At 74.2% G+C, this 54,883-nt stretch carries 44 protein-coding genes, 1 tRNA gene, 2 rRNA genes and 1 pseudogene; 36 read left to right on the top strand and 12 right to left on the bottom strand.

What is annotated here, in order from left to right; translation table 11 throughout:
• The 4 genes and pseudogenes from AB0F71_RS25745 to AB0F71_RS25730 all read left to right on the top strand — a co-directional run.
• A 23S ribosomal RNA gene (locus tag AB0F71_RS25745) occupies positions 1 to 93 on the top strand; the annotation flags it as partial.
• Positions 94 to 201: 108 nt separating this feature from the next.
• Positions 202 to 318: ribosomal RNA gene (rrf, locus tag AB0F71_RS25740) — 5S ribosomal RNA — on the top strand.
• A gap of 318 nt (positions 319 to 636) precedes the next feature.
• A pseudogene (locus AB0F71_RS25735) lies at positions 637 to 1,938 on the top strand (hypothetical protein); the annotation flags it as partial.
• A gap of 78 nt (positions 1,939 to 2,016) precedes the next feature.
• On the top strand, positions 2,017 to 2,955 hold the full coding sequence (locus tag AB0F71_RS25730) for a hypothetical protein (RefSeq protein WP_360238503.1): 939 nt from the start codon (positions 2,017 to 2,019) through the stop codon (positions 2,953 to 2,955).
• Between the two features lie 129 nt (positions 2,956 to 3,084).
• Here the strand turns inward: AB0F71_RS25730 and AB0F71_RS25725 are convergent, their stop codons facing one another.
• Entirely contained in the window at positions 3,085 to 4,455 is a 1,371-nt protein-coding gene (locus AB0F71_RS25725; protein ID WP_360238487.1) for a DUF1015 domain-containing protein, read from the bottom strand.
• 92 nt (positions 4,456 to 4,547) lie between these two features.
• Here AB0F71_RS25725 and AB0F71_RS25720 point away from each other — a divergent pair, with 92 nt between their 5' ends.
• Positions 4,548 to 5,111 (top strand): tetratricopeptide repeat protein, encoded by a 564-nt coding sequence (locus tag AB0F71_RS25720; RefSeq protein ID WP_360238485.1) that lies wholly within the window; start codon positions 4,548 to 4,550, stop codon positions 5,109 to 5,111.
• A 72-nt stretch (positions 5,112 to 5,183) separates the two neighbouring features.
• Complete coding sequence (locus AB0F71_RS25715) at positions 5,184 to 6,230, top strand: HAD-IIA family hydrolase (protein ID WP_360238483.1); 1,047 nt, start codon at positions 5,184 to 5,186, stop codon at positions 6,228 to 6,230.
• Positions 6,231 to 6,410: 180 nt separating this feature from the next.
• On the opposite strand, the gene AB0F71_RS25710 is transcribed toward AB0F71_RS25715, so the two are convergent.
• Positions 6,411 to 6,758 carry an alkyl sulfatase C-terminal domain-containing protein gene (locus tag AB0F71_RS25710; RefSeq protein ID WP_360238481.1) on the bottom strand — a complete coding sequence of 116 codons (348 nt, stop codon included), beginning with the start codon at positions 6,756 to 6,758 and terminating at the stop codon, positions 6,411 to 6,413.
• A gap of 165 nt (positions 6,759 to 6,923) precedes the next feature.
• Between AB0F71_RS25710 and AB0F71_RS25705 the strand changes: the two genes are divergently transcribed.
• The 4 genes from AB0F71_RS25705 (at position 6,924) to AB0F71_RS25690 (ending at position 9,889) form a co-directional block, all read left to right on the top strand.
• Positions 6,924 to 7,784 (top strand): hypothetical protein, encoded by an 861-nt coding sequence (locus AB0F71_RS25705; RefSeq protein WP_360238479.1) that lies wholly within the window; start codon positions 6,924 to 6,926, stop codon positions 7,782 to 7,784.
• Positions 7,768 to 8,046 carry a hypothetical protein gene (locus AB0F71_RS25700; RefSeq protein WP_360238477.1) on the top strand — a complete coding sequence of 93 codons (279 nt, stop codon included), beginning with the start codon at positions 7,768 to 7,770 and terminating at the stop codon, positions 8,044 to 8,046. Before AB0F71_RS25705 ends, AB0F71_RS25700 begins: the two co-directional genes overlap by 17 nt.
• A gap of 36 nt (positions 8,047 to 8,082) precedes the next feature.
• The gene (locus AB0F71_RS25695; protein WP_360238501.1) at positions 8,083 to 8,889 is read left to right on the top strand and encodes a TlyA family RNA methyltransferase; all 807 of its coding nucleotides are present in this window, start codon (positions 8,083 to 8,085) and stop codon (positions 8,887 to 8,889) included.
• A 91-nt stretch (positions 8,890 to 8,980) separates the two neighbouring features.
• A complete protein-coding gene (locus AB0F71_RS25690) occupies positions 8,981 to 9,889 on the top strand; it encodes an NAD kinase (RefSeq protein WP_360238475.1) in 909 nt (302 codons plus the stop codon).
• Positions 9,890 to 9,914: 25 nt separating this feature from the next.
• Here AB0F71_RS25690 and AB0F71_RS25685 read toward each other — a convergent pair whose 3' ends face one another.
• A complete protein-coding gene (locus tag AB0F71_RS25685; RefSeq protein ID WP_360238473.1) occupies positions 9,915 to 11,417 on the bottom strand; it encodes a PLP-dependent aminotransferase family protein in 1,503 nt (500 codons plus the stop codon).
• 398 nt (positions 11,418 to 11,815) lie between these two features.
• On the opposite strand from AB0F71_RS25685, the gene AB0F71_RS25680 reads away from it, so the two are divergent.
• From AB0F71_RS25680 to AB0F71_RS25670, 3 genes are all read left to right on the top strand, one after another.
• Positions 11,816 to 12,361, top strand: a complete 546-nt coding sequence (locus AB0F71_RS25680; protein ID WP_360238499.1) for a hypothetical protein — start codon at positions 11,816 to 11,818, stop codon at positions 12,359 to 12,361.
• Between the two features lie 88 nt (positions 12,362 to 12,449).
• Complete coding sequence (recN, locus tag AB0F71_RS25675; RefSeq protein WP_360238497.1) at positions 12,450 to 14,183, top strand: DNA repair protein RecN; 1,734 nt, start codon at positions 12,450 to 12,452, stop codon at positions 14,181 to 14,183.
• A gap of 181 nt (positions 14,184 to 14,364) precedes the next feature.
• On the top strand, positions 14,365 to 15,531 hold the full coding sequence (locus tag AB0F71_RS25670; RefSeq protein ID WP_360238471.1) for a glycosyltransferase family 4 protein: 1,167 nt from the start codon (positions 14,365 to 14,367) through the stop codon (positions 15,529 to 15,531).
• Between the two features lie 7 nt (positions 15,532 to 15,538).
• Here the strand turns inward: AB0F71_RS25670 and AB0F71_RS25665 are convergent, their stop codons facing one another.
• The gene (locus tag AB0F71_RS25665; protein WP_360238469.1) at positions 15,539 to 17,545 is read right to left on the bottom strand and encodes a glycoside hydrolase family 15 protein; all 2,007 of its coding nucleotides are present in this window, start codon (positions 17,543 to 17,545) and stop codon (positions 15,539 to 15,541) included.
• A gap of 761 nt (positions 17,546 to 18,306) precedes the next feature.
• Here AB0F71_RS25665 and AB0F71_RS25660 point away from each other — a divergent pair.
• The 10 genes from AB0F71_RS25660 (at position 18,307) to AB0F71_RS25615 (ending at position 31,053) form a co-directional block, all read left to right on the top strand.
• Positions 18,307 to 19,944: a CTP synthase gene (locus tag AB0F71_RS25660; protein ID WP_360238495.1), complete on the top strand. Its 1,638-nt coding sequence runs from the start codon at positions 18,307 to 18,309 to the stop codon at positions 19,942 to 19,944.
• Between the two features lie 104 nt (positions 19,945 to 20,048).
• Positions 20,049 to 20,696 (top strand): NUDIX hydrolase, encoded by a 648-nt coding sequence (locus AB0F71_RS25655; protein WP_360238467.1) that lies wholly within the window; start codon positions 20,049 to 20,051, stop codon positions 20,694 to 20,696.
• 220 nt (positions 20,697 to 20,916) lie between these two features.
• Positions 20,917 to 22,995 carry a tetratricopeptide repeat protein gene (locus AB0F71_RS25650; protein ID WP_360238465.1) on the top strand — a complete coding sequence of 693 codons (2,079 nt, stop codon included), beginning with the start codon at positions 20,917 to 20,919 and terminating at the stop codon, positions 22,993 to 22,995.
• A gap of 261 nt (positions 22,996 to 23,256) precedes the next feature.
• A complete protein-coding gene (gene ald / locus AB0F71_RS25645) occupies positions 23,257 to 24,372 on the top strand; it encodes an alanine dehydrogenase (protein ID WP_360238463.1) in 1,116 nt (371 codons plus the stop codon).
• 436 nt (positions 24,373 to 24,808) lie between these two features.
• The gene (locus AB0F71_RS25640; RefSeq protein WP_030245868.1) at positions 24,809 to 25,876 is read left to right on the top strand and encodes a ParA family protein; all 1,068 of its coding nucleotides are present in this window, start codon (positions 24,809 to 24,811) and stop codon (positions 25,874 to 25,876) included.
• Complete coding sequence (locus AB0F71_RS25635) at positions 25,873 to 26,475, top strand: hypothetical protein (RefSeq protein WP_360238461.1); 603 nt, start codon at positions 25,873 to 25,875, stop codon at positions 26,473 to 26,475. Before AB0F71_RS25640 ends, AB0F71_RS25635 begins: the two co-directional genes overlap by 4 nt.
• A 116-nt stretch (positions 26,476 to 26,591) precedes the next feature.
• Positions 26,592 to 27,470 carry a segregation/condensation protein A gene (locus AB0F71_RS25630; protein ID WP_360238459.1) on the top strand — a complete coding sequence of 293 codons (879 nt, stop codon included), beginning with the start codon at positions 26,592 to 26,594 and terminating at the stop codon, positions 27,468 to 27,470.
• 326 nt (positions 27,471 to 27,796) lie between these two features.
• Entirely contained in the window at positions 27,797 to 28,417 is a 621-nt protein-coding gene (gene scpB, locus AB0F71_RS25625; RefSeq protein WP_360238493.1) for an SMC-Scp complex subunit ScpB, read from the top strand.
• A gap of 62 nt (positions 28,418 to 28,479) precedes the next feature.
• Positions 28,480 to 29,820: a pseudouridine synthase gene (locus tag AB0F71_RS25620; protein WP_360238457.1), complete on the top strand. Its 1,341-nt coding sequence runs from the start codon at positions 28,480 to 28,482 to the stop codon at positions 29,818 to 29,820.
• Between the two features lie 225 nt (positions 29,821 to 30,045).
• Positions 30,046 to 31,053 (top strand): helix-turn-helix domain-containing protein, encoded by a 1,008-nt coding sequence (locus AB0F71_RS25615; protein WP_360238455.1) that lies wholly within the window; start codon positions 30,046 to 30,048, stop codon positions 31,051 to 31,053.
• Between the two features lie 43 nt (positions 31,054 to 31,096).
• Here the strand turns inward: AB0F71_RS25615 and AB0F71_RS25610 are convergent, their stop codons facing one another.
• From AB0F71_RS25610 to AB0F71_RS25600, 3 genes are read right to left on the bottom strand one after another with little or no spacing between them, the layout of a single operon-like run.
• Entirely contained in the window at positions 31,097 to 31,459 is a 363-nt protein-coding gene (locus tag AB0F71_RS25610; RefSeq protein ID WP_360238453.1) for a DUF952 domain-containing protein, read from the bottom strand.
• A 53-nt stretch (positions 31,460 to 31,512) separates the two neighbouring features.
• Positions 31,513 to 33,132 carry a DUF4139 domain-containing protein gene (locus tag AB0F71_RS25605; protein WP_360238451.1) on the bottom strand — a complete coding sequence of 540 codons (1,620 nt, stop codon included), beginning with the start codon at positions 33,130 to 33,132 and terminating at the stop codon, positions 31,513 to 31,515.
• 3 nt (positions 33,133 to 33,135) lie between these two features.
• A complete protein-coding gene (locus AB0F71_RS25600; RefSeq protein WP_360238449.1) occupies positions 33,136 to 35,409 on the bottom strand; it encodes a DUF4139 domain-containing protein in 2,274 nt (757 codons plus the stop codon).
• Positions 35,410 to 35,966: 557 nt separating this feature from the next.
• On the opposite strand from AB0F71_RS25600, the gene AB0F71_RS25595 reads away from it, so the two are divergent.
• From AB0F71_RS25595 to der, 5 genes are all read left to right on the top strand, one after another.
• Positions 35,967 to 37,052, top strand: coding sequence for a prephenate dehydrogenase (locus AB0F71_RS25595; protein ID WP_360238447.1), 1,086 nt, complete (start codon positions 35,967 to 35,969; stop codon positions 37,050 to 37,052).
• An 84-nt stretch (positions 37,053 to 37,136) separates the two neighbouring features.
• Positions 37,137 to 38,255, top strand: coding sequence for a DUF4419 domain-containing protein (locus tag AB0F71_RS25590; RefSeq protein WP_360238445.1), 1,119 nt, complete (start codon positions 37,137 to 37,139; stop codon positions 38,253 to 38,255).
• Entirely contained in the window at positions 38,252 to 39,643 is a 1,392-nt protein-coding gene (locus AB0F71_RS25585) for a DUF4419 domain-containing protein (RefSeq protein ID WP_360238443.1), read from the top strand. Before AB0F71_RS25590 ends, AB0F71_RS25585 begins: the two co-directional genes overlap by 4 nt.
• A 188-nt stretch (positions 39,644 to 39,831) precedes the next feature.
• Positions 39,832 to 40,545 carry a (d)CMP kinase gene (cmk, locus tag AB0F71_RS25580; RefSeq protein WP_360238441.1) on the top strand — a complete coding sequence of 238 codons (714 nt, stop codon included), beginning with the start codon at positions 39,832 to 39,834 and terminating at the stop codon, positions 40,543 to 40,545.
• Positions 40,546 to 40,723: 178 nt separating this feature from the next.
• A complete protein-coding gene (gene der, locus AB0F71_RS25575) occupies positions 40,724 to 42,175 on the top strand; it encodes a ribosome biogenesis GTPase Der (RefSeq protein ID WP_360238439.1) in 1,452 nt (483 codons plus the stop codon).
• Between the two features lie 100 nt (positions 42,176 to 42,275).
• Here der and AB0F71_RS25570 read toward each other — a convergent pair whose 3' ends face one another.
• Both AB0F71_RS25570 and AB0F71_RS25565 read right to left on the bottom strand, forming a co-directional pair.
• Positions 42,276 to 42,998 carry a hypothetical protein gene (locus tag AB0F71_RS25570; RefSeq protein ID WP_360238437.1) on the bottom strand — a complete coding sequence of 241 codons (723 nt, stop codon included), beginning with the start codon at positions 42,996 to 42,998 and terminating at the stop codon, positions 42,276 to 42,278.
• Positions 42,999 to 43,132: 134 nt separating this feature from the next.
• Entirely contained in the window at positions 43,133 to 43,978 is an 846-nt protein-coding gene (locus AB0F71_RS25565) for a hypothetical protein (protein ID WP_360238435.1), read from the bottom strand.
• Between the two features lie 650 nt (positions 43,979 to 44,628).
• On the opposite strand from AB0F71_RS25565, the gene AB0F71_RS25560 reads away from it, so the two are divergent.
• From AB0F71_RS25560 to AB0F71_RS25525, 8 genes are all read left to right on the top strand, one after another.
• Positions 44,629 to 45,408: a transglycosylase family protein gene (locus AB0F71_RS25560; RefSeq protein WP_360238433.1), complete on the top strand. Its 780-nt coding sequence runs from the start codon at positions 44,629 to 44,631 to the stop codon at positions 45,406 to 45,408.
• A 227-nt stretch (positions 45,409 to 45,635) separates the two neighbouring features.
• The gene (locus AB0F71_RS25555) at positions 45,636 to 46,145 is read left to right on the top strand and encodes a transglycosylase family protein (RefSeq protein WP_360238431.1); all 510 of its coding nucleotides are present in this window, start codon (positions 45,636 to 45,638) and stop codon (positions 46,143 to 46,145) included.
• The gene (locus AB0F71_RS25550) at positions 46,142 to 46,840 is read left to right on the top strand and encodes an alpha-ketoglutarate-dependent dioxygenase AlkB (RefSeq protein WP_360238429.1); all 699 of its coding nucleotides are present in this window, start codon (positions 46,142 to 46,144) and stop codon (positions 46,838 to 46,840) included. Before AB0F71_RS25555 ends, AB0F71_RS25550 begins: the two co-directional genes overlap by 4 nt.
• Before the next feature lie 165 nt (positions 46,841 to 47,005).
• A complete protein-coding gene (gene tesB, locus AB0F71_RS25545; RefSeq protein ID WP_360238427.1) occupies positions 47,006 to 47,866 on the top strand; it encodes an acyl-CoA thioesterase II in 861 nt (286 codons plus the stop codon).
• A gap of 156 nt (positions 47,867 to 48,022) precedes the next feature.
• Positions 48,023 to 48,811 carry a DUF1684 domain-containing protein gene (locus AB0F71_RS25540; protein WP_360238425.1) on the top strand — a complete coding sequence of 263 codons (789 nt, stop codon included), beginning with the start codon at positions 48,023 to 48,025 and terminating at the stop codon, positions 48,809 to 48,811.
• A 248-nt stretch (positions 48,812 to 49,059) separates the two neighbouring features.
• Positions 49,060 to 50,301 (top strand): MFS transporter, encoded by a 1,242-nt coding sequence (locus AB0F71_RS25535; RefSeq protein WP_360238491.1) that lies wholly within the window; start codon positions 49,060 to 49,062, stop codon positions 50,299 to 50,301.
• A gap of 149 nt (positions 50,302 to 50,450) precedes the next feature.
• Positions 50,451 to 50,524, top strand: a tRNA-Pro gene (locus AB0F71_RS25530).
• A 691-nt stretch (positions 50,525 to 51,215) separates the two neighbouring features.
• Positions 51,216 to 51,995, top strand: coding sequence for a hypothetical protein (locus AB0F71_RS25525; RefSeq protein WP_360238423.1), 780 nt, complete (start codon positions 51,216 to 51,218; stop codon positions 51,993 to 51,995).
• A 12-nt stretch (positions 51,996 to 52,007) separates the two neighbouring features.
• On the opposite strand, the gene AB0F71_RS25520 is transcribed toward AB0F71_RS25525, so the two are convergent.
• Genes AB0F71_RS25520 through AB0F71_RS25510 form a run of 3 tightly spaced genes read right to left on the bottom strand, consistent with a single transcriptional unit; the run spans position 52,008 to position 54,664 of the window.
• Positions 52,008 to 53,252 carry a site-specific integrase gene (locus AB0F71_RS25520; RefSeq protein ID WP_360238421.1) on the bottom strand — a complete coding sequence of 415 codons (1,245 nt, stop codon included), beginning with the start codon at positions 53,250 to 53,252 and terminating at the stop codon, positions 52,008 to 52,010.
• Between the two features lie 11 nt (positions 53,253 to 53,263).
• Positions 53,264 to 54,463: a hypothetical protein gene (locus tag AB0F71_RS25515; RefSeq protein ID WP_360238419.1), complete on the bottom strand. Its 1,200-nt coding sequence runs from the start codon at positions 54,461 to 54,463 to the stop codon at positions 53,264 to 53,266.
• Between the two features lie 36 nt (positions 54,464 to 54,499).
• Positions 54,500 to 54,664: a hypothetical protein gene (locus tag AB0F71_RS25510; RefSeq protein WP_360238417.1), complete on the bottom strand. Its 165-nt coding sequence runs from the start codon at positions 54,662 to 54,664 to the stop codon at positions 54,500 to 54,502.
• Positions 54,665 to 54,883 lie beyond the last annotated feature (219 nt).

Below are 54,883 nucleotides of genomic sequence, written 5' to 3'. Positions count from 1 at the left end.
GGCTCCCAGTAGACGACTGGGTTGATAGGCCGGATATGGAAGCCCTGTGAGGGGTGGAGTTGACCGGTACTAATAGGCCGAGGGCTTGTCCTCAGACGCTCGCGTTCACTGTGTGGTTCCCGGGTAGCGAACAGCTATCGCCGGCGAACAAGAAACACTTATTCAACTGAAAAGTGTGTTTCGCTGAATACCCGATAGGGTTTCGGTGGTCATAGCGTGAGGGAAACGCCCGGTTACATTCCGAACCCGGAAGCTAAGCCTCACAGCGCCGATGGTACTGCAGGGGGGACCCTGTGGGAGAGTAGGACGCCGCCGAACAATCATTCAAGGCCGCGGCCCCAGCGACTCGCTGGGGCCGCGGCCTTTTTGTGTTTTGCGAACTTTGCACGAGACCGGCAGACCGGGACTTCCGCCCAGGCGCGGACGCTTCCGACATGCCGGACAATGGAGATGGTGCGCGGCCAGGAGGCCGGCGCCGATACCGCGTGACGGCACTGACGTTGCCCAGTCCGCGGTGGAGATGAAGCAGCAGAAGGAGTCACGAGGATGTCGAACCAGCCCGAAGGCCGTCCCGAGCGTCGATCGGACGACGGCCGAGGCTACGAGCCCCGGTCGCGTGGGGGCTGGTCCAACGACCGTGACGACCGTCCCCGTCGCGATGACCGTGACGACCGTCCGCGTCGGGATGACCGTCCGTCGTTCCGCGACCGCGACGACCGCGGTGGCGACCGTGGCGGCTTCCGCCGTGACGACCGTCCGCAGGGTGGCGGTTTCAACCGCGACCGTGGTGACCGTCCGCAGGGTGGCGGTTTCAACCGTGACCGTGGTGACCGTCCGCAGGGTGGCGGTTTCAACCGCGACCGTGGTGACCGTCCGCAGGGTGGCGGCTTCAACCGTGACCGGGATGACCGTGGTGGCTTCCGTCGTGACGACCGTCCGCAGGGTGGTGGGTTCCGTCGTGACGACCGCCCGAGTGGGTTCCGTCGCGATGACCGTGACGACCGTCCGCGTCGGGATGACCGTCCGTCGTTCCGCGACCGCGACGACCGCGGTGGCGACCGTGGCGGCTTCCGCCGTGACGACCGCCCGCAGGGTGGTGGCTTCAACCGTGACCGCGGTGACCGCCCCCAGGGCGGTGGCTTCAACCGGGACCGTGGCGACCGCGGCGGCTTCCGTCGCGACGACCGCCCGCAGGGTGGTGGGTTCCGTCGTGACGACCGCCCGGGCGGGTTCCGTCGCGATGACCGTGACGACCGTCCGCGTCGGGATGACCGTCCGTCGTTCCGCGACCGCGACGACCGCGGTGGCGACCGTGGCGGCTTCCGCCGTGACGACCGCCCGCAGGGTGGTGGCTTCAACCGTGACCGCGGTGACCGCCCCCAGGGCGGTGGCTTCAACCGCGACCGTGGCGACCGTCCCCAGGGCGGTGGCTTCAACCGTGACCGCGGTGACCGCCCCCAGGGTGGCGGTTTCAACCGCGACCGTGACGACCGTGGTGGCTTCCGCCGTGACGACCGTCCGCAGGGTGGTGGGTTCCGTCGTGACGACCGCCCGAGCGGGTTCCGTCGCGACGACCGTGACGACCGCGGTGGCTTCAACCGTGACCGCGGTGACCGCCCCCAGGGTGGTGGCTTCAACCGCGACCGTGACGACCGTGGCGGCTTCCGTCGGGACGACCGTCCGCAGGGTGGTGGGTTCCGTCGTGACGACCGCCCGAGCGGGTTCCGTCGCGACGACCGCGGCGACCGTCCGCAGGGCGGTGGCTTCAACCGGGACCGTGACGACCGCGGCGGGTTCAACCGCGACCGTGGCGACCGCCCGCAGGGCGGTGGCTTCAACCGCGACCGCGGTGACCGTGGCGGCGACCGCGGTGGGTTCCGTCGTGACGACCGCCAGGGCGGTGGCGGCTTCCGTCGCGACGACCGTCCGTCCTACCGCGACCGTGACGACCGTGGCGGCGAGCGCGGCCGTGGGGACTACGACGACCGTCGTGGCAACTACGAGCCGGTCAAGCGTCTGCCGATCCCGGAGGACGTCACCGGCTTCGAGCTGGACGCGGACGTGCGTCAGGAGCTCAAGAGCCTGCCCAAGACCCTCGCGGACGACGTCGCCCGCAACCTGGTGATGGTGGCCCGGCTGCTCGACGGTGACGCGGAGGAGGCCTACCAGTACTCGCGCGTCGCGCTGCGGCTGGCGTCCCGCGTGGCCGCCGTCCGTGAGGCGGCCGGCTTCGCCTCGTACATGACGCAGCGTTACTCCGAGGCGCTGACCGAGTTCCGCGCCGCCCGTCGGATGACCGGTCGTGCCGACCTGTGGCCCGTGATGGCCGACTGCGAGCGCGGTCTGGGCCGTCCGGAGCGGGCGCTGGCGATGGCCGGCGAGCCCGAGGTGAAGCAGCTGGACAAGGCCGGCCAGGTGGAGATGCGCCTGGTCGCGGCCGGTGCCCGCAGCGACATGGAGCAGTTCGACGCGGCCGTCGTCACCCTGCAGAGCCCGGAGCTGGCCTCCAGCGCCGTGCACCCGTGGACCGCGCGCCTGCGCTACGCCTACGCCGAGGCGCTGATCGCGGCCGGCCGTGGCGACGAGGCCCGTGACTGGTTCGCCAAGGCCGCCGAGGCCGACACCGACGGTTCGACCAACGCCTCGGAGCGCCTGGCCGAGATCGACGGTGTGGAGTTCACCGACGCGCTCGACCCGGAGCTGGCCGACGAGGACGCCGACCAGGCCGAGGCCCCGGCGAAGAAGCGCGGCGGCGACGTCTCCGACGACCGCGTGATCTTCGAGGACGAGGAGGACGTCGAGGAGTTCTACGACGAGGACGACCTCGAGATCGACGAGGACTTCGACGGCGTGGTCCCCGAGCGTGCCGCGGACGCCAAGGCTGACGAGGCCGAGAAGGCTGACAAGGCTGAGAAGGCTGACAAGGCCGAGGCCGAGGGCGACGCCCAGGCCTGAGCGCCCTGAAACACGCCGTGAGGCCCTGCCGATGCCCCTTCGGGGGAGATCGGCAGGGCCTCACGGCGTCCGGGGGTTCCTGCTGCCCGGCGGGAACGGTCGGAAGGCGCTAGCCCAGGTCGAAACGAGCTAGCCCAGCGGAAGACTGCGCAGCACCAGCCCGGTGGCGGGCTTGGGCCCGAACGAGGTGGACTTGCGCGGCATGGTGACGCCCTGTTCGGCCAGCCGTCGCACCACGCTCTCCCGGACCGGGTGCAGTAGTACGGCGGTGCCCCCGGTGCGGGCGGCCTCGCGCTCGGCGGCCACGGCGGTGTGCAGGTAGCCGATGTCGTCGGGGCCGTCGGGGACGTGCCAGGTGTGGTCGAGCAGGGTCGCGTGCAGCACGGTGGCGTCCAGACGGCGCCACTCCTCGGGCCGGTCGTGCGGCACGGTGGCCCCCAGCAGGGCCTCCTCGGGCTCGCCGAGCAGCCAGAACACGCCGTCGCCGCCGGTGAGGACGAAGCCGTTGCCGCCGTGCCGCTTCTGCTCGGCGAGGGCCTGGAGGGCGGCGGTCAGCGGACCGGGGACCTCCTTGACCTGCCACTGGTCGCCGAGCTTCTCCAGGGCCTCGGCCACCGGCAGCCGGTACAGCACCCGGTGGATGGCCCGGACCCGCAGCGGGTAGCGGGCGGTGTCCACCAGCAGCACCATGCCGCGGTCCCACGGGCTGCGGGGCAGGTGGCGGTGTTCGCGCTGCAGCCGCAGGTACATCTCCCAGCGGTGGTGGCCGTCGGCGATCAGGGCCCGGCAGGTGGCCAGGTCGCGGCTGATCTCGCCGAGCTCGGCGGGGTCCGTGACGGCCCACAGGCGGTGGTGGGTGCCGTCGGTGGTGGCGGTGGAGAGCAGCGGCTCGCCCTCGACGGTCCGCTCGATGACGCCGGAGGCGCCGCCGTTGCCACGGTAGGTGAGCAGCAGCGGTTCGAGGTTGGCCCGGGTGGTGCGCATCAGTCCGACCCGGTCGGCGACCGGCCGGGGCATCACGTCCTCGTGGGGGAGGACGACGCCGGCCTCGGGGCCGCTCACCGCGAGGGCGCCGATCAGGCCGCGCTGGAGCAGTTCGGGCGCGTCACCGTTGCCGGGGACCCGCTGCTCGTAGACGTAGATGGCCGGCTCCGGGTCGGCGGCGAGGATGCCCTCGCGCTGCCAGGCGGCCAGCAGCCGGGCGGCGTGCCGGTACTTGGTGTCACGGTCGGAGCGGTCGCCGGCGTCCTCGGGCTCCGGGCGGGGCAGGATCAGCCGGACCACGTTGTGCGGATCGGCGGTCTCCAGGTCGAGCCGGCGCCCCGGGTCGACGACGTCGTACGGCGGGGACATCACCGAGGCCAGCGCGCCGACCCGGTCGGGGACGTACCGCAGGCCACGGAAGGGGGACAGGGACAGGCCTGCGGTGGCGACGTGCCCGGGATCGCCGGGGCCGCCCACGGGAGTCTCGACTCCGTCTTCTGCACTGGGTGTGCTCATTCTGGGCATCGTAACCGGGTACGCGTTGTTGAGAGATCGGAATCCCCGTGCCGAACGGTCGGGCGGGTGTACGACCGAGGGCGAGGTACGGCATGCAGGACGGGCAGGAACAGCTGGACGGCGGTGCGCCGGGGGAGCGCGTGCCGACGGGCGGCGTGCCCGCCCAGGGGCGGCCCGGGGAGCCGGCCGGGGACGTCTACGACTGGTTCCGGCGGGGCGCGGAGCTGCTGGCCCATGGGCATCCGGCGGCGGCCGAGCAGTTGCTGGCCCGGGCGGCGGAGGCCGAGCCGCACTCGCGCAGCATCCGGGAGGCGCTGGCCCGGGCGCAGTTCGACGCCGGTTCGTACGCGGCGGCGCTGGAGAACTTCCGGGCGGTGGCGCTGGCCGATCCCTCGGACGACTACGCTCAGTTCGGGTGGGGGGTCGCGGCGGCCCGGCTGGGCGACTTCGAGACCTCCGCCGAGCACCTGGCGCTGGCGGTGGCCATGCGGCCGGAGACCGACCACTACCGGGCGGCGCTGCGGCAGACCAGGGCGACCCTGGCGGCCCGCGCCGGGGCCTACGGCCCGCTGCTGCCCGGAGCGCCCGGCTACCGTGAGCCGGGGGTGCACGGGCAGGTCGGGGGAGAGCCGGGCGGCGTCGACGAGGACGCCTGACCGGGCGGGCAGTGACGAGCAGACGAACCGCGGAGAACGCGGACGAACCGCAGTGAATGAGGTAGGGCAGGCATGACCGAGACGGCCACCCCCGCGCGACGGACCGCCCCCGGCGGCAGCGACCGCCCGCTGACCGAGGCGTACGACACGGCGCTGCTGGACCTGGACGGCGTGGTCTACGCGGGCCCGCACGCGATCGAGCACGCGGTGGACTCGCTGGCGGCGGCGCGGACGGCCGGGATGCGGCTCGCGTACGTGACCAACAACGCCTCCCGCCCGCCGCGCGTGGTCGCCGAGCACCTGACCGAGCTGGGCGTGCCGGCCGAGCCCGCGGACGTGATCAACTCGGCCCAGGCGGCCGCCCGGGTGGTCGCCGAGAAGGTGCCGGCCGGGGCGAAGGTGCTGGTGGTGGGCGGGCTGGGACTGGAGGAGGCGCTGGCCGAGCGCGGGCTGGTCGCCGTCCGCTCGCTGGCCGAGGAGCCGCTCGCGGTGGTGCAGGGCTTCGACCCGTCGGTCGGCTGGGCCCAGCTGGCGGAGGCCGCGTACGCGGTGCGCGGCGGGCTGCCGTGGGTCGCCTCCAACACCGACATGACGGTGCCGACGGCGCGGGGGATCGCGCCCGGCAACGGGACGCTGGTGGCGGCGGTGCGGGCGGCGGCCGGAGTGGACCCGGAGGTGGCGGGCAAGCCGCTGCCGCCGATGCACCGGGAGACCGTGCTGCGAACGGGTGCGCGGCGGCCGCTGGTGGTCGGGGACCGGCTGGACACCGACATCGAGGGTGCCTTCAACGGCGGGGTGGACAGCCTGCTGGTGTTCACCGGGGTGACCACCCCGGCGCAGCTGCTGGCGGCCCCGGTCGAGCACCGGCCGACGTACCTGGCGGCCGACCTGCGCGGCCTGCTGGTCGCGCAGCCGGCCGTGACGGCGGTGACGGCGGCGGGCGGCGGTTTCGCGTGCGGCGGCTGGACGGCGGTGGCGGAGGGCGGTGCGCTGCGGCTGACCGGTGCCGGGGACCGCTGGGACGGCCTCCGGGCGCTGTGCGCGGCGGCCTGGACGGTGCTGGACGCGGATGGCGGGCCGGTGGACGGGCGGAAGGCGCTGGCCGAGCTCGGGTTCTGAGGTGGTTCGGGACGGTCGTCTTGGACAGCTGTCCGAGACGACCGTCTGAGTCGTACGTCCGATTCGGACGTCCAGGGCGAGGCGTCCAGGACGGGGCGTTCGGATCGGGCGTCTGACACGGACGTACGAACCGGTCCTCGGTACGGACGTCCGTCTCAGACGCCCGGACCGGACCGGACCTCAGAGCAGGGTGCGCAGCCGCAGCAGGTCGCGGAAGCCGGCCTCCAGCTTGATCCGGCCGCTCGCCCAGGCGGAGGCGAAGTTGAGTTCGCCGCCGACCAGGGCGAGCAGGTCGTCGCCGGTCATGGTGAGCCGGATCGCGGCCTTCTCGGCGGGCGAGCCGGGCACGGCGACCACGTCCTGGATCCGGCCGTCGCGCAGCTGCCCGGTGAAGGTCAGGTCGAGGTCGGTGATCCGGCAGCTCAGCGAGCGGTCGAGGGCGGCGGCCTTCCGGACGTCGCCGGTGGCCTTCGCCATGTTCCGGCTGAGCTGCTCCAGCGCCTCCCGGCACTCCTCGGCGTTCGCCACGGCGCTCGCTCCATCCCCAGGTCACTACGGTGCGGACTGCCGGGCCACGGTACCTCAGGAGGGTTTTGGCGGTAGCGTCGTCAGTGGGGTGCCCGGAATCGCCCGGGTGCCGAGGGCGACGGAGCGCGGCGCGCGGGCGCGCGCAGGCGCGGAGGAGGCACCCGGATGCTGCCGAGGACGGTGCGGGGAGCGGTGGCGGCCGCCGCCGTGGTGGTGGAGGAGGTCGGCAAGCGGGTCGTCGACACGGCGGCCGCGGTCCTGGAGAAGACCGGCGTCGACGTGGCCGAGGTCGAGCGCAGGCTGGGCGGCCAGTTCCCGCCGTCGGCGAAGACGCTGCAGACCCTGGCGGAGGAGGCCGTCACCGCCGGGCGGGCCGGGGTGGACCTGGCGGTCGGGGTGGCGCGCAACGAGGTGGAGAAGGCCTTCGAGAAGGTCGGCGACCAGGTGACCAAGGTCGGCGTGGTGCTGGCGTACCTGGAGAGCAAGCTGCGCGAGGTCGAGGAGGATCCGGCCGTGTCCAAGGCCGGGTCGGGCCCGGTCGGGTACCCGGCGGAGGAGCCGGTGCCGGCGCCCCGGGCGGACGACCTGTTCGGGCGCGGCTGGGAGTTCGAGGACGAGCGTGTGGCGGCGGAGCCGATAGTGGCCGAGCGGGTGGAGGTGGACGAGCCGGTCGAGGTCGATCCGCCGGTGGCACCGCGGCGGCCCGTGGCGGCGGCCGGGCACCCGGCGGCGGAGGGGGTGACGGCGGAGGCGGAGAAGGCCGCAGTGGTGAAGAAGGCCACCGCCGCCAAGAAGACCGCTGCCGCCAAGAAGGCCACCCCGGCGAAGAAGACCACCCCGGCCAAGAAGGCCACCCCGGCGAAGAAGACCGCCGTCGCCAAGAAGGCCACGGTGAAGAAGACGGCCGCTGCGAAGCGGACCGAGGCGGCCGGCCGGGCCGGGACGGCGGCCAAGCGTACGGCGACGAAGAAGACCACCGTCCGCAAGGCCAGCAGCACGAAGAAGCCCGATGTCCGGGGCGAGTGAGCCGGGCGCACCGGCCGAGCCCGCCCGGCTCGTAGAGCCGACTGAGCCCACCCAGCCCGCCCAGTCCACTGAGCCCGCCCAGCCCGCCGCAGCGGTCGGGCCGCTCGGCGTCGAACTGCTGCCCACCGGGCACCCCGGGGTGGATGCCGGGCTGGCCCGGCTGGAGGCTCTGGACGGGGTCCCGGCCGAGGCACACGTCGCGGTGTACGAAGATGTTCACCAGCGGCTCGCCGACGCGTTGGCCGCACTCGACCGGGAATGATCCGCAGGACCCGTAGGAGCTGAAACACCAGTGGCAGTGGCACGACGCCGACTCGACGCGGAGCTGGTCCGCCGCAAGCTGGCCCGGTCGCGTGAGCACGCGTCCGAGCTGATCGCGGCCGGCCGGGTGACCGTCGGTGGCACCACCGCGACCAAGCCGGCCACCCAGGTGGAGACCTCGGCGGCGGTCGTGGTGGCCAAGGACGACAACGACCCCGACTACGTCTCGCGCGGCGGGCACAAGCTGGCCGGGGCGTTCGCGGCCTTCGTGCCGCAGGGCCTGGTGGTCGAGGGCCGCCGGGCGCTGGACGCGGGCGCCTCCACCGGCGGGTTCACCGACGTGCTGCTGCGGGCCGGGGCGGCCCACGTGCTGGCGGTGGACGTCGGCTACGGGCAGCTGGCCTGGTCGCTGCAGAGCGACGAGCGGGTGACGGTGATGGACCGCACCAACGTCCGTGAGCTGACCCTGGAGTCGATCGGCGGCACCCCCGTCGACCTGGTGGTCGGCGACCTCTCCTTCATCTCGCTGGGCCTGGTGCTGCCCGCGCTGGCCGCCTGCGCGGCCCCGGACGCGGACCTGGTGCTGATGGTCAAGCCGCAGTTCGAGATCGGCAAGGAGCGGCTCGGCAGCGGTGGGGTGGTGCGCAGCCCGCAGCTGCGTGCCGAGATGGTCCGGCAGGTCGCCGGGCAGGCGTGGGAGCTGGGGCTGGGCGTGCGCGCGGTCACCGCGAGCCCCCTGCCGGGGCCGTCCGGGAACGTCGAGTACTTCCTCTGGATGCGCCGGGACGCCCCGCAGCTGGACCCCGCGGACGCGGACCGGGCCGTCGCGGAGGGGCCCCGATAGGGTGCTCTGCGAGCGTCCGGCCCGTCATGCTGGATGGCGCGGCCGCACCGGGCCGAGGGCGACCCGGCAGGCGTAGGGAGAGGGCAGCGGCATGAGCGATGAAGAACGCACGGTCTTCCTGATCGCGCACACCGGCCGGGAGGCGGCGCTGCGCAGCGTCGAGGCCCTGGTGCACGGGCTGCTGAAGTCGGGGCTGCGGATCAGGCTGCTGGAGGCGGAGGCGGTGGACCTCGACCTGCCGGACGGGGTCGAGAAGGTGGCCGAGGGGCCGGGGGCGGCGGACGGCTGCGAGCTGATCCTGGTCGCCGGCGGGGACGGCACGCTGCTGCGCGGCGCGGAGTTGGCGCGCTCGCACGGGCTGCCGATGCTGGGCATCAACCTGGGCCGGGTCGGCTTCCTGGCCGAGGCGGAGCGGGACGACCTGGCCGTGGTGGTCGAGCGGGTGGTGGACGCCGACTACGAGGTCGAGGAGCGGATGACGATCGACGTCATCGTCCGCACCAACGGCGACGTGGTGCACGAGGACTGGGCGCTGAACGAGGCGTCGATCGAGAAGGCGTCCCGGGAGCGGATGCTGGAGGTGGTGACCGAGGTGGACGGCCGTCCGGTCTCCAACTTCGGTTGCGACGGGGTGGTCTGTGCGACGCCGACCGGTTCGACGGCGTACGCCTTCTCGGGCGGCGGGCCGGTGGTGTGGCCGGAGGTGGAGGCGCTGTTGATGGTGCCGATCTCCGCGCACGCGCTGTTCGCCCGGCCGCTGGTGACCTCGCCGGACTCGGTGCTGGCGGTCGAGGTGCAGCCCAAGACCCCGCACGGGGTGCTCTGGTGCGACGGGCGCCGCTCGGTCGAACTGCCCGCCGGGGCGCGGGTGGAGGTGCGCCGGGGGAGGACGCCGGTGCGGCTGGCCAGGCTGCACCGGGCGCCGTTCACGGACCGGCTGGTCGCCAAGTTCGCGCTCCCGGTGACGGGTTGGCGCGGCCGCTCGAACACCCCCTGCTGACGGCCGGCCGGAGCGTCCGGGCGGCTCAGACCGCCAGCGCCTGGCCCTCGTCGGCCGAGCCGAGCCGGCCGCCCGCCGTGGCGCGGGCGGCCAGCGCGGCCAGCCGCCGCACGGCGGCGGGGACGGCCGGGGCGGGCACGGTGAGCGGGATCCGGATGTGGTGCTCGAAGGCGCCGTCCGAGCCGAACCGGTTGCCGGCGGCGATCCGGATCCCGGCGTGCTCCCCGGCCTGGGCGAGCGCCGCGCCGGACAGGCCGCCGGTGGTGACCCAGAGCGCGAGGCCGCCGGGCGGCAGCCGGAAGCTCCACTCCGGCAGCTGCTCGGGCAGTGCGGCGGCGAAGGCGTGCGCGGTGGCCCGCAGCCGGTCCAGCTGGTGGGCGCGGACGGCGGGGAGCGGTTCGCCCAGCAGCTCGGCGGCGATCAGCTGGTCGAGCACCGGGGTGCCGACGTCGCTGTAGACCCGCTCGGAGGCCAATCGCCGGACCAGCGCGGGCGCGGCCCGGACCCAGCCGATCCGCAGGCCGCCCCAGAGCAGCTTGCCGGCCGAGCCGACGGTGACCACCTGGGCGGCCCGGTCCAACGCCGCCACCGGGCGCGGCAGCGGTGTGGACTCCGGTACGCCCCAGCCGAGTTCGGCGGTGGTCTCGTCCACCAGCACGATGCTCCCGACGGCCCGGGCGGCGGCCAGCAGCCGGCGGCGCTGGTCCTCGTCGATCAGCGCGCCGGTCGGGTTGTGGAAGTCGGGGATGACGTACGAGACCTTGGGGGCGGCCCCGCGCAGCACCCGCTGCCACTCCTCCAGGTCCCAGCGCCTGCGGGCGCCGGAGGCGTCGTACGGGACCGGCACCAGGCGTGCCCCGGTGAGGCGCAGCGCCTGGAGGGTGTGGGCGTAGCTGGGGGCCTCGACGGCGACCCGGTCGCCGCGGCCGACCAGCACCCGCTGGACCAGGTGCAGTCCGCCCATCGCGCCGGTGGTGACGAGGATCTGGTCGGGGGTGGTGGGCAGGCCGCGCTCGGTGTAGCGGCGGGCCACGGCCTCGCGCAGCACCGGGACGCCGGTGGGGTAGTGGCCGTGCCCGGCGGCGTACTGCGGCAGCAGTTCGACGGCCCGGGCGGCGGCCCGGCCCAGCCAGGGCTGGGGGGCGGGCAGGGCGGCGACGCCGAGGTCGAGGGTCCGTTCCTGTTCGTCCGGCGGGACGGGGTGCAGGGCGTCGCTGGGCGGCGGGGCGCCCTCGGGCAGGGCGGTCCAGCTGCCGGCGCCGCGGCGGCTGAGCAGGTAGCCGTCGCCGCGCAGGGCCTCGTAGGCGGTGGTGACGGTGGTGCGGCTGAGGTCCAGGGCGGAGGCGAGTTCGCGTTCGGCGGGCAGCCGGGCGCCGACCGGCAGCCGGCCCTCGGTGACCAGCAGCCGGATCTGCCCGGCCAGGGTGCGGTAGGCGGGGCGGCGGGCGGTGGCCGGTTCGGGCAGTCGCGCGGTGGCGAGCAGCCGGGCCAGCGCGGGCGGGGTGACGGTGGTGTGCCAGTCGGCCATCGCTGATCAGTCCACTTGCTCGGGATTGGCCCTGTCATGAGCCACTTTGGCCTCTTCATGATGGCAGGGCGGCCACCGCGCCGCCACCACCGGGGCCGGCCCGGGGTGCAGCACCACCCGCAGGAGCAGCAGTGGCCAGCACGACCGCGTCCACCTCCCCGTCCGCCTCGACCGCGCCCGCCTCGACCGCGTCCACCTTGACCGCGTCCACCTTGACCCCGTCCGCCTCGACCGCGCCCGCCTCGACCGCGCCCGCCTCCCCGCCGGCCCCCGCGTCCGGCGCCTCCGGTCCGCGGCCCGCCCGGCCGGGGCTGGCCGTCCGGATCCTCGGCGACACCCACGCGCTGGGCCGCCGGCTCCCGCAGCTCGCCGTCGGCCTCGCCCTGTACGGGGCGAGCATGGCGCTGATGCTCCGCTCCGGCCTCGGCCTCGACCCCTGGGACGTCTTCCACCAGGGCCTGCAACGTGTGTTCGGCCTCACCGTGGGCGCCTGGGTGACCGTCTGCGGCGCCCTGGTGCTGCTGCTGTGGATCCCGCTGCGCCAGCGCCCGGGGGTGGGCACCGTCGCCAACGTGCTGGTGATCGGCGCGTCGATGGACCTCACCCTGCGGGTGGTCGACGGCCCGCAGGGCCTGCCCGCCCGGGCCGCGCTGATGGCCGCCGCGGTGCTGCTCAACGGCGTGGCCTCCGGCCTCTACATCGGCGCCCGGCTCGGCCCGGGCCCGCGCGACGGCCTGATGACCGGACTGCACCGGCGCACCGGGCGTTCGCTGCGGCTGATCCGCACCGGCATCGAGGTCACCGTGCTCGCCGTCGGACTGCTGCTCGGCGGCACCGCCGGGGTCGGCACGGTGGCGTACGCGCTGCTCATCGGTCCGCTGGTGCAGTTCTTCCTGCCGTGGTGCACGGTGCCCACCGCCGCCGAAACGCCCCGGAAGGAGTGAACCCGGCGGCACGGAGTTGCCGCGCGCCGTTGCCGCTCGTCGCGCTCCGGGGGCGGAACCTCGTAAGGTCGTCTCCGTGTTGGACGAGATGCGGATACGGGATCTTGGGGTCATCGACGATGCGGTGGTCGAGCTGGCTCCCGGCTTCACCGCCGTGACCGGTGAGACCGGCGCCGGCAAGACCATGGTGGTGACCAGCCTCGGCCTCCTGCTCGGCGGCCGCGCCGACCCCGGCCTGGTGCGCCACGGGGCCGGCCGCGCCGTGGTGGAGGGCCGGCTGGAACTGCCCGCGGACTCCCCGGCGGCGGTCCGGGCCGTCGAGGCCGGGGCCGAACTGGACGACGGAGCGCTGCTGATCAGCCGGACCGTCTCCGCCGAGGGCCGCTCCCGGGCGTACGTCGGCGGGCGGGCCGTCCCGGTCGGGCTGCTCACCGAACTCGGCGAGGACCTGATCGCCGTGCACGGCCAGACCGACCAGCAGCGGCTGCTGCGCCCGGCCCGCCAGCGCGGCGCGCTGGACCGCTACGCGGGCGCGGCGGTCGCCGAGCCGCTGGCCCGCTACCGGGAGACCTACCGGGCCCTGCGCGAGGTCGCGGCCACCCTGGAGGAGCTGACCACCCGGGCCCGCGAGCGCGCCCAGGAGGCCGACCTGCTGCGCTTCGGCCTGGACGAGATCGCCGCCGCCGAGCCGGTGGCCGGGGAGGACGTCGAGCTGGCCGCCGAGGCCGAGCGGCTCGGCCACGCCGACGCGCTGTCCTCCGCCGCGACCCTCGCCCACGCCGCCCTGGCCGGCGACCCGGCCGACCCGGAGGCGCTGGACGCGGGCACCCTGCTCGCCCAGTCCCGGCGCGCCCTGGAGGCCGTGCGCCACCACGACGAGCGGCTGGCCGCCCTGGCCGACCGGCTGAACGAGGTCGGCTACCTGCTGGCCGACGTCGCCGGGGACCTCGCGGGCTACGCCGACGACCTGGACGCCGACCCGGTGCGCCTCGCCGCGGTCGAGGACCGCCGGGCCGTGCTGGCCCAGCTGCTGCGCAAGTACGGCGGCGAGCGGAACGACCTCGCCGAGGTGATCGCCTGGGCCGAGGCCGGCTCCGCCCGGCTCGCCGAACTCGACGGCGACGACGAGCGGATCGACCAGCTCGGCGCCCAGGAGACCGAGCTGCGCGCCGAGTTGGCCGAGCTGGCGGCCGAGGTGTCGGCCGCCCGGCAGGCCGCCGCCGGGCGCTTCGCCGAGGCCGTCTCCGCGGAGCTCGCCGAACTCGCCATGCCGCACGCCCGGGTGACCTTCTCGATCACCCGGGTCGACGACCTGGCCGGCATCGAACTGGACGGCCGTACCGTCGCGTACGGGCCGCACGGCGTGGACGAGGTCGAGGTGCTGCTCGCCCCGCACCCGGGCGCCCCGCCGCGCCCGATCGCCAAGGGCGCCTCGGGCGGTGAGCTGTCCCGGGTGATGCTCGCCGTCGAGGTGGTCTTCGCGGGCGCCGATCCCGTCCCCACCTACCTGTTCGACGAGGTGGACGCGGGCGTCGGCGGCAAGGCCGCGGTCGAGATCGGCCGCCGGCTGGCCAAACTGGCCGAATCCGCCCAGGTCGTGGTGGTCACCCACCTCCCGCAGGTGGCCGCGTTCGCGGACCGGCACCTGGTGGTGGAGAAGACCGTCGACGGCACCGTGACCCGTTCCGGGGTCAAGGTGTTGAACGACGAGGAGCGAGTACGGGAACTCTCCCGGATGCTGGCCGGCCTGGAGGACTCGGAGCTGGGCCGGGCCCACGCCGAGGAGCTGCTGGCCACCGCCCGGGCCCCTCGCCACCGGTAGCCCGAACCGGCGGCCCTCCCCGTCGGGACGGCGACGCGCCCCCGGTGGCGCCGACTGTCCAAGAGGGCCGCCGACCTGGCATGGTGGCGGCTGGACACTGGCTTTCCAGTCCCGAGCGCCGCCGGGCGGGCAATCCTCGCGAAGCGGCGCGCGAACCTGATCGAGTCGGATGCGAGACGACGTGGACCATTCCGCTGCCCGGGCCACCGCGGCCGCCCCGGAACCGGGGCAGCTGCACGTGGTACTCGTTCTGGCCGCCAGCACCGGCGGCATCGGTGCGCACGTGCGTTCCCTGGCCCAGGGCCTGGTCGCGCACGGGGTGATCGTGACGGTCTGCGCACCGGCCGGTACGGACGCGCTGTTCGGCTTCTCCCGCACCGGCGCGCGGTTCCACACCGTCGACATCACCCCCACCTCGGGGGCCCGCAGCGACGCCACCGCGATCGGCGAGCTGCGCCGGGCCTTCACCGGCGCCGACGTGGTGCACGCCCACGGGCTGCGGGCCGGCCTGCTGTCCGACCTCGCGCTGCGCACCGCCGGCCGCTTCCCGGGCCTGCGCCCGGAGACCCCGCTGGTGGTCACCTCGCACCACGCGCTGCTGGCCACCGGCATGGAGCGGCGGCTGCAGCGGCTGATGGAGCGCCGGGTGGCGCGCGCCGCCGACCTGGTCCTCGGCGCCTCCTCCGACCTGGTCGCCAGGGCCCGCGAACTGGGCGCCACCGACGCCCGGCTGGGCCCGGTGGCCGCCCCGCCGATGCCCGAGGGCCGGCTCGGCCGGGCCGAGGCGCGGGCCGCGCTGCTCGGCGACGGCCCGGACCGCCCGCTGGTGCTGGCGGTCGGCCGGCTCGTCCCGCAGAAGGCCTTCGGGGCGCTGCTGGACGCCACCGCCGAGCTGTCCGCGCTGGACCCGGAGCCGCTGCTGCTGCTCGCCGGGGACGGCCCGGAGGCGGGCCCGCTGCGCGAGCGGGTCGCCGCCGAGAAGCTGCCGGTGCGCCTGCTCGGCTACCGCACCGACGTACCCGACCTGTTGGCCGCGGCCGACGTGGTGGTGGTCTCCAGCCGCTGGGAGGCCCGTTCGCTGGTGGTCCAGGAGGCGATGCGGGCCGGCGTGCCGGTGGTCGCCACCGCCGTCGGCGGCATCCCCGAACTGGTCGGCGACGCCGCCCTGCTGGTGCCGCCCGGGGACCCCGCGGCGCTCGGCCGGGCGGTGCGTGGGCTGCTGGCCGACCCGGCCCGCCGGGAGCAGCTGGTGGCGGCCGGCCGGCAGCAGGCCGAGACCTGGCCGGACGAGGCCGCCACCGTCGCCCAGGTGCTCAGCACCTACGACGAGTTGGTGCAGCGGGGCTGAGCAGCCCTCAGACGCTCGCCCGCTCCACCCGCTCCGCGGCCCGGTCGGTCTCGGCGCCGTCCGGCTGGGCCGACAGGTAGGCGGCGCCGCAGGCGGTCAGCCGCAGGGCGGTGTCGATCAGCGGGACGTGGCTGAACGCCTGCGGGAAGTTGCCGACCTGGCGCTTGAGCCGGGGGTCCCACTCCTCGGCGAGCAGCCCGAGGTCGTTGCGCAGGGACAGCAGCCGGTCGAACAGCTCGCGGGCCTCCTGCACCCGGCCGATCATGGCGAGGTCGTCGGCGAGCCAGAACGAGCAGGCCAGGAAGGCGCCCTCGTGGCCGGACAGGCCGTCCACGTTGTTGCCGGACTCGTCGTGGGTCGGGTAGCGCAGCACGAAGCCGTCCTCGGTGGACAGTTCGCGCTGGATCGCCTCGATGGTGCCGATCACCCGCTTGTCGTCCGGCGGCAGGAAGCCGACCTGGGGGATGAGCAGCAGCGAGGCGTCCAGCTCCCTGCCTCCGTAGTACTGGGTGAAGGTGTTGCGCTCGGGGTCGTAGCCCTTCTCGCAGACGTCCCGGTGGATGGTCTCGCGCAGGACGCGCCAGCGCTCCAGGTGGTTGTCGGAGGGGGCGTCCTCGGGGGTCTGCTCCAGCAGCTTGATGGTGCGGTCGACGGCGACCCAGGCCATCACCTTGGAGTGGACGAAGTGCCGGCGCGGGCCGCGGACCTCCCAGATTCCCTCGTCCGGGTTCTGCCAGTGGTCCTCCAGGTACTCGATCAGGCGCAGCTGGAGGTGGAGGGCGTGGTCGTTGCGGACCAGGCCGGTCATGTGGGCCAGGTGCAGGGCCTCCACCACCTCGCCGTAGACGTCGAGTTGGAGCTGCCCGGCGGCGCCGTTGCCGACCCGTACGGGCAGCGAGCCCTCGTAGCCGGGCAGCCAGTCCAGCGAGGACTCGGTGAGCTCGCGCTCGCCGGCGATGCCGTACATGATCTGCAGGTTCTCCGGGTCGCCGGCGACCGCGCGCAGCAGCCACTCGCGCCAGGCGCGGGCCTCCTCGCGGTAGCCGGTGCGCAGCAGCGAGGAGAGGGTGATCGCGGCGTCGCGCAGCCAGGTGTAGCGGTAGTCCCAGTTGCGCTCGCCGCCGATGTCCTCGGGCAGTGAGGTGGTGGGGGCGGCGACGATGCCGCCGGTGGGGGCGTAGGTGAGGCCCTTGAGGGTGATCAGCGAGCGGACCACGGCCTCCCGGTAGGGGCCCTGGTAGGTGCACTGGTCGGCCCAGTCGTGCCAGAACCCGGCGGTGGCGTCGAGCATCGCCTCGGCGTCCGGGACGGCCGGCGGCTCCAGGTGGGAGGCCTGCCAGGTGAGGGCGAAGGCGATCCGCTCGCCGGCCCGGACGGTGAAGTCGGCGTAGGTGGTGAGGTCGCGCCCGTAGGTCTCGGCCTCGCCGTCCAGCCAGACCGAGTCGGGCCCGGCCATGGCGACGGTGCGGTGGCCGCCGTCGGCCTGCTCGACCCGGTGCACCCAGGGGACGATCCGGCCGTAGGAGAAGCGCATCCGCAGCGCCGAGCGCATCCGCACGGCCCCGGCCACGCCCTCGACGATCCGGATCATCTGCGGCACGGAGTCCTTGCCGGCCAGCGGGCGGGGCGGCATGAAGTCGATCACCCGGACGGTGCCGCCCTGGGAGTCCCACTCCTGCTCCAGGATCAGCGAGTCGCCCCGGTAGCGGCGGCGGTCGGCGGGCACGGCGGGGGCGGCGGCGGTGGGCGGCGGGACGCGCAGGGCGGCGGTGTCGCCGAGGCGGGGCAGGGCGGCCTCGGCGGGGGCGGTGGCCGGGGCGGGGAGATCGGTCGCCACGGCCTCGGCCGGTCCGATCCGCCAGAAGCCGTGTTCATCGGTGCCGAGCAGGCCGGCGAACACCGCCGGCGAGTCGAAGCGGGGGAGGCAGAGCCAGTCCACCGCCCCGTCCCTGCTGACCAGGGCAGCGGTCTGCATGTCCCCGATGAGTGCGTAGTCCTCGATACGGCCGGCCACGTGGATCTCCAGTTCGCAATGTGGTCAGGGCATCGGCGAACCAGGAGCGAGCGGGGCTGCGGGGCCGGAGGTTCACCCCGGGACGTCCGGCCCGCCGGGGGGTGCTGGCGGGCCTTGCTGGAGTGTCCGCGCGGGGCTCGGTCGAGCCCCTGGGGTTGGGTGGGGAGGAGCTGGATTACGGGGAGGTCCGGTCGCGCATCGGGGACCGGGAGTGTCCTGACGCTCCCACGCCCTCCGCGTGCTCGTGCTGTCGCGATGCGTTCGTGCAGCTTACGACGGACGAAAGGGGCGAAGCACGCGGGCGCAGCCTCGTGTGGCGCCGCAATTCGGCGGAAATGCCGTGCATCGCGGGGGCGCGGCGCAGGATGGTCCGGAAGGATCAGCTCCGGGTGGCCGTAACGGACCGGCTGGCATGGCCCGGTCGGAGCGCCCCGGCTGGCCCGGTCCGGTGGGTGGTGCGACCGGTGTGACGCGTGCGGCGGATGGTGCGCCGGTGGTGCGCCCGGCGCACGCTCCCGGAGTGCCGAGCGCGGGGCGAAAGGCGTCCCGGTCAGGTCACTGTTACCCTGGTATCCCGTGGACCGGCGGGATCAAACGCCCCGGACCAGCCGAACCGACGACCCTTCGAGCGCCGCGCACCTGCCGGCCTCCCGTCGCCCGGCGAGCCGCGAGCCTCCCGCCCACGTCACTTTCGACACGCGACCCACGGGAGCCCCCTCTTGGCACAGCCCCATTCCGGCAAGGCAGCGAACGGCCGCGCCGTGACGACCAAGCACCTCTTCGTCACCGGGGGTGTCGCCTCTTCGCTCGGAAAGGGGCTGACCGCCTCCAGCCTCGGCGCGCTGCTCAAGGCCCGCGGCCTGCGCGTGACGATGCAGAAGCTCGACCCGTACCTCAACGTGGACCCGGGCACCATGAACCCGTTCCAGCACGGTGAGGTCTTCGTCACCGACGACGGCGCCGAGACCGACCTGGACATCGGCCACTACGAGCGGTTCCTCGACACCAACCTGCACGGCTCGGCGAACGTCACCACCGGCCAGGTGTACTCGACGGTCATCGCCAAGGAGCGCCGCGGCGAGTACCTGGGCGACACCGTCCAGGTCATCCCGCACATCACCAACGAGATCAAGTCCCGGATCCGCCGGATGGCGACCGAGGACGTCGACGTCGTGATCACCGAGGTCGGCGGCACCGTCGGCGACATCGAGTCGCTGCCGTTCCTGGAGGCCGTCCGCCAGGTCCGCCACGAGGTCGGCCGGGACAACGTGTTCTTCGTGCACGTCTCCCTGCTGCCGTACATCGGCCCCTCGGGCGAGCTCAAGACCAAGCCCACCCAGCACTCCGTCGCCGCGCTGCGCAACATCGGCATCCAGCCGGACGCGATCGTGCTGCGCGCCGACCGCGAGGTCCCGCAGGCGATCAAGCGCAAGATCTCGCTGATGTGCGACGTGGACGAGGAGGCCGTGGTCGCGGCCATCGACGCCAAGTCGATCTACGACATCCCGAAGGTGCTGCACGGCGAGGGCCTGGACGCCTACGTGGTGCGCCGCCTGGACCTGCCGTTCCGCGACGTGGACTGGACCACCTGGGACGACCTGCTGCGCCGCGTCCACGAGCCGCAGCACATCGTCAAGGTCGCCCTGGTCGGCAAGTACATCGACCTGCCGGACGCCTACCTGTCGGTGACCGAGGCGCTGCGCGCCGGCGGCTTCGCCAACAACGCCCGGGTCGAGATCAAGTGGGTCACCTCGGACGACTGCGAGACCCCCGAGGGCGCCCGCGAGCAGCTCGGCGACGTCGACGCGATCTGCATCCCCGGCGGCTTCGGCGACCGCGGCGTCAACGGCAAGGTCGGCGCCATCACCTTCGCCCGCGAGAACAAGGTCCCGCTGCTGGGCCTGTGCCTGGGCCTGCAGTGCGTGGTCATCGAGGCCGCCCGCAACCTGGCCGGCCTGCCCGATGCCAACTCCACCGAGTTCGACGCCGCCGCCAAGCACCCGGTCGTCTCCACCATGGCCGAGCAGCTGGCGATCGTCGACGGCAAGGGCGACCTGGGCGGCACCATGCGCCTGGGCCTCTACCCGGCCAAGCTCGCCGAGGGCTCGATCGTCCGCGAGGTCTACGGCGGCGAGCCGTACGTCGAGGAGCGCCACCGCCACCGCTACGAGGTCAACAACGCCTACCGCGCGGACCTGGAGAAGACCGGCCTGCAGTTCTCCGGCCTCTCGCCCAAGGGCGACCTGGTCGAGTACGTCGAGTACCCGCGCGAGGTGCACCCGTACCTGGTGGCCACCCAGGCCCACCCGGAGCTGAAGTCCCGCCCGACCCGCCCGCACCCGCTGTTCGCGGGCCTGGTCAAGGCCGCCATCGAGATCAAGACCGCGGCCTCCGAGTAGTTCCTCACTTCGGCCTCGGTGGTTCACCGGACGGCGGCCCCGCGATTCCCGCGGGGCCGCCGTTCGGCGTTAGATTGTGTCGCACTGACGAAAAGGGGAGAGCGATGGACGAGCGGAGCGACCTGGTGATCGCCGACACGGCCGAGGAGTGGGAGGTCCGGGCGAGCTCGACGCCGTTCCAGGGCCGGGTCACCGGCGTGCGCAGCGAGGAGGTCCGGATGCCCGACGGCAGCTGGTCCCGGCGCGACTACCAGACCCACCCCGGCTCGGTCTCCGTGCTGGCCCTGGACGACAAGCAGCGGGTGCTGGTGCTGCGCCAGTACCGCCACCCCGTCCGCCAGCGGCTCTGGGAGCTGCCGGCCGGCCTGCTCGACGTGCCCGGCGAGAACCCGTGGCACGCCGCCCAGCGCGAGCTGTACGAGGAGGCGCACTGCCGGGCCGACACCTGGCGGATCCTGGCCGACTACTACACCTCCCCGGGCGGCACCGACGAGGCGCTGCGGATGTTCCTGGCCACCGACCTCGCCGAGGCCGAGGGCGAGCGGTACGAGGCCGAGGGCGAGGAGCAGGAGATCGAGGTCGCCTGGGTGCCGGTGCCCGAGCTGATCCGGCTGGTCCAGGCCGGGCTGCTGCACAACCCGACCCTGGTCACCGGCGTCCTCGCCGTGCACGCCGCGCTGACCTCCCCGGACGGCCTGGACGGGCTGCGCCGCCCGGACGCGCCGTGGCCGGCCCGCCCCTTCGAGGCCTGAGCGCCCGTCGGGGCGCCGGCCCCGTTCGGGGCGTGGGCGAACCAGAGGGGTTGATGCCTTGGGGTGATTCGCCGGTTCGTACGACCGGATGTCACCTCCGATCAGTCGGACGGTCGAACTACGCTTCGCAGACAGGGCGCCCGTCCCGGGCCGCCTCCGCCGAGCGCAGCGGGCCGACCGGCCGGACGCCGGGCGCGGGATGACGTCGGGAGTGGCACGGGTGGCGAGGAAGACGGCGACGATGGACCCCGGCCCCGACGCGCCCGCCGGCGCCGTCCCGGGGCTCGACCGGCTGCCCGCCGGGCCCGCCCTGTTCGCCGGGCGGCGCACCGAACTGGCCGCGCTGCGGGCGGCCGCGACCCGCCGGGTGAACGGCCGCTGCCCCGTCCTGGTGCTGGCCGGGCGCCCCGGCTCGGGCCGCACGGCGCTCGCCGCCCGCTTCGCCCGGACCGTCGCCGCCGACTACCCGGACGGCGTGCTGTTCGCCCGGCTGTCCGCCCCGGACGGCGGGCGGGTGCCGCCGGGCCGGGCCGCCCGGCTGCTGCTGGAGCAGCTCGACCCGCAGGCCGCCGTGCCGCTGCCCGGCGTCGTCGAGGACGGGCGGGACGAACCGGGCGGCGTGGCCCTGCGGGAGGCCCTGGCGGGACGCCGGGTGCTGCTGGTGCTGGACGACGTACGGGACGCCGGGCAGCTGTGGCCGCTGCTCGCCGACGAACCCGGCTGCCTGGTGCTCGCCACCACGGCCGGGCCGCTCACCGGCATCGAGGACATCGACCCGGTGATCCTCGGCGGGCTGGACCGGCAGGCCTCCGGGGAGCTGCTGGCCGACCTGGTGGGCGGCACCCGGGTCTCCTGCGACCCGGTCGGCGCGGCCGACCTCGCCGAGGCCTGCGCCGCCGGGCCGGCCGCGCTGCGGCTGATCGCGCGGTGGCTGCGCGGCAACCCGAAGATCGCGGTCACCGACGCGGTGCGCGAGCTCACCCGGGCGGTGGGGGAGGAGTCGGAGGCCGCGGGCGCCAAGGGCGCCGGCCGCGGCCGGGCGGGGAAGGCCGCGAAGGGCGCGAAGACCGCCAGGGCCGGCCGGACGCCGAGGACCGACGCGGCACCGGAGAAGAAGGAGGAGGGCGCCCCGGCGCAGGACGGCGCCGCGGAGCCCGTCGCCGGGCCCGAGCCGGCCGGCGACCCGTCGACCTGGGTCAAGCCCGGGCCCGCGCCCGCCGAGCCGGTGCCCGTCCCCGACAACGACCCGCTGCTGGGCGCCTTCACCCTGCTCTACCGGGGACTGCCGGCCGCCCAGGCGCGGATGCTGCGCACCCTCACGCTGGCCCCGGCGCAGACCGCCGACCCGCGCACCGCCTCCGCCCTGGTCGGCTGCCCGGTGCCGGAGGCGGCCGCGACGCTGGCCGCGCTGGCCGAGCTGGAGCTGCTCGGCGAGGAGGCGCCGGCCGCCGACGGCACCCCGCGCTACCGGGTGCCCGGACGGCTCTACCAGCGGCTGGTCCGGCTGCGGGAGCAGGAGGACCGGCCCGCCGAGACCGAGCTCGCCCGGGCCCGGCTGCTGGAGCGGCTGGTCCGGCTGACCGAGTCGGCCCGCGCCCTGCTGGACCCGGCCGACGGCCCGGCCCCCGACCCGCTGCCCGCCGCGCTGCGGCTGGACTCGGCCGGGCACGCCCGGGACTGGCTGTCGGGGGAGCGGGAGCTGCTGCTCGGCGCGGTGGCCGACGCGATCGGCCAGGGGGACCTGGACGGCTCGGCCGGCCGGCTGGTCACCGCGCTGCTGCGGGCACTGCCGCTGACCGGCACGGCCGCCCCCGCCGACCTCTACCGGCTGCACGAGCTGGTGCTCACCGTCGCCGAGCGCAACGGGCGCCCCCGCCGGGCCTCGGCGGCGCTGCTCAACCTGGGCGACCTCCAGGCCTCGGCGGGCCGCTGGGAGCAGGCCGCCGGGCACTACCGGGCCGCCCTGGAGCACGCCCGCGCGGTCGGCGACGAACCGCTCTGCGCCCGGGCCCTGGAGGGCGCGGCGGGCTGCCACCGGGCGCTCGGCGACGCGGTGCGCGCCGCCGACTGGTACGGGCGGGCGCTCGGGCTGCGGCAGTCGCTGGGCGACCACGCGGCCGAGGCCCGGCTGCTGGCCCGGGTCGCCGAGGCGCACACCGCGCAGCGCCGCTTCGAGGAGGCCGACCGGGAGTACCGGGCCGCGCTGGCCGTGCTGCGCCGGATCGGCGACGAGCGCGGCCGGGAGGCGATCGGCACGGCCCTCGCGGACCTGCGGGAACGCGTCGACGGCGGGTGGTGAGGGCGGTTTCGGAGGTATCGTCGAAAGTGCCCTGATACGGCACTTATGACAGGTAGGTTCCAGTGGAAGCCTACGAACCTGCCAATGTCTTCGGCGAAATTATTCGATTTGGAAGGCTGACAGGCCGCCTGGGCTTCATTACACTCGAACTCAGTCGCGCAGCGATCCCCTGCCCCGGCATGCCCGGAGGCTTCCCCACGTGCGCGTCGCCCACCGGTCTTCTCCGGTCGGGACCCCCATGGCAAGAGGACGTGTTCAGTCGTGAAGGTCGGCATCCCCCGCGAGGTCAAGAACCACGAGTACCGCGTGGCCATCACGCCCGCCGGCGTGCATGAGCTGGTCCGCAACGGCCACGAGGTCTACATCGAGGACAACGCCGGTCTCGGCTCCTCGATCCCCAACGAGGAGTACGTGGCCGCCGGCGCCACCATCCTCCCCACCGCCGACGAGGTGTGGGCCACCGCCGACCTGCTGCTGAAGGTCAAGGAGCCCATCGCCTCCGAGTACCACCGGCTGCGGAAGGGCCAGACCCTCTTCACGTACCTGCACCTGGCGGCCGACCGGGCCGGCACCGACGCGCTGGTCGCCTCCGGCACCACCGCCATCGCCTACGAGACCGTGCAGCTGGGCAACGGCGCGCTGCCGCTGCTCGCCCCGATGTCCGAGGTCGCGGGCCGGTTGGCCCCGCAGGTCGGCTCGTACCACCTGATGCGCCCGGCCGGCGGCCGCGGCGTGCTGCCCGGCGGCGTGCCCGGCACCCACCCGGCCAAGGCCGTCGTCATCGGCGGTGGCGTCTCCGGCTGGCACGCGGCCACCATCGCCATCGGCATGGGCTACGACGTGACCCTGCTGGACCGCGACATCAACAAGCTGCGCGAGGCCGACCGGATCTTCGGCACCAAGATCAAGGCCATCATGTCCAACTCCTTCGAGCTGGAGAAGGCCGTCCTGGACGCCGACCTGGTCATCGGCGCCGTGCTGATCCCGGGCGCCAAGGCCCCGAAGCTGGTCACCAACGAGCTGGTCTCCCGGATGAAGCCGGGCTCCGTGCTCGTCGACATCGCCATCGACCAGGGCGGCTGCTTCGAGGACTCGCGCCCGACCACGCACGACGAGCCGACCTTCCAGGTCCACAACTCGGTCTTCTACTGCGTGGCCAACATGCCGGGCGCCGTCCCGAACACCTCCACCTACGCGCTGACCAACGCCACCCTGCCGTACGTGCTGGAGCTGGCCAACCGGGGCTGGAAGGAGGCGCTGCGCCGTGACGCGGCGCTCGCCAAGGGTCTGAACGTCCACGAGGGCCAGATCACCTTCCCGGCCGTGGCCGAGGCCTTCGGCCTGGAGTCGGTCACGCTGGAGACCGTGCTCGCCTGAACCCCCTGACCGCGCGGCGGTCGTTCGCCCCCGACCCGATGCCCTCGGGTCGGGGGCTTCCGCGTGCCCGTGAACAGCGGGTGGACCGGGCGGGTCGCTCTGTCGTCAATTTCCGTCGGTGGTGTCACCCGACCCTCGGCGTCCCGCAGAAACGTTAGGGTCATGGGCCTGCTCATCCCTTGACAGCAGCCCGCCCGATAGTCGACACATCGTGCCCACTACCGTGGATTGTGTTGCTGCGAACGCCTTGAACGGCCTAGAGTCGCAAACCGTCGGCATGCTGCCACGCTGACGAATCGACATAGAGTCCTGGATCCCCAAGGAGGTAAGACGACTTGTGAATGAGTCGACAATTGCTCCCGGGGGTGGTCAGCCAGGACTGGCGGAGCTCACCGCCGGCCAGCCGAGTGAGGAGCCCGGGGCCCGGCAGGCATCCGTGGGCTCGGCCGAGGTCGGCTCGGTCGCACTCCGCACCTTCGAAGCACGCCAGAACACAGCACAGGTGACCACGGTGACCGATCACGACGCCGACTTGGCGGCCTACGGCCTGGCCTACGGCGAGTTCGCCTACGGCGCCTACGACGACCCGGACGCCGAGTACGAGCCGGACCCGGAGTACGCCGCCACGCTGGCCCCCGACGCCGCGCGCCAGCGCCGCGAGCGGGTCGGCCCGACCGGCCGTCCGCTGCCGTACTTCCCGATCCCCGCGCCGGTCGCCGAGCACGGCCCCGCCCAGATCATCGCCATGTGCAACCAGAAGGGCGGCGTCGGCAAGACCACGTCGACCATCAACCTGGGCGCGGCGCTGGCCGAGTACGGCCGCCGGGTGCTGCTCGTGGACTTCGACCCGCAGGGCGCGCTCTCGGTCGGCCTCGGCGTCAACCCGATGGAGCTCGACGTCACCGTCTACAACCTGCTCATGGAGCGGGGCCTGACGGCCGATGAGGTGCTGCTCAAGACCGCCGTCCCGGGCATGGACCTGCTGCCCTCCAACATCGACCTCTCCGCCGCCGAGGTGCAGCTGGTCAGCGAGGTGGCCCGGGAGTCCGCGCTGGCGCGCGCCCTCAAGCCGCTGCTGCCGGACTACGACTACGTCATCATCGACTGCCAGCCCTCGCTGGGCCTGCTGACGGTCAATGCGCTGACGGCCGCTCACAGCGTCATCGTCCCGCTGGAGTGCGAGTTCTTCGCACTGCGCGGCGTCGCGCTGCTGACCGAGACCATCGAGAAGGTGTGCGAGCGGCTCAACCCCGAGCTGCGCCTGGACGGCATCCTCGCGACCATGTACGACTCGCGCACCGTGCACAGCCGCGAGGTGCTGGCGCGGGTCGTCGAGGCGTTCGGCGAGCACGTCTTCCACACCGTCATCGGGCGGACCGTGCGCTTCCCGGAGACCACCGTCGCCGGCGAGCCGATCACGACCTACGCCACCAACTCGGTCGGGGCCGCCGCCTACCGCCAGCTCGCCAGGGAGGTGCTCGACCGGTGCCGCCCCGCCGAGTGAGTCTCCCGGGTGCCGACGAGCTGTTCCGGACCACCGGCGGGATGGCGCTGTCGCCGTCCCTCGCCCCGCGTCCGGCCGCCGAGGCATCCAGACCGGAGACCGCGCGGCCCGTCAACGGCACCGAGGGCCCCGAAGCCGCCCAGGGGCCCCAGGACGACCGGCAGGCGCCCCAGGAGCAGCAGCCCGCCGCCGCGGTGCCGCCGCCCGGCCAGCCGCCCGTCCAGCGGGCCGCCGGGGGCCAGGGCGCCGCACCGGCCGCGGCCACCGTGCCCGGCGGCCGCGGCACCGCGCCCGCACCGGCGGGTCGCTCCCACGCGGGCGCCGCCGAGGAGCAGGCCGGCGCCGCCGGACGCGCCCGGCCGCGCGGCCGGGCGCCGCGCCGCCCGAGCGGGCGTGAGCGGCACGACGAGAAGATCACCGTGTACGTGTCCGCCGAGGAGCTCATGGACCTGGAGCACACCCGGCTGGTGCTGCGCGGCGAGCACGGCCTGGCCGTGGACCGCGGGCGGATCGTCCGGGAGGCCATCGCGGTCGTCCTGGCGGACCTGGAGCAGCGCGGTGAGGCCTCGATCCTGGTCCGGCGGCTGCGCGGCCGCTAGGGACCGCCCGCTGGGCGCCGCGGCGGCGTGCCGTGGTTCCGAGGCGGGCCGGTCGGCGGCGTGTCGGTGGGCCCCGTGGCCGGAGGGCCGGTGCGGGCGGGTGAAGATGGACCGCCATGCCGAGCACCGTCGAACCAGCCGCCAGCGCCGTGAACGCCACCGAGGAGGAGTCCCGGGGCGGCTTCCGGGTGCGGCTGGACAACTTCGAGGGCCCCTTCGACCTGCTGCTCGGCCTGATCGCCAAGCACAAGCTGGACGTCACCGAGGTGGCACTGGCCACCGTGACGGACGAGTTCCTGGCGCACATCCGGGCGATGGGCCCGGAGTGGGACCTGGACGCGGCGACCGAGTTCCTGGTGGTGGCCGCCACCCTGCTCGACCTCAAGGCCGCCCGGCTGCTGCCGGTGGCCGAGGTCGAGGACGAGGCGGACCTGGCCCTGCTGGAGGCGCGTGACCTGCTGTTCGCGCGGCTGTTGCAGTACCGGGCGTACAAGCGGGCGGCGGCCGTGTTCGGCGAGCGCTGGGCGGCCGAGCTGTTGCGCCGCCCCCGGACCGTCGGGCTGGAGCCCCGGCACGCGGAGCTGCTGCCCGAGGTGGTCATCACCGTCGGCGCGGAGCGGCTCGCCCAGCTGGCGGCCAAGGCGATGGAGCCCAAGCCGAAACCGGTGGTGTACGTGGACCACATCCACACCCCGCCGGTCAGCGTGCGCGAGCAGGCCGCGCTGGTGGTCGGGCTGCTCACCGAGCTCGGCGAGGCCTCCTTCCAGCAGCTGGTCGCGGACGCGCCGGACACCCTGGTGGTGGTCGCCCGGTTCCTGGCGCTGCTGGAGCTGTACCGGGAGCGGGCGCTGGACTTCGAGCAGCCGGAGGCGCTCGGGGAGCTGCGGGTGCGCTGGGTGGCCGAGGAGGGCCGGGGCCCGGTCGAGGTGACGGACGAGTTCGACCGGCCCGCCGGCGGTGCGGAGCGGGCCGAGGAGGAGGACGGGCGGCGATGAGCGGCGGGCAGGACGGCGGGAAGGACGGCGGGCGGCCGGTGCGGCGCCCGCTCGGGCTGCCGGGGCAGCCGCGGGCGGAGGAGTGGCTGGAGCCGGCCTTCGTGCTGCTGCCGGAGCCGGTGGTGGCGCCGGTGGCTGCTCCGGTGGTTGCTCCGGTGGTTGCTGCGGAGCCGGGGGACGGCGAGCCCCGGGTGGTGCACCAGAAGTCGGCCCCGTCGACTTCCGGTGCGCCGGATTCGGTCGGAACGGATGCGGCCGGGGCGGATTCGGTTGCGGCTGATTCGGTCGGGGCGGATCCGCTCGGGCCCGGGCCGGTCGGGCCGGGGCTGCGGGCCGAGCTGGAGGCGATCCTGATGGTCGTCGACGAGCCGGTCGGCGAGGAGCGACTGGCCGGGGTGCTGGAGCGGTCGCGGGCCGAGGTGGCCGCGGCACTGCGCGGCCTGGCCGCCGAGTACACCGCCCAGGGGCGCGGCTTCGACCTGCGGCTGGTGGCCGGCGGCTGGCGGTTCTACAGCCGGGAGACCTGCTCCGAGGCGGTCGACCGCTTCCTGCTGGACGGCCAGCAGGCCCGGCTCACCCAGGCCGCGCTGGAGACCCTGGCGGTGGTCGCCTACCGGCAGCCGGTGTCCAGATCGCGGGTTTCCGCCGTCCGCGGTGTGAACTGTGACGGCGTGATGCGTACCCTGGTACAGCGAGGACTGGTGGAAGAGGCCGGATCCGAGCCCGAAACAGGTGCGATCCTGTATCGGACGACGAACTACTTCCTGGAACGGATGGGGCTCCGCGGCTTGGACGAGCTGCCGGAGCTTGCTCCCTTCCTGCCCGAGGTCGACGACGTGGAAGCGGAGTCCCTGGAGGGCACGATGATCGCGGAGGCGGTCTCCGCCGCTGCCGCGCAGGCCGCGGACGGCAGTGGCGAGGCCGATCGGGCAACGCCTGATCGGTAGGGGGAGGTGAGGTCGGCCGAGACGACCGCACATCCCAGACGGAACGACGTACGGACACTTTGATGCGTAGCAGTGGCAACGGCAGGAACGGCAGCGGCGGCGGTAGCGGTCGCGGCGGACAGGGCGGGGGTCGGGGCGGCTCCTACGGCGGCGGCAGCGGCGGCGGTCGCGGCGGGTCGGGCTCGGGTTCGGGCTCGGGTTCGCGCGGCGGCTCGTACGGCGGTGGCTCGTACGGTGGCGGTTCGTACGGCGGGGGCTCGGGTTCGGGTTCGCGCGGTGGCTCCTACGGCGGCGGCTCGGGCTCCGGCTCGCGCGGCGGTTCGTACGGCGGCGGCTCGGGTTCCGGCTCGGGCTCGCGCGGCGGTTCGTACGGGCGCGACGGCGGCCGTCGGGACGACCGGCGCGACGACCGCCGCTTCCCGGACCGCCCGCTGCGGCCCGAGGAGCGCAGGTACGACCGTCCCGAGTTCGGCGGCGGCCCGAACGCCACCCCGGCCCGCGGCGGCTTCACCGGCCGGCGTCCCGGCCCGGCCCCGCGCCCGCGCCGGGAGGGCCAGGGCGCCCCGGGCGACCCGCGCCGCCAGCCGCAGCGCTCGCGCGAGCTCCAGGCCAAGATCGAGGACGCCGTGCTGGCCCGGCACGACAAGCCGGCCGTCAAGCTGCCCAAGACCTTCGGCGAGCCCGAGGGCGAGCGCCTGCAGAAGGTGCTGGCCCGGGCCGGCGTCGGCAGCCGGCGCGCCTGCGAGGAGCTGATCGAGCAGGGTCGGGTCGCGGTCAACGGCAAGCAGGTCACCGAGCAGGGCAAGCGGGTCGACCCGGAGAAGGACGAGATCAAGGTCGACGGCCTGACCGTCGCCACCCAGTCCTACCTGTTCTTCGCGCTCAACAAGCCGGCCGGCGTGGTCTCCACCATGGAGGACCCGGACGGCCGCCAGTGCCTGGGCGACTACGTGACCAACCGGGAGACCCGGCTGTTCCACGTCGGCCGGCTGGACACCGAGACCGAGGGCATCATCCTGCTCACCAACCACGGCGAGCTGGCCCACCGCCTCACCCACCCGAAGTACGGCGTGACCAAGACCTACCTGGCCGCCATCCAGGGCCCGATCCCGCGTGACCTGGGCAAGCAGCTGGCCAAGGGCGTGGAGCTGGAGGACGGCTACGCCCGCGCCGACAGCTTCAAGGTGGTCTCCAACGTCGGCAAGAACTACCTGGTCGAGGTGACCCTGCACGAGGGTCGCAAGCACATCGTCCGCCGGATGCTGGCCGAGGTCGGCTTCCCGGTCGAGAAGCTGGTGCGCACCCACTTCGGTCCGATCGCCCTGGGCGACCAGAAGTCGGGTTGGCTGCGCCGCCTGACCAACCCCGAGGTCGGCCAGCTGATGCGCGAGGTCGGCCTGTAGGACCCGGGCCGGACGGCCGCTGTTCGTCGGAGGGTCCCCCGCCCGTGGTGGCGGGGGGCCCTCCGGCGTGTGTGTGAGCCGGGACGCAACCGCTGGTCACGGCCTTGTCAGCGCCATGATCCGTGGCCGAGGATGGCCACCGGAGCACGGCCCCGCCGCGTGGCGGGACTGCGCCAGCACGGGCGCCGCAGGGGTGTTCCGGAGCGAACAGGGGGAGACGGCGTCGTGTCCGATGCAGCACTGGGGCGGTCCGCCGGACACGCGCTCGGCCCGTTGGGACTGGCCGAGCCGGACGGGCAGGTGTACGCGGCACTGGTCGCCAACCCGCAGTCCACGGCGGCGGAGCTGGCCGAGAGCTGCGGCCTGACGGTCCAGCAGGGCGTGCGGGCGCTGGACCGGTTGGCGCAGCAGGGGATGGCCACCCGGGCCCCGGTGGACCGGGAGCGCTACCTGCCGGTCGCCCCGGACGTGGCGATAGGGACCCTGATCGGCCACCGGGAGTCCGAACTGCGCAGCGCCCGGGCCGAGATGCACCGGCTGATGGACGCCTTCCGGGAGGCCTCGCGGTACACCGACCCGGCGCACTCGGTGGAGGTGCTGACCGGCGGTGAGGCGATCGCCCAGCGGCTGGAGCACATCACCGGGACCAGCCAGTACCAGGTCCGCGGCTTCGACCGCCCGCCGTACATCCAGGACCCGGTTTCGGCGATGCCGTTGCAGCGGCGGCGGCTGCGGGAGGGCCTGCGGTTCCGGACGATCTACGACCGGGAGGCGGTGGCCTGGCCCGGCCGCCTGGAGCGGAACATCCTGGTCGGCGTCGCGGACGGCGAGGAGGCGCGGGTGCGGCCGACGCTGCCGATGAAGATGATCATCTCGGACGACCGGATGGCGATCATCCCGATCAGCGTCGGCGACAGCGTGCTGGACGCGGCCTACGTGATCCACCCCTCGGCGCTGCTCCAGGCACTGGACACGCTGTTCGAGGCCGAGTGGGAGCGGGCCGTGCAGTTGCAGGCCGCGATCGGCACCGGGGACGCCTCGCCGGAGCCGGACGCCGACCACCGCAAGCTGCTGGGGCTGCTGGCCGCCGGGCTGACCGACGAGTCGATCGCCCGCTCGCTGGGCTGGAGCGCCCGGACCACCCAGCGGCGGTTGCAGGCCCTGATGCGCTCGCTGGGCGCCACCACCCGCTTCCAGGCCGGGATGGCGGCCCGGGAGCGGGGGTGGCTGTGAGCCGGGGCGGCTGTCGACCGGGTGACGGGCTCCGGTCGGTCCCTCAGCTCCAGGGGCTGAGCGAGGCCCAGCGGCCGTCCGGGCCACGCTCGACCTTCTCCAGGCCGACCACGGCGGAACGGTTCAGCCGCCCGTAGATGTGCGGGAACAGCACGCCGGGGGTGGCGCCGGGCGGTGGGGCGCCGTGCGGGGCCTCCCACTTGACCATCGGCTCCACCAGTGCCTCGTCGATCAGCAGCACCATCAGCGGGTCAGGGGTGTCGGCGAAGAAGGTGTTGGCCACCGCGAGCGCCGTCTGCTCGTCCGCCGAGCAGTGGATGAACCCGTCGGTGAGCAGCGACGCGGTGGTGTACGGGCGGCCGGGGTCGGACAGCCAGTCGTCCAGGGGGGCGAGATGGAGGATCATGTTCCTTTTCTACCCGCTTTCCGGTTCTGAGCGGTTGTCACGGGACTCCGGCGTCACAGCCCGGCCACCTTGGCGGCGGCGGACACCTCGTACACCAGGGTGAGGCTGCGGCGGGCGCCCGGGCCGAGCGGGACGTCCCAGCGGACGATGCCCTCGGTGTCGAAGGCGTCCGGTGCCGGGGAGCACTCCTCCTTGCGCAGCCGCACCTCGACCTCGGCGACCTCGGAGACCGGCACCCGCTCGCGGACCGTGACCAGCTGCTCGTCGTGCTCCTCCGGGCCGGAGAAGCGGGACAGGTGCAGCCGGACGGTCCGGGTGGTGGTCCGGCGGCCGCTCAGGGCGGTGGTGCCGCTGCGCTCCTCGGTCTCGCGGACCACCCGGTAGCCGTCCGTACTGCCGAAGGACAGCTCGGCGTCGGCGCCCGCGGCGGTGAAGCGCAGCTCGCCGCGGCCGGTGAAGCCGCTGCCGCGGACCAGCTCGACCGGGCCGGCCAGCAGCGGGTGCCCGGCCGCGTTGCGGAACCGGACCACCCGGGTGACCAGTGGGGACAGCTCCGGGGCGCAGGCGAACTCGCTGCTCGCCGGGCCGGTGAAGGCGCCCAGCGGGACCCGGTGGGCGCGGCCGTCGGAGGGGACGGTGGCCGGCGCGGGGGCGGCCAGCACCCGGACCTCGCCGCCGTCGTCCAGGCCGGGGACGGCGGCGTCCGGGCCCAGGGTGCTGATCTCCTCCTCGCGCAGCTCGACCTCGACCGTGCGGCGCTCCTCGTCGGTGCGTTCGCGCAGGACCAGCCGGTCCTCGGTGAGCGCCGGCGGGTCGGTGGCCAGGGCGGAGCGGGCGGTGGAGAAGGTCAGCCGGGCGCCGGTCCAGTCCTCGCCGGTGCGCTGCCAGACCACCGCCTCCGACTCCAGGCGCAGGCTGCCGGCGTCCAGGGTGGCGCGGTACGACGGGCGCCACAGCGCACAGGGCACCAGGTGGTGGACGGTCAGCTCGGCCGGGCCGGGGTGTTCGGCCTCGACCGTGAGCTCCAGGTGGGCGTGCAGCTCGGCGGGCTCCTCCTCGGCCTCGTCCAGGGCCAGCAGGGCCTGGGAGCGCTCCTGGTCCAGGCGGCGCAGCCGGGACCGGGTCGCGCGCAGCTCCTCGCCGTGGCGCTCGCGCTCGGCGTCCACCCGGTCCAGCTCGCGGGCCCAGCGGGTGCGCTCGATCTCGCCGACGCCGGCGCCCTCGCCGACCTCGCGCAGCAGGTCCGCGGTCAGCTGGGCGAGCAGGGCGAGCCGGGCCTCCAGCCGGGCGCGGGTCTGGTCGGCGAGGCGGTACTCGGCCTCCAGCCCGTGCAGCCGGTGGCGCAGCGCGGAGTCCGCCGGGCCGGGCGGCAGCGGCGCGCGCGGGGACCAGGAGCGCACCAGCCGGGCCTCCAGCACCCGGGTGCCGGGCGTGGCGGACTCGGCGCGCAGGGTGCGGTCCACGGCGAGGGCCGTGAGCGGGCCCAGCCGCAGCCGCTGGACGCCCGCGGTGAGGTGGACGGTCACCGAGCGCTCGACCTGGGCGCGGTCCTCCAGGCAGGTGACGGCGGTGACGGGGAGGGGGAGAGGGGCGGGGGCGGGAGGAGAAACGGGAACGGGAGGAGGGACGGGAACGGGAGGAGGGACGGGGAGGGGAACGGTCTCTTCGGTCATCTGTCAGTTCCTCCGGTTTCCGCCGACGATGGCCTTTCCGGCCGGGATCTTGATCTGGTAGCCGCCGTCCAGCTCGGTGCGGCCGCCCGGCGCCAGCTCGACCCGCCAGAGCCGGGTGCCGGCCGGGTACTCCGGGGTGGGGACGGTCGGGGCCTGCCAGTCCGCGCGCTCCTCGATCCGGATCTCGGCGTCCGAGGCGACCGGCACGCGCTCGCGCACCTCGACCGTGACGGGGCGGCCGAGCCGGTTCGCCAGTTGGACGTGCACCCGGTGGTCGAGCACGGTGCTGTTGCCTTTCAGCATGCCGGTGGCGGACTCGCGCAGCTCGGTGCGGCGCGCCACCTCGACGCTCTCGGTGACGCCGATGCCCAGGCTCCGGGTGCCGCCCGGGGCGAGGGTCGGCAGGGCGGCGGTGAGCAGGAACTCGTCGTCCACGGTGACCTCGACCGGGCCGGCCAGGACGGCGCGGTCGGTGCGGTTGGCGAGCACCAGGGTCGCGTACACCTTCTCCTCGACGGCCGGGACGGTGACGTACTCGGGGCTGACGGAGAGCGGGATCTCGTCCACCGTGACGGTGTGCCAGGTGCCGTCGGAGGGGACGTCGGCGCGGGCGGCGGCGTCGAAGCGGTGGTCGAAGGAGCCGGCCGAGACGCGGGGCGGGACAGCGTGGCGGGGGAGGGCGAGGCCGGTCAGGCGGGTGCCCGGGTGGATCCGCTGTCGGGTGTCGTGCTCCAGCCGGGCCGGGGCGGGGCGCAGGGTGCCGCGGCGGTCGGCGGGGGCGTCGGGGCCGGCCAGCTGGAGGTCGGGGTAGTCGAGCAGGTCGGCCGCCGGGACGAAGCCGGTGGCGGGCGGCGGGGTCGCGCCGCGACGGCGGCCGCCGCGGCGGGCCTCGGCCGGCGGGGCGCCGCCGAAGGCCTGCGGCATCGGGGCGGCGGCGGGGGCTGCGGCGCCGGGGGCGCCGGGGGCGGGCGGGGCGCCGTAGCCGGCGAAGCCCGGCGCCACGGGGGCGGGGGGTACGGGGGCGCTGGGTGCGGAGAGCGCCGGGGCGGGGGGCGGCTCCGGGACGCTGAGCATGCCGCCGCCGGACGGGCCGGCGGGCGCCGCCTCGTCCGCGAGGAACTCGGCGCGGGGGCCGGCCGGGCGGGCGCCGCCGACCCGGGCCGAGAAGCGCGGGCCGGGCTTGGGCGCGCCGGGTGGGACCGGGAGCGGGACGTTGCGGCGGCGGGGACGGCGGTCGGGGCGGTCGGCCGTGGCCGTGTCGTAGCCGGTGAAGAGGTCGGACAGGCCGGCCGGGGGCTCGCGCCAGCCGGAGGGCGGCGGGGCGGGCTGGCTGCGGCCGATCCGCAGGGAGGCGAGGCGGGGGAGGTCGGTGCGGCGGTCGAGGTCGGCGGTGGACAGGGCCAGCCGGACGCCCGTCCAGTCCTCGCCGGTGTGCTGGGCGACGGCGGCGCGCAGGACCAGGTGGGCGGTGTCGGCGCCGGTGCGGTGGCTGAGGCGGTAGGCGGGGACCCAGCGGGCGGTGGGGACGCCGTACTCCAGCTCCAGTTCGATCCGGTCGGGAGCGGGGGTGGGGGTGTCGGGTTCGGAGGCGGTTTCGGGGGCGGTTTGGGGGGTGTCGGGGGCTGGGGTGCTTGCGCCGGTGGTGAGGGTGAGCAGGACGGTTTCGGTGGTGCCGACCGGCTCGGTGCGGTCGGCGGTGGATGCCCGGTCCAGTCGGTCGGCGGCCAACTGGCGCTCGTGGTCGGCGAGTTCGATCTCCCGGGTGAGCTGCTCGGAGCGCTCCTGGAGCCGGGCCAGCCGGTCGTCGACGAAGTCGGCGAGCTCCAGCCAGGCGTCCGCCGGGGTGCGGCGCAGCGGCTCGTCGGGGCGGCGCTGGGGCGGGACGGCGCGCAGCGCGGCGGTCTCGGCGATCGCGGCCAGGACCAGCCGGTGGCGCTCGGTCAGGGCGCCCTGGCGTTCCGAGGCCTCGTCCAACTCGCGCTGCAGCTGCGTGAGTTCACCGGGCTCGTGGAGTTCGGCGAGGGTTTCGAGGCGGGCCTCGACCACCGTGGTGCCGGCCGGGCCGGAGAGCACCCGGGCGCGCAGCGAATCGGCGCGCAGCGAGTCGGGCAGGCCGGTCAGCCGCAGCCGTCCGCCCGGGGGGACCGGAACGGTGGCCCGGCGCCGGCACACCGCGCCCTCGGCGTACACCACGACGGCGTCCAGGACGGACGGGTGGGCCGGTACGGTGGTCGGCCGTTTCGACGGCCCGGTGTGGCTGCTGTGCTGATCGCCCATGCGCATCCCCTTCGTTCGCGTCCGGTCGTCCTGCCGGCCGGCCGTCCGGTGTGCCGCGGCTCGCCCCGTCTGTCCCCCGGGCGGCCAGTCTGCCCCGCCGGGGGCCGGGCGTCGCCGGATTTCCCGGGGCACGGCGTGTGCACTGGGTGGGACGGGGTACGGGGCGCGTCGGTTGCCGGGGTGTGGCGGTTGGCGGGGTGCCGGGGTGCCGGGCGCGGGGTGGGTTGGTTGCCGGGGCGTGGCGGTCGGTGGGGGCTTTGGTTGCCGGGGCGTGGCGGTCGGTGGGGGCTTTGGTTGCCGGGGCGTGGCCGTTGGCGGGGTCGGGGGTCGGCGGGGGTCGTCGGGTGGGAGGATGGGGCGCGGGCGCGCCCGGTCGGCTCCGGCTCTTCGTCGCGCCCTCCGGCACCCGCTGAGCACCGCCCGAGGTCGAGCACCGTCCGTCGTTGCGCACCGTCCGCCGTTGTGCAACACCCGTCGTTGCGCAGCACCCGTTCGTCGAGCACCGCCCGTGTGAACCCGTCCCGTCGAGAAACCGTGATCGAGGAGAGCCACCCGCCATGCGCACTGCCGTCGTCGTCGGCACCGGACTGATCGGCACCTCCGCAGCCCTGGCCCTGGCCGCACGCGGGCTGACCGTCCATCTGGAGGACGCGGACCCGGACGCCGCCCGCACCGCCGAGTCGCTCGGCGCCGGCACCACCGAGCCGGCCGAGGGCCCGGTCGACCTGGCGATCATCGCCGTCCCGCCGGCCCTGGTCGGCAAGGTCCTCGCGGACTGCCAGCGCCGCAACCTGGCGCACTGGTACACCGACGTGGCCAGCGTGAAGTCCGGTCCGGGCAGCGAGATCGCCGCGCTGGGCCTGGACACCGTCCACTACATCGGCAGCCACCCGATGGCCGGCCGCGAGCGCTCCGGCCCGCTGGCCGCCCGCGCCGACCTGTTCGAGGGCCGCCCCTGGGTGCTCACCCCGACCGCCGACACCGACACCGACACGCTCAATGCCGCGCTGGAGCTGGTCGCGCTGTGCGGCGCGGTGCCGATCGTGATGGACGCCGAGGCCCACGACCGGGCCGTGGCCCTGGTCTCGCACGCCCCGCAGCTGGTCTCCTCGCTGGTCGCGGCCCGGCTGGAGCACGCCGACGAGACGGCCATAAGGCTCTCCGGCCAGGGCGTGCGCGACGTGACCCGGATCGCCGCCTCGAACCCGGGGATGTGGGTCGACATCCTGTCCGCCAACGCGGGCGCGGTCGCCGACGTGCTCGCGGAGGTCGCCAACGACCTCGGCGAGACCGTCACCGCGCTGCGCGCCCTGGCGACCGAGGAGGCGGGCACGCGCCGCGCCGGTGCCGAGGGCATTGAGGCGGTGATGCGGCGCGGCAACACCGGCCAGGCCCGGATCCCGGGCAAGCACGGCGCCCCGCCCACCCGGTACGAGACCGTCGCGGTCGTCCTCGGCGACCAGCCGGGCGAGCTGGGCCGGCTGTTCGGGGAGGTCGGCGAGGCCGGGGTCAACATCGAGGACGTCCTGATCGAGCACTCGGACGGGCAGCAGGTCGGCTTCGTCCAGCTGTCGGTGGCGCCGATGGCGGTCAAGCGGCTCACGGCGGCGCTGCGCGCGGGTGGGTGGAGCGTTCGGGACTGACGCTCCCGGGCGGTGCCCGGTCGGGGCGGTGCCTGGGTCGTGGGAGCAGACGGTGCGGGGAGCAGGCGGGGAGGGGGAGCGGGCGTGATCATCGAGTTGCCGCTGGGGGAGACCCGGCACGGGTTCGCGGGCGAGCCGGTGGACCTCGGGAACGAGCGCTTCCTGCGGGCGGTGGTGGGCGGGGACTTCCTGGTCCGCCACCGCAGTGTGGCGGCGATGGTCGAGCGGCCCCGGCCGCAGCCGGTCCGGGCGGAGTTCTTCGACCCGGAGTCCGCCGAGCCCGAGCCGACCTGGAGCCTGCTGCTGCGCGCCGCCCACGCGGCCTTCGCCGACCACCTGCCGCTGAGCCTGTCGCCGGACGTGCTCTGGTACGCGGTGGTGCACGAGGTCGCGGTGCACGTACGGATGTACCCGCCGCGCTACCGGGCGCTGTTCGGCGCGGCGGACCGCTCGCGGGCGCTCGTCGTGCGGGACGACTCGCTGGTGCCGGGCGGCTCGCCGGTGGGCGGGGACGCCGACTGGGCGCGGTCGGTCCGGCTGGTCCGGGAGCCGCTGACGGCGGCCCTCGGGGCGGAGCTGGTCGAGCTGTTCCGGCCGGCCTTCTCCACGACCACTCCGGACGACGAGGCCTCGGCCCTGGTCGCGCTGATGGACGTGGTCAGCCCCTACTACGACTTCCGCTGGGAGACCCGCTGCGGCATCCCGCGGATCCGGCTGGAGGGCACCGCTGGGGACTGGGCACTGCTCGCGGACCGGGTGGACGTGCTGGCGGAGCGCTTCGACTGGCTGGTGCCGTGGTTCGACGGCCTGCGCCCGGTGCTGGCGGAGATCGCGGCGACGGCGGCGGGCGGCCCGGTGGACGAGGGCTTCTGGCGCTCGCTGTACAAGTGGGAGTCGGTGTCCGGCGGCCCGCTGGTGACCGGCTGGCTCACCGCCTTCTTCGCCCACACCCAGACCCCGGACGGTCCCCGGCTGCGGCAGACCTTCGGCTGGCGGGAGGCGGCGGGCACCTCGTACCACCCGGACGCCTTCGCGGTGAACGACTTCCCCTCGCACCTGTCCGCGGTGCCGTTCGTCTGGGACCTCCTGGGCGTCGAGCGGCCGATGGTCCTGGTCGGCGGGGTGCTCGGGATCGAGCGGGACGGTGACTTCCTGCGGCCCCGGCTGGGGCACGCGGTGCTGGAGAGACGGGGTGGGCTATGACGATCATCGATGTCGCGCTCGGGGACGGGCAGCAGCCGGGCGACGCGGCGCGGCTGGAGACGGTCGGGAACGACGGCTTCCTGGCGGCCGTGGTCGGCGGGGAGTTCAGCGTGCTCCACCGCAGTACGGGGACGCTGACGGCGGCGCCGAAGACGTACGAGCCGCGGGCGAAGCAGCCGGAGCCGACCTGGAGCCTGCTGCTGCGCGCCGCGCACACCGCCTTCGCCGAGCACCTGCCGCTGAGCCTGTCGCCGGACGTGCTCTGGTACGCGGTGGTGCACGAGGTCGCGGTACACGTACGGCTGAACGCGGAGCGGTACGAGGGGCTGTTCAACGCCACCCCCGGTGGCGGGAAGCGGACCGTCCAGGTCAGGGACGACAGCCTGCTGGACGCAGACGCGGACTGGGCCCGGTCGATCCGGCTGGTCCGGGAGCCGCTGGCGGCGGAGATCGGGCCGGAGCTGGTGGAGCTCTTCCGGCCGTCGTTCTCGACCACCACGCCGGACGACGTCTCCTCGGTGCTGGTCGCGCTGATGGACGTGGTCAGCCCGTACTACGAGTTCCTCTGGATCACGATGTGCGGCATCCCGCGGATCCGGCTGGAGGGCACCGCCGGGGACTGGGCGCTGCTGGCCCGGCGGGTCGGCGAGCTCGCGGAGCGGTTCGAGCCGCTGGTGCCGTGGTTCGACGGGCTGCGGCCTGTGGTGGCGGAGATCGCGGCGACGGCGGCGGGCGGCCCGGTGGACGAGGGCTTCTGGCGCTCGCTGTACAAGTGGGAGTCCGAGTCCGGCGGGGACTTCGTCTCCGGCTGGATCACCGCCTTCTTCGCCCACACCCAGCGACTCTCGGGGCCGCAGCCGCGCACGGACTTCCGCTGGCGGGACGGACGGGTGCGGTTCGAGGAGAACGCCTTCCCCTCGCACGTGTCCAAGGTGCCGTTCCAGTGGCAGACCCCGGTCGGGACGCGGTCGATGGCCTTCCTCGGCGGGGTGCTCGGGATCGAGCTGGACGGCGGGTACCTGCGGCCCCGGCTCGGGAACGCGGTGCTGGAGGTGCTCCGGGAGCCCGTGGACCCGGCGGCCGAGCAGGCGGCGCTGGCGGCCGCGCAGCTGCCGGCCGGGTGGACGGTCGAGCGGGTGCGGGAGGTCAGCGGGGCCGAGGGCGCCCGGTTGCTCAGCACCGACGGGATCCGGGCCGTGGACGCCATGACCGGGGCGGAGATGGGGCGACCGACCGCCCTGATCCGGTTCGGGATCGGCTGCGTGGTGCGGTTCGACGCCGACGGCCCGTGGCACGTCGGGATGCTGAACCCGCGTGACGGCATCGTCGGCTGCGAGGGTGCGCGTGGGCCCGAGCTGGCGGACGTGCTGCCCGGGATGGGGTGGTGACCGCCTCGGTGCTGGGGTGGTGACCGCCTTCGGCGGTGGGGTGGTGACCGCCTCGGTGCTGGGGTGGTGACCGGACTGGGACGGGGTTCGGCGGCGGTCCATTAACCTTGAGGGAGAAATCCCCGGCCGCTCGCCCCCGTAGGCGCCGGCTTCCATGCGTCAGCATGCTCAGAGAGAGGTTCGGCCCCGTGGACACTGCCGACCGAGCGCACGCCCCGGTCGTCGTCGCCATCGACGGACCCTCCGGCTCCGGCAAGTCGACCGTCTCGCGGGCGGTCGCCGCCCGGCTGGGCCTGAGCTTCCTGGACACCGGCGCCATGTACCGGGCGATGACCTGGTGGATGCTGGCCAACGACGTGGACGTCGACGACCCGGAGGCGGTGGCCGTCGCGTGCGGCAAGCCCGTCATCGTGTCCGGTACGGACGCCGACGGGCCGACCATCACGGTGGACGGTCAGGACGTCTCCGGCCCGATCCGGGGCCCCGAGGTGACGGCGCACGTCAGTGCCGTCTCCGCGGTGCCGGCGGTGCGGGCTCGGCTGGTGGAGCTGCAGCGCGGCTGCGCCGAGGTCGCCGAGCGCGGCATCGTCGCCGAGGGACGGGACATGGGGACCGTGGTGTTCCCGCAGGCCACCGTCAAGGTGTTCCTGACCGCCTCCGAGGCGGCCCGGGCCGCGCGCCGGGCGGCCGAGCTGCGGGCCAAGGGCGTGGACGAGGCGACCATCACCGCGATGGCCGCCGACCTCGCGCGCCGAGACGCCGCCGACTCCTCCCGGGAGACGGCGCCGCTGGCCCAGGCCGCGGACGCGGTGCTGGTGGACACCAGCGAGCTCACCCTGGAGCAGGTGATCGGCCGGATCACCGCGCTGGTGGAGGAGCGGGCAGGACTTTCGTCGGTCTGACCGATCGACCCTCGTGAGTCCTGGCGACTCCGGGGTCCGGTCGGCCGGTCCGGCCGACCATCGAACGAACCGCGGGCCGTCAGGCGCCGCGGGAAGAAACCATCGCGCTGCCCCAGCGGGGCAGGTACGCACGGCACGCCCCTGGGAAGGGCCGGGCCGGGAAACGGAACAGACGAACATGACCGCAGACCACTCCGCCGGGCCCGGCGAGCTGGACGCCGCCGACTACGCCGAGTACCTGGCCCTCGCGGCCGAGGAGGGCTTCGACCTCGACGGCTTCGACGGCGAGGACGGCGCCGAGCACGTCCGACTGCCGGTGCTGGCCGTCGTCGGCCGCCCGAACGTCGGCAAGTCGACCCTGGTGAACCGCATCATCGGCCGCCGTGAGGCCGTCGTCGAGGACAAGCCGGGCGTCACCCGCGACCGGGTCACCTACGAGGCCAGCTGGAACGGCCGGCGCTTCAAGGTGGTCGACACCGGCGGCTGGGAGATCGACGTCCTCGGCATCGACGCCATGGTCGCCGCGCAGGCCGAGCTGGGCATCGAGCAGGCCGACGCGGTGCTGTTCGTCGTGGACGCCACCGTCGGCGCCACCGACACCGACGAGGCCCTGATCAAGCTCATCCGCCGGGCCGGCAAGCCGACCGTCCTGTGCGCCAACAAGGTCGACGGCCCGTCCACCGAGGCCGAGGCCGCCTACCTGTGGTCGCTCGGCCTGGGCGAGCCGTTCCCCGTCTCCGCCCTGCACGGCCGCGGCTCCGGCGACCTGCTGGACGCCGTCATGGACGCGCTGCCCGAGGCCCCGCCGCAGACCTTCGGCGACGCCGCCCCCGGCGGCCCGCGCCGGATCGCGCTGATCGGCCGGCCCAACGTCGGCAAGTCCAGCCTGCTGAACAAGGTCGCCGGCGAGGAGCGGGTGGTCGTCAACGAGCTGGCCGGCACCACCCGTGACCCGGTCGACGAGATGATCGAACTCGGCGGCAAGACCTGGAAGTTCGTGGACACCGCCGGTATCCGCCGCCGGGTCCACCTGACCGCCGGCGCCGACTTCTACGCCTCGCTGCGCACCTCCGCAGCCCTGGAGAAGGCCGAGGTCGCCGTCGTCCTGATCGACGCCAGCGAGACCCTGGCCGAGCAGGACACCCGGATCATCTCGATGGCCGTCGAGGCCGGGCGTGCCGTCGTCGTCGCCTACAACAAGTGGGACCAGCTCGACGAGGAGCGCCGCTACTACCTGGAGCGCGAGATCGAGCGCGACCTCGTCCAGGTGCAGTGGGCCCCTCGCGTCAACGTCTCGGCCAAGACCGGCCGGCACATGGAGAAGCTCGTCCCGGCGATCGAGACCGCGCTGGAGGGCTGGGAGACCCGCATCACCACCGCGCGCCTGAACGCCTTCCTCGGCGAGCTGGTCGCCGCCCACCCGCACCCGATCCGCGGCGGCAAGCAGCCGCGCATCCTGTTCGGGACCCAGGCGGGCATCCGTCCGCCGCGCTTCGTGCTGTTCGCCTCGGGCTTCCTGGAGGCGGGGTACCGGCGCTTCATCGAGCGTCGTCTGCGGGAGGAGTTCGGCTTCGTCGGGACGCCGATCTCGATCTCGGTGCGGGTGCGGGAGAAGCGCAAGAAGAAGTAGTGGAAGCTGCGGCCGCAGTTGTAGCTGGGGCTGTAGCTGTATGAGCTGGAGGGCTCCGTCACCGGTGGTGGCGGGGCCCTCGGGCGTTTCTGCCGCCGTCTCAGCGGTGGTCGCCGGTGCGGCCAGGGGGGAGCGAGAGCATCTGGCGGTGGCGGCCGCCGGTCGGGGCGGGGGCGGTGGCGAGGCCGGTGGCCGTGCCGAGCAGCGGGGCCGGGGCCGGGGGTGGGGCGGGCACGGTGTGCTGGACCGCGCCGAGGTAGCCGGCGGCGACCCAGCCCTGGCCGTGGCCGTCGCTGGTGGCGGCGGTGGGGGCGGGGGCCATGGCGGCGGTGGGCTCGGGGTGGGGGGGTGCGTGGGTGTGCGCGTGGGGGTTCGGCTGGTGCTGGGGGTGGACGTGCGCGTGGGGCTGGGGGCTGTGGTGCTGGGCGGTGTGCTGCTGGGGGGTGTGGTGCTGGGCGGTGTGGTGCTGGGGGGCGTGGTGCTGGGGGGTGTGGTGCGACTGCGCCGGCATGAACTGGGGGAGGCCGGACGGCTGGCCCGCGTAGGTGTGGAAGGCCTGCTGCTGCGCCGACGGGTACGGGCGCTGCTCGCCGAGCAGCGGGTGGCCGTCGCGGATCGCGAAGCCGGTGAACCTCAGGTCCTCCTCGCCCGAGCGGTCGCCGGGCAGGGCGCGGAACAGTCGTCGGTACTCGGAGTACAGCTCGTCGTAGATCGGGGTCGTCGAGTGCGGGTGCTCCGCGTCGTACGACGGGCGCATGCCCGGGATCGAGCGGGGGGCGGTGGTCGACCGTCCGGCGGGTGCGGAGACGTCGTAGCTGTACACGTAGGGGCCAACGAGTGAGAGGCGGTGGGGATGCGGGGGCGTTCGGCGTACCGATTCGGCGTACCGGGTGGGCGGAGGAGGGGCGGACGGTCCTCCTCCGCCCTTCCTCCGCCTCGGCACGCCGGGCGGCGGGATCAGGTGCCGGCGAGCGGGAGGGAGGCGGCGACCACCTGGCCCAGCGCGACCGCCCGCTCCAGCGCCTGGCGCAGCAGGTCCTCGCGGGGCTGGCGGCCGACCATGCCGGCCGGGACGGCGTACATCGTCACCTCGGAGAGCTGGCTGGCGGCCATCCGCCAGGCGTCGGTGACCTGGAGCGGCTGGTGGGCCTGCCACCAGCCGGTGCTGCCGCCGGCCGCGGCGGGCTGGAGGATCGCGTGCAGCTTGCCCATGGCGACCAGGACCGACCAGCCGGGCAGTTGCTCCGGGGTCTCGTCGAGGTCGGCGACCGGCTGGAAGCCCGCGTCCTGGAGCAGGTCGAGGAACTCGTCCTCGCCGGAGGTGCTGCCGGGCCGCCCGACCGGGCCGGTGGGCTCGACCACGAGGGAGGCGTGGCCGACCTTGCCGTGCAGGACGAGACCGCAGGTGATGCCGAGGATGGCGGCCTGGCCGGGGGCGGGCGGCTGCGCGGCGGGGGCGGTGGGGGTGGCCGGTGCGGGGAGGGCGAGGTCCGGGGCGGGGACGGTGAGGCCGGGGGCGGCGGGCTGCGACTGGTTGATGCTGCGGACGGCGCCGACCAGCTGCTCCTCGGCGACCGGCACCACCTGGGAGGGGATGCACCGGGCGTGGGCGAAGGCCAGGACCGCCGTCTCGTCGCCGACGAACAGCACGGTGCTGGTGGGCTCCACGTGGGTGTCGCCGGGGGTGCGGCAGGAGGTGCATTCGTAGCTGTCGGGGGCGCGGTCGCCGCCGAGCAGGCGGTCGGCCTCGTCGTCGCCGATCTCGGACCGGACCTCGTCGCTGACGTCGAGCATGCGCGGCACGGGTTCTCCTCGGATGGGTGCGGGTGGGGTCAGGGGCGGACGCGGGGGCGGACGCGGGGGCGGGCACGGGCGGGGCATGGGGGCGGGCATGGGGGCGGGCATGGGGAGGTCGCCATGCCCAACGGGCCCTTGTGTCAGGCGTCACGGGTGCCCGGCGAGGCTGACGGGAATTGCCCCGGATCCGACCGCGCCGCGTGTTCTCGTGGTCGCAATCTGTCGATGTCGGTGACAGGACTGCCGGAATGAAGCGGTGAGGTGAGTCACGCCGACTAGATGTTTGATCTAGGAATCGATGGCCAAAGCGGACATTCCGGGCAAGAATGTGCGGCTATTACCACCGGTAACCCTTTGCTGAGCTGGGCAGACCGGTGGTGTTTTGGTTTCCCCGCCGACCGACCCCTAGCTTTCTTGGCGGCGCAACGAGCGCCACCCGGGTTCACCCCCGACGCACCGCTCCCCGGCTCCGCCGGGCGCGGCAGGTGCCCGCCGACGCGATCGCTCGAACAGGTCGCCGGCGAGCGGCTGGGTGGCCAGGACGGCAGCGGCACGTCCGACACGTGCACGGCCGTCCGACGGACGCGGCAAGCGAAACGCGGCCCTCTCCAGGGTCTGGTTCCGCATGCCCGCCCGGGGCTGTCGAGAGGAACCCCATGACCTTCCGTAACGAGAACGCCGCTGCCACCACCACCGCCGCCACCAAGCGCAACCGCGTTCGGATGGCCGTCGTGGCGGGCGCCGCTGTCGCGGCCCTGCCGGTGGCCGGCCTCGTCACGGCCACCTCGGCCTCCGCCGCCCCCGTCTCCACCTGGGACGCCGTCGCCCAGTGCGAGAGCGGCGGCAACTGGGCCATCAACACCGGCAACGGTTTCTACGGCGGTCTGCAGTTCACCTCCAGCACCTGGGCCGCCTTCGGTGGCACCGCGTACGCCGCGCAGGCCAACCAGGCCAGCAAGGCGCAGCAGATCGCGATCGCCGAGAAGGTCCTCGCCTCGCAGGGCCCCGGCGCCTGGCCGGTCTGCTCCGTCAAGGCGGGCCTCACCAAGGGCGGCGCCCCGGCCGCCGTCGACACCTCGGCCGGCACCTCGGCCGCCAAGCCGGCGCAGACCCCCGCGCCGAAGGCCGCTGCCCCGAAGGCCGCTGCCCCGAAGGCCGACGTTGCGCCGAAGGCTGCCGCCCCGAAGGCCGCCGCGCCGAAGACCGACGCCCCGTCGAAGCAGGACGCCGCGAAGTCCTCGAACGCTCCCAAGTCCTGGAACTCCTCCAACGACGCCAAGCCGGCCAAGGGCAACTACACCGTCAAGTCCGGTGACACCCTGAGCTCCATCGCCGCCGCGCAGGGCCTGGACTGGCACGACCTGTACAAGAACAACGCCAAGGTCGTCGGTGGCAACCCCGACCTGATCTTCCCGGGTCAGACCCTGAGCATCTGAGGCATGCTGAGCTGACCTCTGGTCGCTCTGCTGTTCGTCACGGCCGCTCCTCCGCCACGCGGGGGAGCGGCCGTCGGCGTTCCCGGCGTGGCGGGGTGGGGTGGTGCCCGGGCTCCCTAGGGTCGGCTGCTGTGTCGCGTTCGTCTGACGTGTTGTGCGGGGGCGCCGTGTTGTGCGGGGGCGGGTGCGGGCGGCCGGGTGGGTGTGACGGTCGGACGGTCCGGGCCGTGATCCGGGCGGGCGCTGCCGTGGCGGTGGTGCTGGCCGTGGTCGCGGGCGGCGTACGGGCCGGTGCGGCGACGCGGGTCGCGGACCTCGTCTGGGACCAGCTCGCCGACTGCGAGAGCGGCGGCGACTGGCAGGCGGACACCGGCAACGGCTACTACGGCGGTCTGCAGATCCGGCCGACCACCTGGGCGGAGGCGGGCGGGCTGCGCTTCGCCGACCGGCCCGACCACGGGAGCCGGCGGGAGCAGACCACCGTCGGGGAGGAGATCCTGCGGCAGCAGGGGTGGGAGGCCTGGCCGGCCTGTGCGCGGGAGCTGGGGATGATCGGGCCGGGGGTGGGGTCGGGGCCTGGGCCGGGGCCGACATCGGGGTCGGGGTCGGGGCCGGGCTCCGGGGCCGGGGCCGGGCTCCGGGGCGGAGGAGCCGGAGCCAGAGTCGGAGCCGGAGCCGGACGGAGGTGGGGGAGCGGCTCGTACCGGGGCAGGGGCTGCGGGAGGATGGTGGGGTGATCCAGGGTGAGCTGTTCGGGGAGCCGTCCGGCGAGCAGGCCGTCCGGGGGCGGTCCGAACCGGCTCCCGGGGCCGTGCTGCTGCCCGGTTGGCTGGACCGGACCGCCCAGCAGCGGCTGGTCGCCGCCTGCCGGGAGTGGGCCCGCCCGCCGGCCGGGCTGCACAGCGTGCGGATGCCTACCGGCGGGCTCATGTCGGTGCGGATGGTGAGCCTCGGCTGGCACTGGTACCCCTACGGGTACGCGCGGACCGCCGAGGACGGCGCCCCCGTCAAGCCGTTCCCTCCCCTGTTGGGGGAGCTCGCCCGGCGGGCGGTCGCGGAGGCGTACGGCGAAGCGGTCGGCGCGATCGCGGGCGCGGCGGCCTACGAGCCCGACACCGCGATCGTCAACCACTACCCCCACGGCGCGAAGATGGGCCTCCACCAGGACCGCGACGAGCGCGCGGACGCGCCGGTGGTCTCGTTCTCGCTCGGCGACACCTGCGTCTTCCGGCTTGGCAACACGGAGACCCGGACCAGGCCGTGGACGGACCTGGAGCTGCGCAGCGGGGACCTGCTGGTGTTCGGCGGGCCGGCCCGGTTCGCGTACCACGGGGTGGTGCGGACGCTGCCGGGGACGGCGGATCCGGGCCTGGGGCTGGAGCTGGTCGGGCGGCTGAACGTCACGGTGCGGCAGTCGGGGCTGGCGGCGTAGCCGGGGCGGGCGGCGTGGCCGGGGCGGGCGGAGGGGCCCCGGGTGGTTCGCTTACTCGTTCGAGTGAATCGGTGGGCGGGGGTCGGTGAGCGGGAATGCCCCGGGTCGCCGGAGAATTCGAGTGAGCTGGAGAACTGGAACGGAATCACGAGAGGGAGCGCGCGCATGGGTACCCCCGTCGACGACCTCGTCGATCTGCTCGACCTGGAGCAGATCGAACTGAACATCTTCCGCGGGCGCAGCCCCGAGGAGGCCCTGCAGCGCACCTTCGGCGGCCAGGTCGCCGGGCAGGCGCTGGTCGCGGCGGGGCGCACGATCGACGACGCGCGCCCCGTCCACTCGCTGCACGCGTACTTCCTGCGCCCCGGGGTGCCCGGTGTGCCGATCGTGTACCAGGTCGACCGGATCCGCGACGGCCGCTCCTTCAGCACCCGCCGGGTGCTCGCCATCCAGGGCGGCCGCTCGATCTTCTCGCTCACCGCCGACTTCCACAGACCGGAGGAGGGCAGCATCGAGCACCAGTACCCGATGCCGGAGGTCCCGACCCCCGAGAGCCTGCCCAGCGCCCTGGACGAGGTCGGCTCCCGGCTCGGCGAGCTGCCCCCGTTCATCAGCCGTCGCCAGCCCTTCGACATCCGCTACGTCGAGCGGCTGCGCTGGAACAAGGAGGACCTGGTCGACGTCGAGGCGCGCAGCGGCGTGTGGCTGCGCACCAACGGGCCGCTGCCGGACGATCCGCTGATCCACGTCTGCGCCCTCACCTACGCCAGCGACATGACGCTGCTGGACGCCGTCCGTGCCCCCGTCGAGCCGCTCTGGGGCACCCGGCACTTCGACATGGCCTCGCTCGACCACGCGATGTGGTTCCACCGGCCGTTCCGGGCCGACGACTGGCTGCTCTACCAGCAGGAGTCCCCGATCGCCCACGGCGCGCGCGGCCTGGCCCGCGGGCAGATCTACGACCGGAGCGGGCAGCTGGTGGTGTCGGTGGTGCAGGAGGGGCTGTTCCGGCCGTTGAAGGGCTGACCGCTGTGTTGCCGCGGCATTGCAGTCTCCTTGCGGGGCCGACGGCTTGCCGGGAGCCGGGAATGATCCGCACCGGCGGGCGGTGTTGTGCAGGATGACCGATACGGACGGCCCGAACAGCGGGCCGTCCGCGGACCGGACCGGGAGGGTTGACCGATGACGGCGACGGCCGCGGAGGACTGGAAGCACTGGAGCGACGGGCGGGCGGCGTCGGTGAGCGCGCCGCACGGCCAGCTCGCACTCACCGGCACGCACTGGCTGGAGCCCGAGCCGGCCGAGGTCCCGGGCCTGCCCGGCCTCTGGTGGGCCGACGCCGAGGGCGTCCGGGTACGGGCCGCGGCCGCCGACGGCATCACCGTCGACGGTGCCGACGGGCCGGTCGACGGCGAGGTGCTGCTCCGCCCGGACACCGACCCGGCCGCCGACACCGCCACCCTGGGCGACCTGCGGCTCGTCCCGATCGAGCGGGAGGGCGAGCTCGCCCTGCGGGTCTTCGACCCGGCCGCGCCGGCCCGCACCGCCTTCGCGGGCATCGCCGCCTACCCGTACGCGCCCGAGTGGGCCGTCCCCGCCGTCTACACCCCCTTCGAGGAGGAGGGTCAGTCGGTGCTCGTCCCGAACGCGGACGGCAAGGACCGGCCGCTGGCGGTCACCGGGCGGATCGAGTTCACCGTGGCCGGCGAGCACCGCACCCTGACCGTCGGCCGCTCCGGCCGGAACCTCACCGGCGTCATCGCCGACGCCACCAGCGGCATCGACACCTACCGCTTCCGCTTCATCACCCTGCCGGAGCCGGACGACGAGGGCCGGACGGTCCTCGACCTCAACCGGGCCTACCTGCCGCCCTGCGCCTTCGCCGACCACTTCATCTGCCCGTTCCCGCCGCCGGGCAACCGGCTGGACTTCGCGGTGGAGGCGGGGGAGAAGCAGGTGCTCACCAGGTAGTCCGGCGTCCCTTTCGTTCGCGGGGCTCCGCCCGTGCTGCCGCGTCGGCTCGGCGGGCCCGTCGGGCGGGGCTGCGGGCGCTGTTCCCGCACCGTCGGGCGTTCAAGGGGCCCCGGTGTCGGGTGCGGCGGAGGCCGGGGCAACCATGGACTGTTGTGACCACCAACCAACCCCCTGATACCCCGACCGCCGACGCCCCCGCCGCTGCCGTCCCTGCTCCTGCTGCCACCGCCGCTCCGGCCGTACCGGTGTACGTGCCCTGGTACCGGCGGGCCTTCGCCGACCTCAGCCCGCTGCGCGAGAACGCCGACTACCGCCGGGTCTGGTCCGGGCAGGCGGTGTCCTCCATAGGCCAGCAGATGACCGCGGTGGCCGTCTCGGTCCAGGTCTACGACCTGACCGGCTCCGCCTTCGCCACCGGCCTGGTGGGCCTGTTCTCGCTCGTCCCGCTGGTCGCCTTCGGCCTGTACGGCGGCGCGATCGCCGACACCGTCGACCGCCGCAAGCTGGGCCTGATCGGCTCGGCCGGCCTGGCCACCGTCTCCGCCCTGCTCGCCGCCCAGGCCCTGGCGGGCCTCAGCCTGGTGGCCGTCCTCTACGCCGCCGTCGCCCTCCAGGCCGGGTTCTTCGCGATCAGCTCGCCCGCCCGCTCGGCGATGGTCCCCCGGCTCGTCCCCGCCCACCAGCTCCCGGCGGCGAACGCGCTGAACACCGTCAGCATGAACCTCGGCCTCACCGTCGGCCCGATGCTCGGCGGCGTCCTGATCGGCGCCTTCGGCGCCCAGGCCGCCTACCTCGTCGACACCGTCGCCTTCGCCGGCACCCTGTACGCCATGTGGCGCCTGCCCGCCATGCGGCCGGAGGGCGAACGCAAGGGCCGCGCCTCCGTCCTCGACGGCCTGCGCTTCCTGCGCGAGCAGCCCAACCTGCGCACCAGCTTCCTCGCCGACCTCGCCGCGATGATCTTCGGCATGCCCCGCGCCCTCTTCCCCGCGATCGCCGTCACCTTCTACGCCGGCGACGCCCGCACCGTCGGCCTGCTCGTCTCCGCCCCGGCCGTCGGCGCTCTGATCGGCGCCCTCTTCTCCGGCTGGGTCGGGCGGGTCCACCGCCAGGGCGTCGCCATCCTCGCCGCCGTCTCCGCCTGGGGCCTCGCCATCGCCGCGTTCGGCGCCCTCCACAACCTCTGGCTCGGCCTTCTCCTGCTCGCCGTGGCCGGCTGCGCGGACACCGTCAGCATGATCTTCCGCAACACGATGATGCAGGTCGCGGCCCCCGACGAGATGCGCGGCCGCCTCCAGGGCATCTTCATCGTCGTCGTGGCCGGCGGCCCCCGCCTCGGCGACTTCGAATCCGGCGCCGTCTCCGCCCTCAGCAACCCCGCCACCTCCGTCATCACCGGCGGCCTCGCCTGCGTCGCCTGCGTCCTCCTCCTCGCCGCCCGCCGCCCCGCCTTCCTCACCTACGACGCCCGCCACCCCACCCCCTGACCCCCTCCCCACCCGACCCCCGAAACCTGGCAGCGAGCACCCCCCGACGTGCTGTATTGTTTTCCACGTCGCCGGGACAACAACCGGAGACAAGGTCGAGAAGCCGACCGGCAAGGCCCCCCAGGCCCCACCGCAAGGCGCCGAGACCACGGGACGTGGCGCAGCTTGGTAGCGCACTTGACTGGGGGTCAAGGGGTCGCAGGTTCAAATCCTGTCGTCCCGACTTGCGAATCCGCAGGTCGGAGGCCGTTTCCATCTGAGGATGGGGACGGCCTTTTTGTGCGTGTCGCGGGGTGGTGGTCGCAGGGTGGTCGCACCTCGTCCGGCCGCGGAACGCAGCCGGGCGCGGGCTGACCTGGTCAACTCGCCGCTGTATGGCTGGAGTTGGCGCACGTGGCCCGATCGGTGGCCGGATCGTTAACCACTCACGACGTCCTGTGGCGGGTGACCTCGCGTCGCGGGGTTGACGCGGCCGGGCGTGAGCATCGTTCAATTTATGAGCTTCCTTCCGTTCTGTCCGCATTTTCTGGGCCAGATGTCGGCGCGGGGGCGCCCCCGCGAGGCGAAGGTCTGCGACCACCATGCGACCACCACGCAGGCGGGAGCCGCCCTGGCCAGGCGGTCCTCCTTGCTGGGGCGCAAAGGGGCCCGGCAGGCCGTGGGCTTCGGGAGGCGGTGTGCTGAGGGGTGGGGCGCGCCGGGTGCGGCTGGGGCAGATCTTCGGCGACGACGTGCCCCTGGGTTCGCTCGGTTCCCTCGTCCTGGACTGCTACAGCGTCCCCGGGGGCCGGGCTGTGCTTCACGGTGACCGGGCATGCCGCCAGTTGGGTCCTGGTGCGCGGCTGGGCCGTGTCGGGCTCGCGGCCGGGCCGTTGTGCGGGTCCTGCGCGTGGATGTTGCCGGCGGACCATCCCGTGAGCGAGTTCGCGGTCGCGGTGGCAGGGCTGAGAACTCCCGCAGTGGTGCCGGGCGCCGGCGCGCCGGCGGGTCCGGTGCCGACACCAGGGCCTGCGGGCGCTGAGCCCACCCAGGCGGTGCGGGTGTGGCGGCGCGCGCAGACGCGCACGCTCGAGGGCTTCGCGGCCGCTGCCGCTTTCCCCTGGCTGGAGCCCTGGGCAGGGCCCAGGCTGTCCGCGCTGACCGGCGCGGTCGAGCAGGCTCGCGGAGCGGTTGCCCGCCGCGTCAACCCTCGCGAACTGCTGACGGCTGCCTGCGTGGCGGCCCTGCCCGTGCCGGTCGGGCTACGGGAATGGCTGCCGGCGTGTGCGGGGAGTTGGGGGGTCGACGGGGAGTGGCTGCTGCTGGAGGCGTGGATGCGCTGGCAGAGTGCCTGCGCCGAAGGCGAGGCACAGGTGGCGGACTGCGTACGGGCGGCGTCCGCAGCGGTCTACGAAGCGTTCGGTAGACGGCGCAAAGGCCGTGATGAGGCGCTGGACAGCGTCCAGCGCCTCATCACGGCTTCAATCGACCAGACACGGCGCCATGTTGACGCACAGCTGGCCGGGCCCTCTCGCCTGGTTCAGATGGAGATCCCGCCACTTGAGACGGAGCCGTTCACCGGCCGGGAGCACGATCCGCTCACCCCCTGGCAGGCCGGGGTGATCGCAGTCCACCAGAGCGGCGTCGACTGGCCAGCCGGCCAGGTCACAGTGACCGCTTCCCGGGTGGTGGCCGATCTGCTCCTGAGCGGCTGACGCCTGGGCCGGTCAAGCAGCGCGGCGAGGCTGGAAACCGGGCCAGTCCTCAAGGTCCGTGGCAGCCAGTTCGTAGGCATGGGCGAGCGCGTTGACCGCGTCGTCGGCCGCGTGCTTGAGCAGGTGCCCGTAGATGTTGATGGTCGTCGCGATGGTCGAATGACGCAGCGCCTTCGACACGATCGCGATGGACACCCCGGAGGTGATCATGATGGTCGCCACCGTGTGCCGCAGATCGTGAATCGTGATCTGCGGCAGCCCCGCCTCGGCCTGGCGGTGCCGCAGCTGGTCTAGGACGTACTGCGGGCGCAGCGGGGCTCCATCGACGTCCGCGAAGACGAGTCCACGCAGTGGTGCTCCCGGAGGGAGCAGGGACTGCTGGTAGTCGGCCTGGCGCTGCAGCGCGGCCAGGACCCGCGGGTTGGCGCTGACCCAGTTCCGGCTCGCCTTGGTCTTCGGCGCGCACAAATGCAGTTCGTTGTTGTCGATGGTGGCCAGCGTCCAGCGGACGAAGATCTTGCGCTCCATGAAGTGGACGTCCTCCCAATGCAACCCCAACACCTCCCCGCGCCGCATCCCGGTTCCCAGCATCACCTCGAACACGTCGGCGACCTGGTCGCGGTAGTACAGCTCGTTGTGCCGCAGGAACGCCGCCGCCTGCACCGCGGTCCAGCACAGGCGCTCGGCCGCCGCCGGCCGCGCGCCGATGGCACCCTCAGCCGCGTTGTAGCCGATCAGACGTTCCTTGTGGACGGCATGACTCAGGGCACTGCGCAGCGTCGCCCCGAGCCGGTAGACCGTCGGCGCGCCCCGGCCCTGATCCCGCAGGTCGGCCTGCCAGGCGGCGACGTGCCGGGAGCGCAGGTCTTTCAGCCGCATCCGGCCGAACACTGGAAGAAGCTCCTGGCGGACGCACTTGGCGTAGGAGGCCGCAGTGGACGGCTTGAGCGTCCGCTCCTTCAACGCCACCCACTCCAGCAGGAACGCACCGACCGTGAGCTTGCGGTCCTCGAACACGCCCGTCGCCTCCGCGTTCAGCACGCACTGCAGCGCGTACACGGCATCCTCCCGCCTCCCGTAGCCGCTGCGCCGCCGGGTGCTGCGCCCCTCGCCGTTCGTCGGCATGTCCACCGCGTACGCCCAGCTCCCGTGCAGGTCGTCCGCCGCCAGCTTCGGGCAGCGCGCCCCGATCGGACGTCGATCCGCATCCCGGCAGCCACAGCGCCGGTAGACCCGCCCACGCTCGAACTCAGCCACACTAGACGCCATTAAACTCTCCCTTCACGCACGTAACTTCCGCCACATGAATGCCCGTCTGGCAGCCGCGAAGTCGCACCAAGCAAAGGGGCTCGAAGCGCACCCACAGCGCACGAGACCGCGCTCACCCCAATCCGCCCCGGCGCCAGGTTTGCCCCCAGCGCTGGGCATTCGCGCGGACCGGGTGAGCGACGGAGTCCAGTCCGGGGATCTCGTAACGGGGGCCGCAGGGGCCAGCAGCCCGGCGTGGCCGTCGAACCCCTACCGCCACAGGACCGCATACACGGTGTCACCGATCGGCGGGGCAGATGGGTTGCCGTGGCTGGTCGACGGTCGGGCAGATGGTCAGACGAGCCGGTCGTGGCGGGCGGCGGCGATTTCGCGGACGAGCTGGGCGAAGTGGCCGCGGCTGCGGTCCTGGTGCGCTTCGGCGTACTCGTCATCCCAATCCTCTCCATCGTCGTCGAGTGCGCCGTATTCCTCGTGGAGGAGCCGGCAGCCGGGATGCCGGCGAGGAGGTCTTCGAGGAGGTCGGGGGCGGGTCGTTGGGGGTCGAGCGGGGTCAGGCGCAGGCCGGTGTCCTCGGGGTCGGTGTCCGGGCCGGTGTGTTGAGCGAAGGCGTCGTCGATGCCTTCGAGTTGTTCGCGCAGGCTGGCGGGGTCGGGGAGGAGGCCGTCGGCGATGTGGAGGGCATGGCGCACGAGGCCGGTGACCGCGTCGTACGGGGAGGCGCCGGCTTCGAGGAGCACAGATGTGGCGGAGTGGCCGGAGGCGGCAGCGGCGACCTGCGCTGAGGCCGCGAGCCAGTGGGCGGCGACGGCCGCGGCGGTGGGGTCGATCTCGGTGAACAGCGCCGCGGGGCCGAAAGGGTCCTGTTGGAGGAGACGGTCGGCGGCGGCGACCTGGACGGGGGATGCGCCTTCGCGGTTGAGGAGGACGGCTTGGCGGGCGCGGCCGGTGAGGTCGCCGAGTTGGGCGTTCTCCACCGCGGTGAGTTCGGTGGAGGTCTCGGCGAGGACGGCGGCGGTGAGGTCCGCGTTGCCGAGGGTGTGCAAGGCGCGGCCGGCGCGGTGCGCGGACTCGACCAGGGGACTGTATTCGACGTCGAGCATTCCGTCCTGAGGGAGGTTCGGCTGGTTAATAGCGCTGGGGACCTCGTCGAATGCCTTGCGCTCCCCTTCGCGGCGCCAGCCCTCGGAGTTGGGCTCCATGGACGCGGCGGCGCTGGCCGGGTGGGTGTAGGTGCGCTAGGCGGCCTCGGACAGGTGGGTGAGGGCGCGGGCCAGCCGCATCAGCGCGGCCGTGTCCGTGCCAGCCGGGACGGCGGCGATACGGGTGGCGAGATCGCCCTCGCCAGTTCCCCAGGCCGCGATCAGCTCGTGCCATTCGGGGTCGATGCTGTAGCGGGTCATGAAGCCGTACCTCCGGTGATCTGCTCGGCAACCCCGCCGGGCGTTGAGCCATCCTGACGCATCGCCAGAAAGCTCCGGATCGTGCAGCCGACAGGCGCCGACGGCTGCGAGAGGACGAGCCCCCCTCTTGGGCAGAGGTGTTTGAACCGAGCCTTCGGGGCGGACAGGTATCAACTGCCCGCCCCGAAGGCGCGCTCGCGCATGCGGTCCGGCTACCCT

It is taken from the genome of Kitasatospora sp. NPDC028055 (assembly GCF_040637885.1).
GTDB lineage: Bacteria > Actinomycetota > Actinomycetes > Streptomycetales > Streptomycetaceae > Kitasatospora.
The sequence above is the reverse complement of the archived record's forward strand: the minus strand, read 5'-3'. Positions and strand labels throughout refer to the sequence as shown.

What these genes read in the sequence shown, in the direction of transcription:
- AB0F71_RS25725 (WP_360238487.1), bottom strand. Translation starts at nt 4,455, where the DNA reads ATGAGCACACCCAGTGCAGAAGACGGAGTCGAGACTCCCGTGGGCGGC.
- AB0F71_RS25720 (WP_360238485.1), top strand. Translation starts at nt 4,548, where the DNA reads ATGCAGGACGGGCAGGAACAGCTGGACGGCGGTGCGCCGGGGGAGCGC.
- AB0F71_RS25715 (WP_360238483.1), top strand. Translation starts at nt 5,184, where the DNA reads ATGACCGAGACGGCCACCCCCGCGCGACGGACCGCCCCCGGCGGCAGC.
- AB0F71_RS25705 (WP_360238479.1), top strand. Translation starts at nt 6,924, where the DNA reads ATGCTGCCGAGGACGGTGCGGGGAGCGGTGGCGGCCGCCGCCGTGGTG.
- AB0F71_RS25700 (WP_360238477.1), top strand. Translation starts at nt 7,768, where the DNA reads ATGTCCGGGGCGAGTGAGCCGGGCGCACCGGCCGAGCCCGCCCGGCTC.
- AB0F71_RS25690 (WP_360238475.1), top strand. Translation starts at nt 8,981, where the DNA reads ATGAGCGATGAAGAACGCACGGTCTTCCTGATCGCGCACACCGGCCGG.
- AB0F71_RS25685 (WP_360238473.1), bottom strand. Translation starts at nt 11,417, where the DNA reads ATGGCCGACTGGCACACCACCGTCACCCCGCCCGCGCTGGCCCGGCTG.
- AB0F71_RS25680 (WP_360238499.1), top strand. Translation starts at nt 11,816, where the DNA reads ATGGCGCTGATGCTCCGCTCCGGCCTCGGCCTCGACCCCTGGGACGTC.
- recN (WP_360238497.1), top strand. Translation starts at nt 12,450, where the DNA reads ATGCGGATACGGGATCTTGGGGTCATCGACGATGCGGTGGTCGAGCTG.
- AB0F71_RS25655 (WP_360238467.1), top strand. Translation starts at nt 20,049, where the DNA reads ATGGACGAGCGGAGCGACCTGGTGATCGCCGACACGGCCGAGGAGTGG.
- AB0F71_RS25630 (WP_360238459.1), top strand. Translation starts at nt 26,592, where the DNA reads ATGCCGAGCACCGTCGAACCAGCCGCCAGCGCCGTGAACGCCACCGAG.
- AB0F71_RS25620 (WP_360238457.1), top strand. Translation starts at nt 28,480, where the DNA reads ATGCGTAGCAGTGGCAACGGCAGGAACGGCAGCGGCGGCGGTAGCGGT.
- AB0F71_RS25610 (WP_360238453.1), bottom strand. Translation starts at nt 31,459, where the DNA reads ATGATCCTCCATCTCGCCCCCCTGGACGACTGGCTGTCCGACCCCGGC.
- AB0F71_RS25605 (WP_360238451.1), bottom strand. Translation starts at nt 33,132, where the DNA reads ATGACCGAAGAGACCGTTCCCCTCCCCGTCCCTCCTCCCGTTCCCGTC.
- AB0F71_RS25600 (WP_360238449.1), bottom strand. Translation starts at nt 35,409, where the DNA reads ATGGGCGATCAGCACAGCAGCCACACCGGGCCGTCGAAACGGCCGACC.
- AB0F71_RS25595 (WP_360238447.1), top strand. Translation starts at nt 35,967, where the DNA reads ATGCGCACTGCCGTCGTCGTCGGCACCGGACTGATCGGCACCTCCGCA.
- AB0F71_RS25585 (WP_360238443.1), top strand. Translation starts at nt 38,252, where the DNA reads ATGACGATCATCGATGTCGCGCTCGGGGACGGGCAGCAGCCGGGCGAC.
- der (WP_360238439.1), top strand. Translation starts at nt 40,724, where the DNA reads ATGACCGCAGACCACTCCGCCGGGCCCGGCGAGCTGGACGCCGCCGAC.
- AB0F71_RS25560 (WP_360238433.1), top strand. Translation starts at nt 44,629, where the DNA reads ATGACCTTCCGTAACGAGAACGCCGCTGCCACCACCACCGCCGCCACC.
- tesB (WP_360238427.1), top strand. Translation starts at nt 47,006, where the DNA reads ATGGGTACCCCCGTCGACGACCTCGTCGATCTGCTCGACCTGGAGCAG.
- AB0F71_RS25540 (WP_360238425.1), top strand. Translation starts at nt 48,023, where the DNA reads ATGACGGCGACGGCCGCGGAGGACTGGAAGCACTGGAGCGACGGGCGG.
- AB0F71_RS25515 (WP_360238419.1), bottom strand. Translation starts at nt 54,463, where the DNA reads ATGGAGCCCAACTCCGAGGGCTGGCGCCGCGAAGGGGAGCGCAAGGCA.
- AB0F71_RS25510 (WP_360238417.1), bottom strand. Translation starts at nt 54,664, where the DNA reads ATGACCCGCTACAGCATCGACCCCGAATGGCACGAGCTGATCGCGGCC.